This is a genomic window from Bacillus spizizenii TU-B-10, assembly GCF_000227465.1.
In the GTDB taxonomy this organism is placed as follows: Bacteria; Bacillota; Bacilli; order Bacillales; family Bacillaceae; genus Bacillus; species Bacillus spizizenii.
On sequence record NC_016047.1, the window covers coordinates 2,602,277 to 2,659,165 of the forward strand.

The window sequence follows — 56,889 nt, forward strand, 5'->3', positions numbered from 1 at the left end:
CAATCATTCACTCAAGCTCTGTCTGTATCGGCATTTTGATGAGCTTTATGAATGAAGGCATTATCGGACTGACACAGGCGATGAGCGTCGTGCTCGGTTCAAACATCGGGACATGCATTACAGCTGTCATGGCTGCTGTATCCGGCGGATATGCGGCGAAACAGACAGCGTATGCCCATGTGGTGTTTAACGTGCTGGGCGTGGCTCTTGTATTTCCTTTTCTGACGGCAACGACCGGTTTTGTAGAACAGTTATCACCTGATCCCGCACAAAGGATCGCACATTTCAGCCTTTTATTTAATGTGGTGACAGCTCTTTTATTTCTTCCGCTTACAAACTTGTTTTACCGCTTGATTCACTTTCTTATTCCAGCTAAATAAAAAAACCCGGTACATGTAGATGCACCGGGTTTAGATTAAGAAGACAAACGCATGTGTTCAGTTATTTCATCCTCAACAACACGGACAAATTGCCCTTCGTTGTAAGGATAGCCTGCTTTTAGGATTTTGACTTTCACGATTTTGCCGATCATATCTTCCGTACCTTTAAAAACAACCTTCATATAGTTATCTGTGTAACCGACAAACATGTTCTCTTCTTCCGTTTCCTTATACGCTTCCTCAGGGATGATCTCAAGCACTTCATTTTCATACTGAGAAGCATATTCCTTCGCAAGCTGGTCAGATAGAGCAATCAGGCGGTGTACACGTTCATTTTTTACGTTTTCATCCACTTGGTCTTCCATTCGCGCAGCTGGCGTTCCTGTACGTTTACTGTAAGGGAAAACATGCAGTTCAGAGAATTTATGTTCTTTAATAAAGTTATAGGTTTCCATAAATTCTTCTTCTGTTTCGCCAGGGAACCCTACAATGACATCAGAAGTAACAGCTAAGCCTGGCAATGCTTTTTTCAGTTTGTTTAAACGGTCTGCAAAAAACTCCATCGTATATTTACGTCTCATCCGTTTAAGAACTGTGTTTGATCCAGATTGGATAGGAATATGCAAATGATTTACAATCTTATCTGAGCGGTCTAAGACTTCGATCACTTCGTCTGTGATTTGGCTGGCTTCAATTGAAGAAATTCTAATTCGTTTAACACCTTCAACACGAGTGTCTAATTCGCTCAAGAGCTTCGCAAAGTTGTAATCTTTCATATCTTCGCCGTAGCCGCCTGTATGAATACCTGTAAGAACAATTTCTTTATATCCGGCATCGACGAGCTGCTGCGCTTGTTTAATGACTTCTTCAGGGTCGCGGGACCGGAGCAGGCCGCGCGCCCACGGAATGATACAGAATGTGCAGAAATTATTGCAGCCTTCCTGTATTTTCAATGACGCTCTTGTCCGGTCAGTGAAAGCAGGTACATCAAGCTCTTCATACACTCTTGCTTTCATGATGTTGCTGACGCCGTTAATCGGCTGGCGTTCTTCACGGTATTGGTCGATGTAGCCGAGCATTTTTTCCCGATCCTGCGTTCCGACTACAATATCGACACCAGGGATCGCCATAATCTCAGCAGGCGAGGTTTGCGCATAGCAGCCTGTGACACAGATGACACCGTCAGGATTTTGACGAATGGCGCGTCTGATCACTTGGCGGCTTTTTTTATCCCCCGTATTTGTTACCGTACATGTATTAATGACATATACATCAGCTGTTTGTTCAAAGTCTCTTCTTTCATAGCCCGCTTCTTTGAAAAGCTGCCAGATTGCTTCTGTTTCATAATGGTTGACTTTACAGCCAAGCGTATGGAAAGCAACAGTTGCCATTACTGATCACCTCTTAATAACTCTGTTTGATAAGAAATCGCACTCAACGCGTATAGCGGAGCGGTTTCTGTCCTTAAAATTCTCGGTCCAAGGCCGCACGGCACACTGTCTTTCTCTGTGAGCCGTTCAACCTCCGCTTCTGTTAAACCGCCTTCGGGACCAAATACGATCAAAAGGGATGATCCTTTCGGAAGGCTTCGTACAACTGCGCTGAATGCGCTTATTTCACCTTTCTTCGATGACTCCTCGTATGCAACGACACATTTATCGAAATCTTGCATCCGTTGAAGAAGCTGCTGAAAAGAATGGACATCCATCACTTGCGGCACTTCGTTACGGTACGATTGTTCAGCCGCTTCCTTCGCAATTTTCGCCCATCTTTCCCGCTTTTTCTTTGCCTTTTTGTCATCCAGCTTAACAACAGAACGCGCGGCTTGAAAAGGAATAAAGGCGTGAGCTCCGAGCTCAGTCCCCTTTTGGATAATCCATTCAAGCTTATCTCCTTTCGGGAGGCCGCTCGCAATATAAACCTTTATCGGAAGCTCTCTGTTTTCATTCGTCCATTCTACTACAAGGCAGGACACATTATCTTTGGAAACAGATTGAAGTTCACATTTTGCCTCGAAGCCGTCCTGAGAACAGCAGATAATCTGATCTCCCTCATTCATTCTCATCACGTTCACAATATGATGAACATCTTCGCCGGTAACCGAAAAAGCCGGCGCTTCCTCCATTTGCTGCTTCGTGAGCTCGATAAAATATCGTTGCATACGCAGTGACACCTACTAACTGTTATTTTTTCGCAATAATGCTGACCCAATCTTCCATTGAAAGGATTTCTACAATGGTAAAGCCAGCTTGTTCCAGTGATTCTTTTACTTCTTGTTTTTTATGCCCGATGATTCCTGATGTAATAAAATGGCCGTCTTCTTTTAACAGGCTGTACGCTTGTGAGGTAAAGCGAAGAATGACTTCAGCCAAAATATTGGCAACAATCACATCATGCTCCCCTTCAATCCCGTCTAACAAATTGTTTTGCTTGACTTGAGCAATATCGCTCACTTTGTTCAGCTTGAGATTGAGGCGTGCACTTTCTACAGCCACGGGATCAAGATCGTAAGCATGGACCGATTCAGCCTCAAGCATTGCAGCCGCAATACTTAAAATTCCGGAACCTGTACCTACATCAATCACCTTATCACCCTTTTGCACAATGCGTTCAAGCGCCTGAATGCAGAGGACAGTTGTCGGGTGTGTGCCTGTGCCGAAAGCCATACCAGGGTCCATTTCTATAATCAGTTCATCAGTATGGACCGGCGTATATTCCTCCCACGTCGGCACAATTGTAAACTTTTCAGAAATTTTCACAGGATGATAATACTTTTTCCAGGCAGTCGCCCACTCTTCTTCATTCACTTCAGAAATGGTGATGTGATTTCTGCCCAAATCAATATTATAAAGAAGCAGATTATTAATCGTTTCTTTAATGCCGTCCACCGTTTCGCCTAGAAAACTGTTAACCGGCAGGTATGCTTTGACAATGACACCCTCGTCTGGATAATCATTGGGGTCGAGCTGGTAGATTTCCCCGTACACATTCTCACGTTCTTTAATTAAATCAAGCGGGTCCTCTATCACAACCCCACTTGCACCAGCTTCATGCAATATATTTGAGATAGGTTCGACCGCTTCATGTGTTGTGTGAATGCTTAATTCGGACCATTTCAAAACTACCAACTCCTCATCCAATAATTAATCGCCTTTAAACGCGCGTTTTACCTTGTCAAAGAAACTCATTTCCTGTTCGTCAGGCAGGTTTCCGCTGACCTCGGCAAATTCGCGGATAATGTCTTTTTGTTTATCTGTCAGGTTTGTCGGCGTAACGACGCGGACGACGATATGCTGGTCACCCTGTCCATAGCCTCTGACATTTTGAACGCCTTTTCCTCTTAATCTGAATTTTGTCCCTGTTTGTGTACCGGCTGGAATTTTCAATTTCACTTTTCCATGCAGCGTCGGAACTTCCACTTCATCACCAAGAGCAGCCTGAGCAAACGTTAACGGCATTTCACAGTAAATATCATCGCCGTCACGCTCGAAGAACTCGTGGGCGCGCACGTGGAACACGACAAATAAATCCCCGGCAGGGCCGCCGTTTACTCCTGGTTCACCCTGTCCCGAGAGACGAAGCTGCTGTCCGTCATCTACACCGGCTGGAATTGTCACGTTAATTTTTTTGCGTTTTTTGATTTTTCCTTTGCCGCCGCAATCCGCACATTTGTCTTTAATAATTTTGCCCGTACCTTCACAGTGGTGGCAGACCCGTCTGTTCACGACTTTTCCAAACGGCGTATTTTGCTCCACGTTTAACTGGCCGGAGCCTCCGCAGTGGGAGCACGTTTCCGGGTTTGTTCCAGGTTTCGCACCTGAACCTTTACATGTGTCGCACGTTTCCTCACGCGGAATTTCGATGGTTGTTTCTTTACCGAAAGCGGCATCCTCAAACGACAAGGTCATCGTATATTGCAAATCGGCACCTTGGCGCGGTGCGTTTGGATCTCTTCGTCTTGTGCCTCCGCCGAAAATACTTGAAAAAATATCATCGAAACCAAAACCGCCGAAATCGCCGCCGCCAAAACCTCCGCCGCCGAAGCCCTGATTAGGATCAGTATGCCCAAATTGGTCGTAATGCGCACGTTTTTGATCATCTGACAGCGCTTCGTACGCTTCTTTTACCTCTTTAAATTTTTCATCTGATCCGGCTTCTTTATTAATATCTGGATGATATTTTTTTGACAGCTTCCGATAAGCTTTTTTAATTTCATCCTTTGAAGCGCTCTTACTTACTCCCAGCACTTCATAGTAATCACGCTTACTCATCTCGCTTCACTCTCCCGAATTTCTCACATAAATTAGATTGTATCATTTTGAATTATGATTTTTCAATTCCTTTTATCCCGGGCAAGAAAAAAAGTCAAAGCCAAGAGATGCCTGACTTTGACTTTCTAATCATTGAATCAGATTATGAAATGTGCTCTTTTCGGTCAGCCCCAAAAGCGGGACTGACTCGGAGAAGAACTTATTTTTTGTTTTGGTCGTCGTTTACTTCTTCGTATTCAGCGTCAACAACGTTGTCATCCGCTTTGCCTTCAGCGTTTGCTCCGCCTTGAGCTTGCTGTGCTTTGGCAGCTTCTTCATAAAGCTTCATAGAAAGCTCTTGAACGATTGCTTGAAGCTCATCTTTTTTCGCTTTGATCTCTTCAAATTCATTTTTCTCAATCGCTGCTTTTAAAGCGTCTTTGGCATCATTGGCTTTTTTCACTTGTTCTTCGTCCACTTTGCCTTCAAGATCTTTTAATGTTTTCTCAGTTTGGAAAACAAGCTGATCTGCTTCGTTGCGGACTTCGATTTCTTCTTTTTTCTTCGCATCAGCGTCAGCATTTTCTTCCGCTTCTTTTACCATGCGTTCGATCTCATCATCAGAAAGACCTGAAGAAGATTTGATTGTAATGTTTTGCTCTTTTCCTGTGCCTAAGTCTTTTGCTCTTACGTTTACGATACCGTTTTTGTCAATATCGAAAGAAACTTCGATTTGAGGTACGCCGCGCGGTGCTGGCGGGATATCAGTAAGCTGGAAGCGGCCGAGTGTTTTGTTGTCGGCAGACATAGGGCGCTCACCTTGAAGAACATGGATATCAACAGCTGTTTGGTTATCAGCAGCAGTTGAGAACACTTGAGATTTGCTTGTCGGGATCGTCGTATTGCGGTCGATCAGTTTTGTGAACACGCCGCCCATTGTTTCGATACCGAGAGAAAGCGGTGTAACGTCAAGAAGAACTACGTCTTTTACGTCACCAGTGATAACGCCGCCCTGAATCGCAGCACCAAGCGCCACAACTTCATCTGGGTTTACGCCTTTATGCGCTTCTTTTCCAGTTTCTTTTTTGATTGCTTCTTGTACGGCAGGGATACGAGTTGATCCGCCGACAAGGATAACTTTGTCGATTTCGCTTGCAGAAAGCCCTGCATCTTGAAGCGCTTGACGGACAGGACCCATTGTGCGCTCTACTAAATGAGAAGAAAGCTCTTCGAATTTAGCGCGAGTTAATGTAAGTTCAAGGTGAAGCGGTCCTGCTTCTCCAGCTGTGATAAACGGTAAAGAAATTTGCGTAGAAGATACGCCGGAAAGATCTTTTTTCGCTTTTTCAGCTGCGTCTTTCAAACGTTGAAGCGCCATTTTGTCTTTTGACAGATCAATGCCGTTTTCTTTTTTGAATTCAGACACAAGGTGATCGATGATGACTTGGTCAAAATCGTCACCGCCCAGACGGTTGTCACCGGCAGTTGAACGAACTTCGAATACACCGTCGCCAAGTTCAAGGATTGAAACGTCGAATGTACCGCCACCAAGGTCGTATACTAGGATCGTTTGATCTTCATCTGTTTTATCAAGTCCGTATGCAAGCGCTGCTGCAGTCGGCTCGTTGATGATACGTTCTACTTCAAGACCTGCAATTTTACCAGCGTCTTTTGTCGCTTGACGCTCAGCATCGTTAAAGTAAGCAGGAACTGTGATAACTGCTTTTGATACTGTTTCGCCAAGATAGCTTTCAGCGTATGATTTAAGGTGTTGAAGGATGATAGCAGACACTTCTTGAGGAGTGTAATCTTTCCCTTCAATTTCCACTTTATAGTCAGTACCCATATGGCGTTTAACAGACATGATTGTGTTAGGGTTTGTGATAGATTGGCGTTTAGCCACTTCCCCTACTTGGCGTTCGCCGTTTTTGAATGCAACAACTGATGGCGTTGTGCGGTTTCCTTCAGCGTTAGCAATAACTTTAGGCTCGCCGCCTTCAAGCACTGCCACACATGAGTTTGTTGTTCCTAAGTCGATTCCGATAACTTTACTCACTTGAATAACCTCCTGCTATGTAATTATTGATTCACTTTTACCATGGAAGGGCGAATGACGCGATCCTTCAGCTTATAGCCTTTTTGCATTTCCTCAACAACAATGTTGGAGCCATAGTTTTCATCTTCAGCCTGCATAACGGCTTGATGCAGATTAGGATCAAATTCCTGCCCTACAGCTTCGATGGCTTCCACGCCTTCTTTTTTCAAGGCTTCTACGAGCTGACGGTGGACCATTACCATTCCCTGGAGCAAACTTTTCGTCTGTTCATTGTCGGCTTCAACTTGAAGCGCTCTTTCAAAGCTGTCAAGAGCCGGCAGCAAATCAGCCACGATGTTTTGAGAACGGTATTTTTGGGACGCTTCCATCTCTAAACGGCTGCGTCGTTTATAGTTTTCAAAGTCTGCTTGAACACGCAAAAGTTTGTTTTCTTTTTCCTCAAGCAAACCTTGCAATTCGTTAATTTGATTTTGAAGAAGTTCGCTTTCATTTGTTTCTTCCTGCTGTTCTTCAGCGGCAGCTTGTTCTTCAATGACTTCTTGCTCTTCTGTTTCGTTTTGTTCAACGGTTTGTTTTTCTTCTGACATTGTGTTCACCTCCCTCAAAGTGTAAGGAGAAGGGCGGTTGCTGCCCTTCGATAAAATTTGCCAAAATTCCCTTATTCATCATACAAACTTGTTAATGCTTTTGACAAGTCCGAAGTCACATGCTGAAGCAGGCTGACAACCCTGGAATAATTCATGCGGGTTGGACCGATGATCGCAATTGAGCCGATCTGCTTCTGATCAACGGAATAAGAAGCCGTAATCAGACTGCAGTTTTCCATCTCTTCATAGTCGTTTTCTTTCCCGATTTTAATCGAAATTCCCGTGTGTGGGGATTGAACGAGCTTTAAAACATCCTGTTCTTTTTCGATTAATGAGAGCAGTGACCGAACTCTGGTAATATCATGGAACTCCGGCTGGTTCAGCATATTGATTTTTCCGCCGAAAAACAATTTTTCAACGTGATTTGTGGAATGAAAAGTTGAACGAAGCGCGTCAAGAATATTGTCATAGTTCTTAATGTGCTGTCTTAGGTACATGACGACTTCCTTAAATATGCGCTCATTCAGTTCATCCATTGGAACGCCGCTTAAACGGTCGTTCAATATATTTACCAGCTTTTCAATATCAGACAGATCCATTTTGGCTGGAAAATTAATCGTTTTGTTTTCCACATGCCCTGTATTGGTAACGAGAATTGCTACCGCCATATCAGGTTGAATCGGTATGATTTGAATCTGTTTAAGGTAATTCTCACTCAGCTTCGGCCCGAGTACGATGGATGTGTAATTCGTCAGATCGGACAAAATTTGCGCTGATTTTTGAACTGTCTTCTCCAGCTCGAAAATTTTCTCTTTGAAGATCGAGTGGATTTGGTCCAGGTCGCTTTTTGTCAGTTTGACGGGTGAAAGCAAATGGTCAACATAGTACCGGTACCCTTTTTCCGACGGAACACGTCCTGAGGATGAATGGGTTTTTTCAATGAAGCCCAATTCTTCCAAGTCAGCCATCTCGTTTCTTATTGTTGCAGAGCTAAATGTGATTTCATCTTTTTTCGAAAGAGTTCTTGATCCTACCGGCTGTGCCGATTTAATAAAATCGTTGATTATGACCTGAAGGATCAGCAGCTGACGATTTGTTAACATCATCATCACCTCTGTTAGCACTCTCAATAAGCGAGTGCTAATTCTATAACAAAAGTATCAAACCACAAGAAAAATGTCAATTATAACTCACCCAAAAAAGCGCCAAAAACTTCATTACCTAATAATTTCCCCTGATGAGTCAAACAAACGGCAGACTCCGAATTGTGAATCAGCCCTTTTTCAGTGAGGTCTTTTAATACGTTTGGAAAAAGTTCATCCAGTGAACGACCGTATTTTTCTGCAAATCGTTTTTTGCTGACACCGGCTGTTTTTCTCAACCCCAAAAACATTTCTTCTTCAATTTGTTCCTCTGTTGTCACGTCATGTGTATCTCTATACGGAAAGCCTTTTTCGGCTATCAGGTCAATGTAATGTTTGACAGGTCCTACGTTTACTGTCCGTGTGCCGCTGATATATCCGTGGGCCCCTGCTCCGAAGCCGAAATATTCCTCGTTGCTCCAATACGTCAGATTGTGTTTTGATTCCAAACCTGCCTTGGCAAAGTTGCTGATTTCATATTGATGAATGCCGTGAGCTTCCATACGTCTCATCACCATTTCATACATTTCGGCTTCCTGCTCCTGCGGCGGAAGATGAAGCCGCCCTTTTTGCATCAAATTATAAAATACCGTTTTCGGCTCTACAATGAGGGAGTATACGGAATAATGCTCGGCATCCAGCGATAAAGCAGTGTTTAAAGAATGATCCAGATGCTTGAGGGTTTGTCCCGGGAGCCCGAACATTAAATCAAGACTGATATTGTCAAAACCGATTTCCCGCGCCCTTTCAAAAGAGGCAAATACATCTTTTTGCTTGTGCACCCGGCCGATTTTTTCTAACAGATCGTCTTCGAACGTTTGGACACCAAAGCTGAGGCGATTTACGCCGGCTTCTTTTAATATGTTTAATTTCTCTGCGGACAAGTCGTCCGGATTCGCTTCAACCGCAAATTCCGATAATGCGCTTGAGGGCTTCAGCACTCGTATGATCATGTCCATCAACTTTTTGAGCTGTTCCTCAGAGAGAGAGGTCGGCGTGCCTCCTCCGATAAAGATCGTTTTGAGGTCAGGCTCCCCTGTTTTTGCTATTGTATTTATCATTTCCTGTTCGAGTGCGTTTAAATACTCGTCAACAGGCTGGCTTTGAATAAAATATTTATTGAAATCGCAGTAGTGGCAAATGTGCTCACAAAATGGGATATGGATATAAGCTGATTTCAACGAATTCACCTTCTTTACAGAAAGAAGCCGCAGTACAGGACTGCGGCGGCTTCTATTATTTTTTCGGACTGTCGTCCATTTTCAGGACCGCCATAAATGCTTCTTGCGGCACTTCAACTGAGCCGACCTGCTTCATTCGGCGTTTTCCTTCTTTTTGTTTTTCAAGAAGCTTCCGTTTCCGCGAGATGTCTCCGCCGTAACATTTAGCCAATACGTTTTTACGCATCGCTTTAATGGTAGAGCGGGCCACGATTTTCTGGCCGATCGCCGCTTGAATCGGTACTTCAAAGTGCTGGCGCGGAATGAGCTCTTTCAGTTTTTCTACAATTACTTTTCCGCGTTCGTACGCGTAATCGCGATGCACAATAAATGAAAGGGCGTCGATTTTTTCTCCGTTCAGCATAATGTCCATCTTGACAAGTTTAGACGGTTTGTAGCCGATCAGTTCGTAATCAAAGGACGCGTAGCCTTTTGTGCTTGATTTCAGCTGATCAAAAAACTCATAGACGATTTCCGCTAATGGCATGTCATAAACAATGCTGACGCGATTAGCGTCTAAATATTGCATGTCGATAAAATTGCCGCGTTTTCCTTGGCAAAGCTCCATCACTGCACCGACATAATCGTTCGGCACCATCATTGTCGCTTTTACATACGGCTCTTCTATCCGTTCAATCTTTTGAGGGTCAGGCATATTTGACGGATTATCAACCACCACTTTTTCTCCGTCTGTCATATACACATCATATATAACACTCGGTGCTGTGGTGATCAGGTCAATTTTAAACTCACGCTCAATCCGCTCCTGGATGATTTCCATGTGAAGCATACCTAAAAATCCGCAGCGGAAACCGAATCCGAGCGCTTGGGATGTCTCTGCTTCATATTGAAGCGATGAGTCATTCAGCTCAAGCTTTTCAAGAGCTTCCCTTAAATCGTTGTATTTGGCCGTATCGATCGGATATAAACCGCAATACACCATCGGGTTCAGCTTGCGATATCCAGGCAATGCTTCGGCAGCCTGATCGGCCGCGCTTGTTATCGTGTCACCGACGCGTGTGTCACCGACATTTTTGATCGCGGCAGTTAAAAAGCCTACATCACCGACCGTCAGTTCATCTGTCGGAGTTGCTTTCGGCGTGAACACACCGACTTCTGTCACTTCAAACTCTTTGCCGGTTGCCATCATTTTGATTTTTTGTCCCGGTTTTACCGTCCCTTCAACGACTCTGATATACGCCACGACACCGCGGTAAGCGTCATAAAGCGAGTCGAAGATCAGCGCTTTGAGCGGCGCCTCCGGATCTCCGGTCGGAGCGGGCACCTTTTCTACGATCTGTTCTAAAATCTCCTCAATCCCGATACCGGCTTTTGCTGAAGCAAGCACGGCTTCTGATGCGTCAAGGCCAATAACATCCTCTACCTCTTGGCGCACGCGTTCCGGCTCGGCGCTCGGCAGATCGATTTTATTGATGACCGGAAGTATTTCAAGATCGTTGTCAAGCGCTAAGTAGACATTGGCGAGCGTCTGCGCTTCAATTCCCTGTGCTGCATCCACGACAAGAATCGCTCCTTCGCAGGCAGCAAGGCTTCGGGATACTTCGTACGTGAAGTCGACGTGTCCTGGCGTATCAATCAGATGAAAAATGTATTCCTCTCCGTCTTTTGCTTTGTATTTAAGCTGAACAGAGTTTAACTTAATCGTTATACCCCGTTCACGTTCAAGATCCATAGAATCGAGCAATTGTTCTTTCATTTCTCGTTGAGTGATTGCCGACGTTTTTTCTAAAATACGATCCGCTAAGGTCGATTTTCCGTGGTCAATATGGGCAATGATAGAGAAGTTCCGTATTCTCGACTGCCTCTCTAAACGCTTTTCTTTATCTGTCACAATCTATCACTCCTACTATTAAACGCAAAATACACTAGCTTAGATTATATCAATAGGATTGTAAAGATTCAATGTAAAACAAGAAAGAGAAAAGTTCCCTGCCATACCTGGGCTGCTTTTCTCTTTCACACACCTATTGATTCATATTCCGTATCCATTCATACATTGACTGGGCAGTGTTGGTTACGGTATCCGAAAGCGCTTTTCCGGCTTTAGAGAACACATTGAACGTTTCCACCTGTTCCAGTTCTTTTTGTTTTTCTTCTAAATCTTTCGCCGTGACTGTTTCTCCTAAGATCGAGGCTTCTTTTTCATTGTTTTTTCCGTCAGTGAGCGTAAACGCCCCCTTAAGTGAAGGGTCATGATAACCTTTCATACTGAGCATCCCGTTATTCGCCTGCTGCATGCCGAACAGAACACCTAAAAACATGATTGTGACAAGCAGCAAGCATTTGCCAAAGTATGCAATCAAATCAACCACCTATTTCTTATTGTTTTTTCGTCTCGCCGCTCTCCGCGTTGACCTTTTCAGCATCCCAGTACAATTCGCTGAATACATCCGCGGCTGCGTCAGCCGCACGCTGCAGCTCTTCGAGATTATTATCCACTCCGCCAAATTCGAGCAAAAGCGCTCTGTCAGTTAAATCCTGGTTGTAAACACCATTATCACCTGGCGAGCCTTTTGAAAAGACACCTGTGCTGAGTCCGGGGTATTTTTTCTCCATCAGCTTATGAAGCTCGCTCGCAATTTTATAGTTTTCTTCGAAGTTTTTGCTTTTTTTGCCGACGACAAAGGCTACCCGGGCATAGCTTTTCCCTTTAATCGTTGCCGTCGTATCTTTTTTGCGCCGTGAGTCTCTGTGGATGTCAATGATATATTGCAGATTTTTGTTTGAGGCGAGCGCATCTTTGACGACCGGTCTTGATTCATCATAGGATCTGGCATAGTTTAAGCCTTTTTTGTTCAGCTTTGCCTGTATATCGGTTTTGTTCACTGTGGCTCCGATGCCTTGAGATTCAAGCGCTTTTCCGAACATATCTCCTACGAGCGTGACGTTGGCTTTAGAATGGCGCGCCATATCAGGATCGGTCTCGCCTTTTAATAGAGGAAGATATGATTCCGTATTGTGCGTGTGATAGATAAAGACAACCTTTTTATCACCAGTTGTTTGTTTCGGCGGATCTTTTTGCGCATTGTCTGATTGTGTTTGCTGTTTTTCAATCTCTGCCAAATTCGCTTCTCTTTCTTCCTCCATTACCTTAGACGGCGGCGGGGATTCCGCCGGCATATTCGTATAGTCCGTGCCTTGTCCAGCTAACAGAATCTCAGTATCAAATTGCGCAAACCCCGGCAGCTCCCGGCCGAGAAAGCTCCGCGGATCTTCGAGGTTAATACTTGTCGCCAGCTTCAAAGAAAGACGTGAAAGATGAAATGAGCTATCGGTTTGAGATAGATCAGAAGCGAAATAATGGTTTTCCATCCGCAGCAAGTGTGCAAACACGTCACCCGGCAATTCTTCAGCAATTCCGTAAAAAGAGTCAGACGACGGCCTGAGTTCCGGCCGGAGAGACGTCAGCACACCGGATAGAACAAAAATCACGATAAGGCTTACGATAAATAGAAAGATGGCTTTTACCGCTTTCCCGCCATTTACCGCAACAACAATTTGTCTGTTTCTGCGTTTATTTCTCATTGAATCCCTCCAGCGCTTGTCTAGTAATTACTCTATGAACAAGCTAGAGGAAGTAGAACTGTTTAGTGATTGTAGGAGCCTTTGTTTTCTTGTGACACTTTTTCGTGAAGCGCTGTGTTTAACCCATTCGCCAGCACATTTGCCATATCGTCGATAAAAGAATCAACTTCCTTCGGCGTAACCATTAAGTTGTGGCCTAAAGGCGAAAGCACCTCGTGAATGAGCTGTCGTTTTTCATCTTCTTGAAGGGTTCCGACAATGCCGAGGAACGATTGACGCTGCTCTTGATCAGGAAGATCTTCTTCAGTGAGCACTTTCTTTTTCCCAAACGTCATGCCAGCCGGAACAAGCGATCTTGACGGCCTGTTATCCTTCATTTCTCTGCCAAAATGTTTTAATATGTAGTCCACCGTATCGCTGGCAATCGTCACGGCATCAACGACCGTCGGAACTCCGATTGCAATCACCGGTACGCCAAGCGTGTCTTTGCTTAAATCTTTTCGTTTATTCCCTACCCCTGATCCCGGGTGAATGCCTGTATCCGATATTTGAATGGTAGTGTTGACCCTTTCCACCGCCCGCGCCGCCAATGCATCAATGGCAATGACAAAATCAGGCTTCGATTGCTCAATCACACCTTTAATAATGTCGCTTGTTTCGATTCCCGTAATCCCCATCACACCAGGTGCAAACGCACTGACGGGCCTGTAGCCCTCCTGCACATTTTCCGGCTGAAGCTTAAACAAGTGCCTTGTGACCAATAGATTTTCTACAGCCATCGGTCCCAGCGCGTCAGGTGTTACGTTCCAATTGCCGAGCCCGACGATCAAACAGCTCGCATCTTTTGAGATATTAAGGCTTTCAAGAAAAGCCGAGAATTCCTCCGCAAAGACAGCAGAGACCTTTTCCTGCATTTCCGAATCATTCTCTCTGATTCCTTGTGCCTCAAGCGTTAAATAGCGCCCTTCTTTTTTTCCCGAGAGCTCCGCGCCTTCCTTTGTAATATCAACAGTGCGGATTTTAATGCCGCCACGATCGCGTTCTTTTTCAATAAAACCTTTAATTTCTTTTGTCGGCACAGCCTGCTGATTGGCCATCGCTTCCTTCGTTTCAACTGCTAAATCGGTACGTATCAAATACTGATTAACATCTAGCTCACTCTTTTTCATCAGGGGACCTCCTTCATATTAAGTACCTATATTGTTGCCATTTGCTGAATGAATCATGCTAAAAAGAGACCCTTCAATGAAAAATACTTTACATTTATATTGCAATCTAAAGATGTGTTTGATAGAATACAATTTGTTCTATTGTGAAGAAGATTTAACCTTAAGACACTGTGCTACAGGTTGTATCTTAGGAGGTGAAACACATGCCAAACATTAAATCAGCGATTAAACGTACAAAAACAAACAACGAACGCCGCGTTCATAACGCGACAATCAAATCTGCTATGCGTACTGCAATCAAACAAGTTGAAGCTTCTGTTGCCAACAACGAAGCTGACAAAGCGAAAACTGCTCTTACTGAAGCAGCTAAACGTATTGATAAAGCAGTGAAAACAGGTCTCGTACACAAAAATACCGCAGCTCGTTACAAATCAAGACTAGCGAAAAAAGTGAACGGACTTTCTGCATAATATAAAAACGATCCTCAATAATGGGGATCGTTTTTTTCATTTCTATTTAACAGCTGTAAAAGGAACAGTTCGAGCAGGAGCTGCTTGTCCTTTTTCCCTGTTTTCATCTCATAGTCCATGACGGCAAGCTGTTCAATAATTGACCGGAGCTCGGCTTCTGAAAAAAGCCTTGCTTGATCCATCGCCAGCTTTACCCGAAATGGATGAACTTTTAAGTTAGAAGCGATTTGCTTTTGTCCGTATCCTTGTTCCGCGAAGTACTTTGTTTGCAGGATCAGCCGGAACTGGTTCGAAATAAGCGCCATGATTTTGATTGGTTCTTCATTTTGTTTGAGCAAATCATAAAAAATTTGCAGACTCTCCGTTCGTTTTCGGTTGACGATTTTATTAATCAGCTCAAAAATATTTTGTTCAAGGCTTCTCGCAACAAGCATTTTCACATCATCCAGCGTAATTTCTTCACGATCTCCAATAAACGTGCAGAGCTTTTGAATCTCCTGAAAAATCGATGACAGATGTCCATTCACAAGCAGAACCAAATGCTCCGCCGCTTCCGTGCCGATTGTTTTCTGCTCGGTTTTTGCAAGGTTGACAGTAAAATCTGTCGTCTCCTTTGCGTTTAATTCCTTCGCCTCCATCATAAATGCGTGCTTCTTTAGCGCTTTCGTCAGTTTTTTCCGCTCATCCAGCTTTTCATACGGGGCAAGCAGGACAAAGACCGTGTAAGGCGCAGGAGATTGTATATATGTTTCAAGCGCACTGACGTTGTGCTCAATTTTTTCTTTTTTCTTTTCACCTGTTAAAAAGTATGGATTTTTCACAATAACAAGACGCCGCTCCCCCATAAACGGGAACGTTTCAGCATCTGCAATTGCTTGATCCAGCGGGTCCTCTTCCAGATCAAAAACGGATAGATTGAAATCCTTTGTCTCCTGATCAATGACCGTCTGTCTGATCCTGCTGACGGTTTCTTGCAACAGATACGTCTCTTTTCCGTATAAACAATAAACCGGATGAACATCTCCCTTTTTCAGGCTTTTCCACACATCAAATACCATTGTTGTACGACTTCCTCTCTTTCATCATCCCCTTCTATCCTAAATTGAGTTTGCAAAATAGTAAAGAGGAAGCCTGACTGCTGCTTCCCCATTTATATTAAACGCCTGTTCGCAAGCCCCCGGGACAGCTTGTAAAAAGGCGATAATCACCAGAACAGAAAACGTTACCTTAGCTTCTAGATTTTTCAAAACGATTCCATTATACTTAAATCAGTCAGGAGGGATAAAGTTGAATGATTTTGAAAAAAACGTTCAAAGCAAACGAAATGATGCTGTAGATTCAGCTGTTGGTTTTGTTGTGTCCTTCGGATTTTTCGCCTTCTTGTTTGTTATGGCAACGGTTATTCACCTGGTTGGTTCATAACAGCGACTGCCCGGGCTGCTGATTTCTCAGCAGTCTTTTTTTAGTTCGTCTCTGTTATATCTGATGTATCATATGGAGGATAGACAGAAAAGGTTCCAACTCTGTTTTTATATCTATATTGGATTGTTCCGTTTTGATCGGTGCGGAGCACGCGGATGGAATGTCTCTGTAATATTTGCAGAACTTCTTGATGGGGATGATGGTACCGATTGTTTGCCCCCGCCGAGATAATGGCCGTTTTCGGCTGAAGCTGTTTGATGAATTCTTCACCGGTAGAGCCTTTGCTTCCATGGTGCCCCACCTTTAATACGTCCGCTTTTATATTCGGAATCACGTTCATTACCTCCTGTTCCCCTTCTTTCTCCAGATCCCCCGTCAAGATCCAGCTCATACCGCCCGTTTTCATCCACAGAACAAGAGAAGAATTATTTTTGCTTGCCGGATCAGGTGTTTCCGGTGACAGTACATGGAACTGCAAATCCTTTATTTGCAATACATCGCCTCGCTTCACCTCTTCAATTGGGACTCCCTCCTCTCTGGCAGCCTGCAGCACTTTTTCGTCTTTAGGTTCCGACACGAACCCTTTCGGAATCACGAGGCGTTTCACTTTATGATGCTTCAGCAGAGTCTCCGCCTCCCCAATATGATCTTGGTCAGCATGCGTCAGAATTAAAGCATCAAGCTGTTTAATTCCCTTAGCAGTTAAAAACGGAATCAGCACCTTTTCTCCCAGTGAAAACGGGTGCTGTTTTTGCCGCCAAGGCTCTGACAAGTAAGACAAAGTGCCGCCAGTATCAATTAAGACATGGCCCCGCTGATGCGGAGCACCTACATACATGCTGTCACCCTGTCCAATATCAATCATATCGACCTCTCCTTCAGAACTAAGACGAGGATAAATAAAGAGAAGACTGAGCACAGCGCAGCACATGCCGCCAGTTACCATCAGCTGCGAAAAGGAGCGTTTTTCAATCGCCATAAGCAATAGGATGATCGTAACCGTGAACAAAAAGAGCAGAGCAGGTGCGGGACGTGCAATGATGATCGTGAATATATCAATCTCTGCAATTTTTGTGATGAGCTTGTTGGTCCAGCTTATCAAGAAATCAAACCAGCTGAAAAACAATCGACCGGCCGAAGCGGAAAGGCTTAATAGAAAAACACCTGCTACAGCCCCCGGTAAAACACAGAAGGTATAAAAAGGAACCAGCACCATGTTCATCGGTATGCTGATCATGGAAAACTGCTGGAAATGATACAGGAGAACAGGAAGTGAGCCCAGCTGAGCGATCATCGATACCATTGCCAGCTGACCTAAGAAGGTTTTGACACGCTTAAAAATAGAAGAGGAAAGTATTAAAGAAAAACTGACGGCGAACGACAGCTGAAAACCGGCTTCGAAGAGATAATAAGGATTGAAGAGCAAGAGGAAAATATATGAAAGGCAGACAGCACCGGCTGAATGTACACGCCATTTCACGAGACTTCCTGCTAAGTAAATGCCCGACATCAGAGCGGCGCGAAGCACTGAAGGAGCAGCGCCCGTCAACATCACATAGAGCGGCAGAAATAACAGCAACATGATTGCCGCCTTTTCTCTTGTTATACCAATACGGATCATGATATAAAACAAGCCGGCTGTCAAAATGCCGATGTGGAGTCCTGAAATCGCCAAGAGATGGACGACACCAAGCTTTTGATACGCGTTAATCACTTCTTCTTCCACATAAAATCTGTCACCGACTGTAAGTGCTTGTACGATTCCTGCCGAATTAGGAGGCAGCAGGTCGTTTGTGAATGATACAATGTATTTCCTCAAACTGAGCAGCTTATGCTTAAAATTTGCAGGGTCGCTGCAATTTTGGATCGATGTGACAGAATAGTTCCAGTGAATATGCTGTCGGTAAAGATATTCGTTATAATCAAATGTACCCGACACAGTTGAATGTTTCGGTTCTTCCAATGAACCAGTTAATTCACAAGCCATTCCTGGTTCTATGTATGAAAGCCGATCTTTTTCATCAGCAGACTGAATGCGATACGATGCGGCCCATTTTTCACTATCAGGCGTCTTAACGACCATAGACATACGGTCACCATCAATTTTAGGAATACTGTCAATCACTGCCTTGAATTGATAGGTGCCCCGCTGATATAAAGAGACATTCTGGGAATCTGTCACTGCATACAGTGCAAAAAACAATATAAAAGAGAAGAAACAAACAAAAATGAGAAAAGCGTGTCTCGTTTTGATTAAAACGATGAGAAGAAAGAGGAGGAAGAGAAAAACAACGGAGAAATAAGCGGCGGCAGTAATTCCAGCCGTTGCCGAAGCTGCCGCCAAAGGCAATACCAAACGCGAATTACGCATTAATCACACGTAGCTCGTGAAAAGTCTATTAGCCTGTTCATGTATCTTTTTCAAATCTTCCTCTGCTAGACCGGCATCCGCTAGTTTCTCTAAAAGACCCGCTACAAATGAAAGCTTTTCTCTGTTTTTCAGATCAACGATCATTTCATCGAGTTCAACCTGTTCAACAGTTACACCCGCCTGTTCAAATAATTCCTGTGCATAAGGATTTGTTTTGTAATCCTCAGCATAATAAACCGTTTTGATACCAGCTTGAATGATAGATTTGCAGCATTGAATGCATGGATAATGCGTTACATAAATCTCCGCTCCATCAGTCGGCACTCCGAACTTAGAGCATTGAAGAATTGCATTCATTTCCGCATGAATCGTTCTTGCGCAATGATCATCTATCATGAGGCATCCTTCGTCTGCACAATGCACACCGCCCGCGATTGACCCGTTATAGCCTCCAGCAATCATACGTTTATCTCTGACTATAGTAGCGCCGACAGACAATCTCGGGCAGGTGCTGCGCAGCGCCAGTAAATGGCTTTGAGCCATAAAGTATTGATTCCATGAAATTCTTTCCACGTTGTTCCCTCCAAATGTTGTGTTGCCTGACCTTTAGTTTACCTATCAATATGCATGACCGTCAAATCACTTTACTGTAATGGAAGACTTTATTTTCTCAAACGACTTTTCACCGATTCCTGAAACCTTCGTGATATCTTCAATTGTCTGGTAACGCCCATTTTCTTCCCGGTATGCAATAATAGCTTCAGCTTTGGATGGCCCCACCCCTGAGATGCCTTGTAATTGCTCCAAGGTTGCAGTATTGATATTTACCAGCGCCCCCTTCCCTCCATCACTTTGGATGGCGCCTCCGACTCCTTGCTGCACCGCTGTCTCCTCACCCCTTTTCGGGATGTACACCACTGTCCCGTCCTGCAGCAGCTCCGCCAAATTCACTTGCATTTCGTCTGCTTGTTCACTGGTCCCGCCGGCTTTCTCAATTGCCTGAGATAATCTGTCCCCTGTTCGCATTTCATAAACACCAGGATGCTTAACAGCACCTTTGATGTCAATCACAATCGTTTCGTTTGACTCGTCTTTGAATGCTTCCTGCTTTACCTCCGTATTTTCTGTCTCAGTTGATACAGTCTGCTTCATCGGCTCTTTGTTTTTCCCACTGGCCAGGAAGAAAATAACCGCTATGAAAACAGCCGCAGAAGCCGCTAAAATAATTGCTTTCTTATGCTGGTTCAACCAATTCATCGTGCATGTTCCCCGCTTTCGTCATATTTTATTTTGGTAACACATATGGTTTAGAGGATAATAGCTAAAAGGAGGGGAAATCATTGAAGATAGGCTTTATCGGCACAGGAAATATGGGTACGATCCTTATAGAATCATTTATTGAATCAAAAGCAGCCGATCCCTCAAACATGACAATCACAAACCGCACAATTGAAAAAGCGTTGCACATAAAAAACCGCTACAACAGCATAAACGTAACAGAAAGTCTGGAAAAGCTTGTATCTGAGAACGAGATGATTTTTATTTGTGTTAAGCCGCTTGATATATACCCTTTACTTGCAAGAGCGTTACCTTATTTGAGAAAGGATCATATTCTCATTTCAATTACAAGCCCAGTTCAAACCGAACAGCTCGAACAGTATGTGCCATGTCAAGTAGCGCGAGTGATCCCAAGTATTACGAACAGGGCGCTGGCAGGCGTTTCTCTCGTCACTTTCGGCACAAGCTGCGGAGAATCTGCAAAAGCGAAAATCAATGAGCTGATGAAGCATATCTCTCATCCGCTGCAAATTGAAAGTGACATCACGAGGGTGGCATCAGATATCGTAAGCTGTGGTCCCGCTTTTATGAGCTATCTGATTCAGCGGTTTATAGATGCAGCCGTTTCTGAAACGTCAGTGTCCAAACAGGACGCCATTCTGATGTGTAAGGAAATGCTTGTCGGAATGGGGAAACTGTTAGAAACCGAATTGTATACCCTGCCTGCATTACAGGAAAAGGTTTGCGTTAAAGGCGGAGTGACCGGAGAAGGCATTAAAGCGCTGGAAAGCGGTGTGCAGGATATGTTTCACCGGGTATTTCAAAATACTCATTTGAAGTACGAAGAGGATATATCCGCAGTGAAGAAGCAGTTTCATGTGTAGACGAGTATGTCATACGTTTGTCTGTACTGCAAAAGCATAAAAAAGCATTTTAAAAAACCATCGTCTTAGGAAACGATGGTTTTTGATTTCTGCGCCTTGAAAAATAGGCGTTCTGATTGTGCTGATGGCTCTGAATCCGTAAAATCAGCTGTCACGCGATGAAGCTGAAAGCCGCAGCTCTTCAGCATTTCTTCGTATTCATCCACTGGGAATGTTCTTTGCTCGTGCGTCTCATCAAAGCGGTCATACGCTTCTCCGTTCCACACAAAAAACGACATGTCATGAATGACAGACAGCTCTTCACTTCCGGCAAAGCTCTGCCAAATATAGCTGATATCTTCGTCCTGGTCAGCAAATGTGCTATCCGGAAAGACTTCGGCCATTTTATAAGATGAATGAACATCAAACAGCAAAATGCCTTCGGGCTTCAACACCCGAAATACACTTTTAAAGGTTTCGATTACATCATTTTTCGTTTTTAAATAATTTAACGAGTCACAGCATATCGCAACAGCGTCAAACTGGCCGTCAAAGCCGGTAATCTCTCTCATATCCTGCTGCAGAAAAAGAATAGGCTGGTTACTAGAGGCCTTTTGCTGGGCATAGGAAAGCATTTCTTCACTGAGGTCGATCCCCGTGACCTCGAAGCCTTTTTCGGCAAGCCGGATTGAGATTTCTCCCGTGCCGCATGCCAAATCGAGGATACGTCCTTTTTCCGGGAGAGATGCTTCAACCCACTTTGTCCATTGATCGTAAGGTGCGTGTGACATTAACTCGTCATACACGCTTGCAAAACCTTGGTAAATCATTGGTTCATTCCAAGCTCAAGATCTGCGAGCGGAGCGTCTCCCCACAGCTTTTCAAGGTTGTAGTAGCTTCTTTCGTCCTTGTGGAAGACATGGACAATCACATCGCCAAGGTCAACGAGCACCCATCTTGCTTCATCGAAGCCTTCCATCTTTTTGACTTGAATGCCGTTTTCTTCAGCCTGATCCTTGATTTCACGGGCGATCGCCTGCACCTGTTTATCTGAATTCCCGTGGCAGATCAGAAAATAATCAGCAACCAGAGAAATGCCTTCCATATCCAGTGCTAAAATATCCTCTGCCCGCTTATCATCGCAAGCCGCAGCTGCGATCTTTAAAATGGACTTTTGATTCATTCACAAATTCCTCCTGTTCAGTTGCCAGACACAAGCCAGTTATATGTTGAAAATGTATCTGGAAAAACCGGTTGATTTTTTTTCATAAGAAACATCATGGTATTTTTGATGGATTGAATCAGCGCTTGATTCAAATCTGTCTCAGCAAGCTTACGCACCTCATCGACCCCAGGAAATGCCCGATTGGGCTCAATGTAATCGGCAACGTAAATGACTTTTTCTAAAAGTGTCATGCCAGGCCGCCCAGAGGTATGATACCTGATGGCGTCAAGAATGTCTTCATCTTGAACCCCCGCTTCTCTTTGGACCAAATAAGCGCCGACCGGAGCGTGCCACAGCTCCGGATTATGATCCAATAAATGCGAAGGCATTTTTTCACGCGCAATAATTTGTTTCATCTCTTCTTTCGGACGGAATTTGGCGTAATCATGAAAAATAGCCGCTGTTTCCGCTTTTTTAAGATCGGCTCCAAAACGCTCCGAAAGTTCGATCGCCGTGTTCATCACGCCAATCGTGTGGATATATCGGTGTTCGGTCAATTGCTGCTTAACGCATGCAAGTGCCTCCTCACGATTCATATAAACCATTCTCCTCTACATACTTCTTCACTTTATCAGGGATTAAGTAGTCAGTGGGCTTCTTGCTTTTAAACCGTTCCCTTATCATAGTTGATGATACCTCAAATTCCGGAACGTCTGCAAAGAGAAGCGGATAAGGGGTTTCAATATGAAAACCGGGGCGCTTTACTCCAATAAATTGAATGAGGTTCAGCAGCTCGTCCAGCTTATACCATTTCGGCAAATATTCAATCATATCAGCACCGATAATAAAGAACAGCTGATCATTCGGATAACGCTGCTTCAGTAAAGTAACGGTATCAAAGGTATATGAAGGCCCTTCTCTTTCCATTTCAGCCAGTTCCAGCTTAAAGGACGGATTAGACTGAATCGCAAGCTTCAGCATTTCCACGCGATGAAAGCTGTCCGTATAGTCTTCGTCCTGTTTATGCGGCGGAATTTGATTAGGCATAAACCAAATTTCATCAAGCCCCGCTTGATACAGCACCTCATTGGCCATTAAGAGGTGACCGTTATGCGGAGGATCAAACGTGCCTCCGAAAATTCCGATTTTCTTCATTTCAACCACCTTTAAGGAAGCTCGATTTGTTTATTTTCCTTTGATTCTTTATATAACACAATCGTATTGCCGATTGTCTGCACCAATTGAGAGCGGCTTCCTTTTACCAGGGCTTCCGCTACATCGTTTTTATCATCTTCGCAATTCTGAAGAACACTGACTTTAATCAGCTCTCTCGCTTCAAGCGCCTCAGCAATTTGCTTAATCATGTTGTCGTTTACTCCGCCTTTACCTACTTGAAAAATCGGCGTTAAATGATGCGCTTTTGAACGCAAAAAACGTTTTTGTTTACCTGTTAACATTCTGTTCCTCCTAATTTTCCTATGACAATTGATCTCATTTTTTCAATATCAGGCTCTAGTCCAGTCCACAGCTGGAAAGACAATGCTGCCTGTTCAACAAACATGCCCACTCCATCGAGTGTTTTCAGGCCTTTTTGGTGTGCTTCTTTTAAAAGAGCCGTCTGAATTGGATTATACACGATATCACATACGACGGCACTGCTTGCAGCACGCTGTAATGAAATCGGCACATCGTCCACGTTCGGATACATGCCCACAGACGTTGTATGGATAATTACATCATACTGCTCAAGCCGTTCTTCTGCTTCTTTTATGCTTAACACTTCTTTATTGTGAAACGAGGGAGTGGATTCTGTAAGCTGCTTTGCTTTTTCCAACGTCCGATTGCAAATGTCAAACTTTTTCGGGACATTGCGGGCAATTGTTGTAAAGATGGCTCTTGCCGCCCCGCCCGCGCCGATCATTAAGAATGACAGTTCAGAGATGGGCTTGTCCAATACCTTCATTAATGACTTCACAAAGCCTTCCCCGTCGGTATTGTATCCGACAAGCTTGTCTCCCTCTCTTCTGACCGTGTTTACGGCACCGATCACTTTTGCACTATCATCAATATGATCCAGATAATCCATAATGGAAACCTTATGCGGAACAGTGACATTGATTCCATGTACGCCGAGTGCTCTTATTCCTTTTACCGCATCTTCCAGATCATCCTCTTCTACTTTGAAGGCATGGTAATGTCCGTCTAGACTGAGATCTTTCAATGATGCGTTATGAATATCAGGTGACATGGAATGGCCAATCGGATTTCCGATAACCCCGAACAGCTTTTTCATACTCCTCTCCCCTTTTCATTAAATTAATGAACGCCGAACAAATACGTGAACGCCTTTTGGCGCGTAAGCAGTTACTTTTTTATCGGCGTCATGCACTGTTACCCAGCCTAACCCTGAGAAAACGATATCTGTCTTTGTGTCTTTTATCGTAAACGTATGGGCGACCAATTCCGGAAACTCATCCATTTCATCTTTTCCCGGAGGTGTGAGCAATTCCCCTGCATGCTTTTCATAAAGTGCATCTGCATTTTCCAGTTTTGTTCTATGAATCATCAGCTCATTCGGCATATAGCAAATAAAAGGAGACCTTTCCCCTGACACATAATCAAACCTTGCAAGTCCGCCGAAATACAGTGTTTGCTGATCGTTAAGCTGGAATGTGCGAGGTTTCAGCTCCTTTTTAGGAGATAGTATTTTCAGGTCCTTTTTATTGACATAATGCGCCATTTGATGGTGGTTGATAATTCCCGGTGTATCATAAAGCGCTGAGCCGTCGTCCAGCGGGATTTCAATTGCATCAAGGGTTGTGCCAGGAAATTGGGATGTCGTAATAATATCTTCTTCACCTGACACTTCTTTAATAACCCGGTTAATAAAGGTTGACTTCCCTACATTGGTACATCCGACAACATAGACGTCTTTGCCGTTGCGATAATGCTCAATCGCATCAATTACTTCTCTGATCCCCTGGCCGCGTCCCGCACTGACCAAAAACACGTCAACCGGTTTTAAGCCAAGCTCTTTCGCCTCACGCTTCATCCACTGGATCAGACGCTCTCTTTTCAAAGACTTAGGCAAAATATCCGCTTTATTCCCAACCAATAAGATGGGGTTTCCTCCCACTAAGCGTTGCAGCCCATTGATCCAGCTGCCGTTAAAATCAAAAATATCAACAATTTTAACAACAAGAGAATCCGTTTCCCCAATACCGTGAAGAATGTTTAAGAAATCATCATCCGTTAAGGAAACATCTTGTATTTCATTATAGTTTTTCAGTCTGAAGCAGCGCTGGCAAATCACATTTTCTTTCGTAAGCGATGCAGGCGGCGCGTATCCCAGACCTGTTTTGTCCTCGGTTTGGATTGTAACTCCGCAGCCGATACAAACAACCTTATCCATTTCTTACTCCTCCCACTGAATGTGCCCTTTTCGTTTGAGAGCACTCAGTATTCTGCGTTCGACCTGGCGGTTAAAGCGCGTAATGAATCCGTCAGAAGAAGCGACAGGCACGACCAAAATTGTATGGTAGCCATTTCGGTTTCCTCCGAGTACATCAGTCAGCAGCTGGTCTCCGATGACAACGCAGTCCTCTTTTTTCAGCTCCATATTGCGCACCGCTCTGTTAAAGGCTTTGCCCATCGGTTTTCTTGCTTTATAAATGAATGGGATTCCAAGCGGTTCTGAGAAAAGTTTTACTCTTCTCTCATTATTATTAGAGACAATTGTCACTTTAATGCCGTGCTCCTTCATTTCTTCAAACCACTCGATTAAACGCGGCGTCGCGTTCGGTCTGTCCCACTCAACAAGCGTATTATCCAGGTCAGTAATAATTCCTTTTACATTTCGTTCCTTTAATTTCTCAGGTGTAATATGAAAAATATTTTTTACAAACTCGTCAGGTAAAAAAAACTTTTTTAACAAAACCCGCACCCTTCCCTTTTCTTTCTCTCAAAATGATTGTCGAAAAAAATCGAACTTGCGCCTAAAGAAAAACTGAGCAAAAAAATTTCGACAAAAATTGGGTTTCTTCACCAGGTGTGGATAAAATTACACACACTATCCACTCTTATTACATCACTCTTTAGACAAATTATAAACACGATACTCACAAGTTATCCACTTTCTGGTGTGGATAACAGAACGATTGTTCTTATATGCAATTCATGGTAGATTAAAGATAACTTCAGCCACAGATGAACGCAACTTATCAATGTATGCGTTAAAATCATGAATGATTCCAACTTTTAAGGAGGTGTCTCTCCCATTAATTGGGTTCCTAGCATGAGAAAACTGTCTGATGAATTACTAATAGAATCTTATTTCAAAGCCACCGAAATGAATTTAAACCGTGACTTTATCGAGTTAATTGAAAACGAAATAAAAAGAAGATCGCTCGGACATATTATTTCCGTATCTTCTTAATAGGAACTTGTCTATTTTTTCCGGGCGTATTTCCTTTTTTTACTCAGATGACTGATATTATATCACTTCGGTTACGGGCTTTACTACTGTTTTCAGTAAAAAACACCCCTAAAAAGAGGTGTTTTAAAGAGCTGGTTACTATGCTAACCAATATATGCCGCCCACAACCAGGAGAACAACAACTAAAACAACGATAAAAGCGTATCCATATGCTCTGCCTGCGCCATACATGTGAAGCGCCTCCTTAAATAAGGTTTATAACAGCCTATGTAGGAGAAATAAAACGGCTTAGGCCGTTGTCCGGCTCAGTACTTCAAAACCTGTCCATCTTGTATTCCTTCATATACAATCCTTGCCCCTTTAGGTGTCATATGATTGCCTGAAGGATCTATCAGACCGGATTGGATAAGCGCTTCATCAGTTGCTTTTCCGCCGTCTGCTTCTATAAAATGCTTCCAGTTGTCTACAAGAGGGACATCCAGGCGCTTCGACACATCTCTTGTAATATCGTTGTATGAGTTGTGCCATTTCCTCGCCCCGCCTTTCGGTTCAAAAGAAGCTGCTTTATATCTCGAATAGTAAAACAGATGATGCTTCCCGTTTCCTTCAATAATTGGGATACATGTCATTAGGATGGGCTTGATCCCGTGTTTTCTGCTTTCTTTAATAAAATAAACCAGATTTTCTCTAAAACGCTGCTTCGACACTCGCGGTTTCCCCTCAGTCAGTATCGCGGCATCATTCGTGCCGAACATAATAAACAAATGCTTCGGTTTTTGATCCAGAACATCTGTCTGAAACCGCAGACGGGCATCCTCTGTCGTCTGTCCGCCGATTCCCGCATTGAGTATATCAAGCTTTCCGCGCTCAGCCGTTTTTAATATATTGACCCACTGTTGTGCTTTTGGATAATCGCGATAATCCCAATTAGAGCCTCGCGTATTGCTGTCACCAAATGCTACAACGTCTTCATATCCCCTTCCTTCGCATCCTGCTGTAACAAACAGCAGAAGAAAAAGGATAAAAAAATGCTTCATCTTTACACCCCCAAAAGCCTTACCTTAATGTTATACCTCTGTTTCCCTTCATTCAACGAAGAGTTTTTTTCGTTATCACTGTTTTTTCCTATTGTTAACGTGTCCCCCTCAATGAAAATCATTCTTTTAATGCGGCATATCAGGTGATTCTTTTCAAATTCCCTTCTCCTCAATCGAAAAAACACGCAATTAATAGGAAAGAAAATAACCTGAATCCACACTGGAAACAGGCTATCCCTTAAGTCCCACATTCACTTTAACTTCGATTTGAGCTTGGCCTTCGTTTTTGGTCCATAGATACCGTCTGCCGTTAATCCGTTCATGAGCTGAAAACGCTTGACGGCATTCGCTGTTTTCGGTCCATAAACCCCGTCTATTCCATTATTTTTGGCGCCCTTATCAGGATAAAAATGAAGCGCGGCTAAAGCCTTTTGCAGCTGCAGGACGTTCGTGCCCTTTCGATAAGGCGAAGTGAGTTTGATAACCCCTGACGGCAGCGGATATGTTGGAGATGACTCCTTTGGAGGTGTATTGAAGGAAGAAATTCCGTTTATAAAAGAACTCCACTGATCCAAGAGTTTTCGCGGACATTCTTTCCCGGACCATTTTTTATGGGGAACGACATGTTTCAGCGGAATATTGTTTTCCTTCATTAGTTTTCGGATCAGCCACTGGGCATTTGCTGTTGCTTTTTCAAAATCGCCGTCAGCATTTTCGCAGATTTCAATCCCAATCGATTTGCGGTTCCCTGTCCCATTTGTGCCGTCACCCGCATGCCAGCCGTTTTCATCTATCGGGAGATGCTGATAAATGACTGAATCGTCAACTGTATAATGCCAGCTTTCAGATGTGCTTGGATTTTTCACATAATTGGCATGCATTTTCGCATCCGCGCCTTTTGCGGTATTCGCTGTATTATGCACCGTAATGTAAGCTGGTGTCATCGCATAGCCAGGACGATTATCGTTCGATGCCGGTATAAAATCCTTTTTTATCGTGACCATTTCTATCCCTCCCTACTATTAAGAAATGCAGAAAACAGAAAGTTGGACAGCCTATTTTACAAGATAAAAAAGAATTGTGTTCCCAATCCATACACCGTTTTCAGTTGAACCGCTGAAATGACACCAGTTATACTAATCCTAGATGACGGAGATTTTGGCTCCTGACATCACCTTAGTTGGGAGTGACCATAGAAATGTTAAAAAAGATACTAGGTATCATCGTGATGATTACTATCATTGCAGTCGGTTTTTTTCAGAAAGAAGCTTGGCTTGATGCAATCAAAGCAGGAGGGCTGTTTTCTGTTTTATTCAGTATGCTGCTGATTGCCGCTGATGTCTTTTTTCCAATTGTGCCGTTTGCTTTGGTTGCCGCTTTAAATGGCGCTGTGTTCGGAATGGCCAATGGGATTTGGATTACATTAACTGGATCAATGCTTGGTACAATGATGCTGTTTTTTTTCGCCAGGTACAGCTTTAGAGATTGGGCCAGAAAAAAAGTTCAGGCCTATCCTGCCATCCAAAGCTACGAGGCTTCCTTCCACAAAAATGCTTTTGCCGCTGTTTTACTAGGAAGACTCATTCCGGTTATTCCTTCTCTTGTCATGAACGTGATATGCGGACTGAGTCAGGTTCGCTGGCATGTTTTTTTCTTCGCGTCTTTCATAGGAAAAATCCCGAATATTATCGTTGTCACTATTGCAGGCGCTCATTTTACCAGCAATAAATTACTGTCTTTCAGTATTTACGGAGCCTACATTCTGATCATGATGCTGATCATTTATAAAAAGTTCCCTCATCTGCTGAAAGTGCAAAAAAAATAAGGAGGCCTGTTCGCCCCCTTACTTTTTCTCTGTCGCATGGCCTCCGAATTCATTTCGAAGCGCAGCGACAACCTTTCCTGTAAACGTATCGTTTGTTAAAGAACGGTATCTCATCAGCAGCGACATAGCGATCACCGGAGTTGCCGTCTGCAGATCAAGCGCGGTTTCCACCGTCCATTTTCCTTCACCTGAGGAATGCATAATGCCTTTGATCTGATCCAGCTTCGCATCTTTAGAGAACGCTCGCTCAGTCAGCCCCATGAGCCAAGAGCGAATGACAGAGCCATGATTCCACACTCTCGCAACCTTTTCGTAGTCAAAATCAAATTGGCTGTTTTCAAGCACTTCGAATCCTTCACCGATCGCCGCCATTATTCCGTACTCAATGCCATTATGGATCATCTTTAAGAAATGTCCGCTTCCCGCTTCACCTGCGTATAGATATCCGTTTTCGACGGCAGTATCCCGAAACAGCGGCTCTACAATCTCCCATGCTTCGGGGTCACCTCCCACCATAAAACAGGCTCCATGGCGCGCACCTTCCATTCCGCCCGACGTTCCGGCATCGAGATAATGAATACCCGCTTCTTTCATTTGATTGTAGCGGCGAATCGATTCTTTATAATGAGAGTTTCCGGCTTCAATGACAATATCGCCTTTGCTTAATAAAGGTGTCACATCACGCAAAACAGCATCGACAACGCCATGCGGCACCATAACCCATAGTATACGCGGCGTGTCTAATGAAGAAATCAACTCTTTTAGATTCGTTATCCCCTCAGCCCCATATGCTTTCAGTTCATCAACAGCCGCTTGGTTTACATCATACCCGACCGCTTGATGATTGCGGTCTATGAATTGCTTTCCTATGTTTATGCCCATTTTCCCTAAGCCGATTAATCCGATTTTCATGTCTGTTCCTCCTGGTTGTCTAAAAAGCCTTTACTCTTTATGTTCCCTTGGAAATGTATTGTGATACGCAAAAAACAAAAGGCTACAGGATTTCACTGCGCCTTCCTCCATTTTAATTTGCGTTGTTCAGCATCAGATTTTTTTCCGAAGCGCTTTATCGGTTTTACTTGCACGACTGCAAAATCAGGTGCATTTCTTATGTTTTTGTTCCCCCATTACCGACTCTCCTTTTATAACAAAAACCATCAGTTTATCCTTGATTTACCACCACTTTAAGTTAAAATATGGGAAGAGAATTCGATTTTTTCAGTAAAAGAAGGTGACATGTTGCGCGATCAATCTCACACTCTCATTGGAGTTACGAAAACCACTGCATACTTTTTATACGCCGTACTTGCAATCATCGGACTTACAATCGGGTATTTTATCCCGCAATTTGCGAAATGGGCATTATCCCTCCCGTGGATTCCTTTTGAAGGACCGCTCCGGCTGGTCACCTCTTTTCAGGCAGCTGCATTTATTACTGCCCTGCTCGGAATGTCTGCGGGGATTTGGTTCGCTCACTCTGTTATTGCAATGCTGTTGTCTGTAAAGATAACAGATGACACAGTGGAATTAACCAAAGGAAAGAAAGTACAGACGATTCGTTCCGACGACATCGCTCTTGTGTTTATCGATCACAAACGGCTTGTCCTCTTAGGAACAGCCGGATATGAATTAGTACGGGAAGAAATTGATGAAAAACCAGTAAACGTCGAGAAGGCCTTTAGACAGCATCATTACGAATGGTCAACAGATGGTGATCCGTTTAAAGATCAATTTCGCCGGTGGATACCTGATGTACCAGACCTCTCGCCAGGCGCCCATGCTTTATTGAAAGCTCGTCACCATGCACTGAAAGACGAGGAAACAGACGATGTTGAAGAATTCCGTCTCGAACTGGCACAGCTGGGTATCGTTGTTCGAGACGAAGGAACACGCCAGTATTGGCGAAAAGCACAAACCTATCCTCCGAACATTCAGCATCGCGAAGGAACGTAACAACAGAGGCTCAAGAAAGAGCCTCTTCTTGATTACTGCACAATAAAGAGCACTCTGGTGCCGTCAGGATAACCGCTCATTTGATTCCCTACCCACGAGCCGGCCCCGCGATTATCAGAAGGCGTGACATATCGGACATCAGCTCCTGCGCCGCCTTCCTCACAAACCGCCATCGGCCACTCATCCCGATCATAGCCCGGCTTCGTCGGAATTCCTTTTAATGATTCCTGCCGCCTTTTGTCCGCTCCATCCCTGTCGATGGTGCAAATATCAGAATGACCATCTGCAATCGCATCTTTAATATGATCCCCCGTTTCCGGGTAACGAGACAGCGGAAAATACAACACTTTGTCATACAAAGAAGCGCCTTGGATCTGTTGCGGAACCATTAAACAAAGAAGAACTGCTGCAGCAAGAAACAGGCCTGCCATCCATTTTTTCATTCTCATCCCCCCATACATTTGTTCATTTCAATGTATGGGCGCTTGATAAAGATTATTTTTAAAATTTGAAATTCATATGCTGCTTACAAAAGCCAAGCTCCCCTGCGAGAAATTTCCCGGTACAGACACAGACAGCCTCCCGCTCACATACATTTACATATAGGCTTTTGCCTACATACTTTTGTGGAGGTGACGATGGTGACAGGTGTTTTCGCAGCGCTCGGCTTTGTTGTTAAAGAGCTTGTCTTTTTAGTATCTTACGTGAAAAACAATGCCTTTCCACAACCGCTCTCAAGCAGCGAGGAAAAAAAATACTTAGAGCTCATGGCTAAAGGGGATGAACATGCCAGAAACATGCTGATTGAGCATAATCTTCGCTTGGTCGCCCATATTGTGAAAAAGTTCGAAAATACAGGTGAGGATGCAGAGGACTTAATCTCCATCGGAACAATCGGGCTGATCAAAGGAATTGAAAGCTATTCCGCCGGAAAAGGGACAAAGCTGGCGACGTATGCCGCGCGGTGTATTGAAAATGAAATCCTCATGCATTTGCGTGCATTGAAAAAAACAAAAAAAGACGTTTCCCTTCATGATCCGATCGGGCAGGATAAGGAAGGGAATGAAATAAGCCTGATTGACGTTTTGAAATCAGAAAACGAAGACGTGATAGATACGATCCAACTCAATATGGAGCTTGAAAAAGTGAAACAATACATTGACATTTTAGATGACCGTGAGAAAGAAGTGATTGTCGGGCGGTTTGGGCTTGATTTGAAGAAGGAAAAAACGCAGCGTGAGATTGCCAAAGAACTCGGTATCTCGCGCAGCTATGTATCACGGATTGAAAAGCGGGCGCTGATGAAGATGTTTCATGAGTTTTACCGGGCGGAGAAGGAAAAGCGGAAGAAAGCGAAGGGGAAATGATTCGGGGAGGCCGGGTTTAATATTCCGGCTTTTCTCTATTTCATTAAAGTTTCTTTTAAAAGAATTAGAGAAAGAATATATGAAAGAGTTATAAAAATCATTTTTTGTCATCGCTGATAAGCTCTCCGAGAAAGACGGTCAGGATCGTAACAAATGACTTGACTTATAAGTCCTTTGTTGGCATCCTCCCTCAAGCGATTCAAAGCCGGACGTTCTAAAAGCTTCCAGAAAATCCTTCATCAGCATACTTCAGCACATCCTTTGTCCCTGCTTTCTTTATACAGGCTTCAATTTGGCTGTCGATGCTCGATCCCTTGATCGCTTGCTCCTCGGTCGATACCCTTACATATATTGCTATCACCCTGGATCTCCTTCCTATAAAGTTTTATTAAATAATGATAGCAATCGATAATGCATTTGTCAGCTTGCGGTCCCTCGATGATTATTACCTTCATTAAATGCATCAGCCCTTGGGTAATGCTATGTAATAACTGTTTGTCCTAATGAGGTGATTTTCAATGAGTATAAAAAAGCAGTAAAAAAACCGATAGTTAAAATCATCGGTTTTTCGACACCCACTAGGCCCTCAATAAAGTGAAACTGTGTTTTCTGTTAAAAAACCTTTATATATCAGTGTTTATTTATTTTGATTATGTTGTTTTGCAATGATTTATTCATATTGTGGAGTAAAAATGGAGTAGCTTTTTCATCACCAGAAAGATACATGACATGTTATTGGTGACAAGTCATGAACTCCTATAATAAATATAAAGCAAAAAAGATACCAATATGATTTGGTATCTTCATCTAAATCGAGTCCCTCAACATAGTAAATCCATATCATTGGTTATTCTGAATAATTGGTATAGTTATCAAATAGTTACTGCAGCTAATTAATGTTTCTCTATCTGGACTTTCCCAGAAATTTATTTCTCTAAAGGAATATTTACACAAAAGTCATTCGTAAATTTTGACACTTTTCATATTCTTTATTTTGAGTCCTTACATTAAGTTAAAGAAGTTACTTTTTAATCGAATATCGTATTTCCTCTGACTTTATTTGTTTAGCTATAATGTTAATAACGTTCCTCAGAAATTCCTTTTTTGTTAATGACGCAGTCCCTCCACCTTGAGCTAACGTTTTATTTCCCCCTCCTTTTCCATTAATAAGAGAAAGGCTTTCTTGCATAAGGGTTCTCATGTCCATTTTATTTGTTGATCCTCGCCCACAAACCAGTTGGTAGCGATTATCGTTCTCTGATAAGAGAAAAATAAGGGATCGTTTTTCTTGCTCGGCAATCATTTTTGCTAGCTTTTGAAGTTCTTGGATAGATCGATCTGAAAAGGTTTTAATAATAACTACAGTATCATTTTGAATTGTGCTGTTGGCTAATAAATCATTGGCTTCATACTGAAGTATTTTTTCATTAGATTCTAGAAGCTCTTTCTCTAGCTTCTTTACATTTTCAAGTGAACGTTTTACAGCTTCACTTAATTCCCCTTCAGGATGATTAAGCAATCCAGTCAATTCAACCAATACCTTTTGTTTTTGATCGAATTGGGCTATTACCCGATTACCACATACAAAATACAAACGAATTTTTTTTCTTTGTCTTTCCCAATTCAATACTTTAATTGCTCCGACTTCTCCTGTAGCACTAGGATGTGTTCCACCGCATCCGTTATAATCAAATTCATCGATAATGACAAGACGAATATTTTCTTTTACAGATGGGGTTTTACGAATTGGATAATTTACTAAGTCATCATATTCTATCCACTTTGTAACTATTGGTCTATTTTCCATTATCATGTCGTTTGCAAGCTTCTCTGCTTTTCCTACTATTTCCTCTGTTAATTCTGATATGTCAAGGTCAATGGTAACTATATCTTTTCCAAGATGAAATCCAACTGTATGAATATCATACAACTGTGCAAATGCCGCTGACAAAATATGCTGACCCGTGTGCTGTTGCATGTGATCAAAGCGTCGTTCCCAGTCAATAACCCCAACGACCTTATCATCTGAATGTGGTAAAGCCCTTTCTATATAATGACGAATTTCTCCATCTACCTCTTCAACGTTTAAAACTTTGACTCCATTCAATGTCCCTATATCATGTGGCTGGCCACCGCCGGTTGGATAAAAGGCTGTTTTCTCTAAGGTAATGTAAACATCACCTTTTTTGTCCTGTTGTTGTTTCAAGATTTTCGTTTCAAACGTTTTTAGATAGGGATCTTTGTAAAATAGTTTGTGATTACGTATGCTCATGCCTATCCCCTTATATATGAAGTTTTCCAAATACGTTATGGATATTTTTAAAAAGGCTCTTCATGCTATAATTATTGAAGTCTGCCTCTAGCCTCAATGTCTACTTCGTCTACAACTTCTCCATTAGAGACTAGATAGGCTTTTTCATGTAAATTAACAACCGGACAAATGTGATTAGGAATAATTTGAACCTTATCTCCTATATTCACTTGGTTTCTAAAGTCTGCATTGTAAATAATAGCATGTTCGTCGAATACTCCATGAATGTAAACGCCCTCGTATTCTTTGATACGACCAAGCCCTTTGGTTGCTGTAAGCCCTTCACTTCGTGTTTGGGCGGTAATTCCCTTTGCCCCTACATCTGTAATGACTCGTTCTTTTGTTGGTTTACTAATCACGGTTGTGAGTACAGAAGCTGCACAGCGATCATACGTACCAATTACATTTGCCTGTGAGGCATCCATAAAAATGTAAGTACCAGGTCTAATTTCTGTAACTCCTTCTGGAATATCAAACTTAAACATGAAGGGAGGGGTAGAGCCAATACTTATTACTTTCGGCTTAAGGTTCATTTCTTCCGCTATTCGAGCAAAATGTAATGTTCGTTCTACACTCTCTCTATAAAGCTCTTTACAATGTTCTATACTTTTCGCTTTATAAGAATGCCCGTCATGTGAGAAGATTCCTTTAAGCTCGACATTTTTACACGTTTTGATTAATTCTAATAAAGTACGAAAATCATGTTCTTCAATAATCCCAGAGCGTTGTTCTCCTACTTCAATTTCCACTAACACCTGGGCTTTCTTTGTGGCTCCTTCAAATACTTCTTCAATCTCATGCACTTGATACACACTGTCAATACCAAAGGAGATATCAATTGTTTCAGATAGTTTTTTAATACGTTCAATCTTTGATTTCCCAACAATCTCATTTGCAATAAAAATATCCTTCAAACCATTTATGGCCATTATTTCAGCTTCTCCTACTTTCGCCACAGCGATTCCTATAGCTCCCATTTCCTCTTGTAGTTTAGCTAATTTAGGCATTTTATGTGTTTTTGTATGAGGTCGTAAGTTTACTTTCTGTTCATTAGCGTAATTTTGCATATACTTCATATTGCCTTGCATCACGTCTTTATCGATTAAAAGAGCTGGTGTATCTAATTCTATATAATTCATTGTACCTCCTCCTTTATCGCTGCAATGGCTTCAACTTCAACCAGACATCCGGCATATAAATGATTTGATGGAACAACTACTCTTGCCGGTTTATGATTGCCGAAGAAATGAGCATAAACCTCATTGATATCCGGCCAATACTTTACATCTGGGGTATAAAGTCTGCATAATATCACATCTTCCTTGGCTAATCCCCGTTCCTTGAGGACAAACTCCATATTTGCCAATGCCTGTTTTGCTTCTTCTTTTATGCCCCCAGCTGGAATTTTCCCCGTTTCCGGATTCATCGATAACTGCCCTGAAATATAGAGAACATCATTGTGTTCCATAGCTGGCACGTAATGGCCCCCATCCCGTGTTGAATACTTAGTGTGTACAGGCTTCAATATAATCTCCCCCTATTATTCTTAATATTTAAAGCTAGCCTCATCAATCTTCTGTCCAGCAGCCAGCAAAACAGCGAGTTTGATCCTTGCTTTCTTACTGTCATAGCTGCCGCCTAGTATAATTCCGGCATCTGCATATGTTGAAGCACTTCCTTTGAATCCATATACTCCCTTGACTTCACCTTCGTCAGCACTTGTTGTCAGAACGACAGGAATCCCTTTCTCTACGGCTTTCTTTGCACTTTCTAATATTGCTGGAGCCGTATGCCCTCTTCCCGGCGCCTCAATAATGATTCCTGCACTTCCGCACTTAACTGCATAATCTATAAACTTTCCGTCTGATCCAAGTGAACACTTAATAAGTTCTACATTTGGCAATGGTTGAATTAGTTGATACGTCTCACGCTTGATTAATCTTTGATGAATTGCGATCTCATCTTGATCAGCCGTTCCCAAATAACCGAATCCCGGAGAGAAAAAACCATCAACATTTGACGCATGCTGTTTTTTCACATATCGAGCAGCAAAGACCCTCTCATTAAACAACACTGTTACACCTAAGCCTCGCGCATCAGGATGTGCCGCTAATAAGAAAGCTTGTCTTAGGTTCACAAATGCATCTGTACCTTCAAGTGTCGGTCCTCTTTGTGACCCCGTTAACACGACCGGCCTTTCATCAGAAATAACCAGATCAAGGAAATACGAAGTCTCTTCAAGGGTATCTGTTCCATGCGATATCACAATTCCGGCAACATCCTCATTCCGGAAGAAACTCTCTATATTTTGCTTCAGAATGTCAAGGTGATGAAAAGTCATATGACTGCTTGACATTTGAAAGACTGACTTGATTTCAATCTCTATATGAGAAGGCAGTCGACACATTTCAGAAAGCTCTTCACCTGTCATAGCACCTGCTTCTAATAGACCTGTTTCAGGATCAGGCTTACTTGCAATTGTACCGCCGGTACTCAGTAAAATGATTTTCTTGTTTTCCATGATAACTCCCCCATTTTCATATTAAATGTTTCTCTCTTCGTTCCTAATTAGATTTAATCCCAGCCCCGCATAATGGAATCACGATTTTTTCATCAGAAGAATGATCGTATTTTAAATATCCTGCATAGTTAGCTGCTGTTGTTGGCTCAACATAAAAGCCTTTACTTGCTAATGCTGTACGAGCTTTTAGAATCTCTTCCTCATTGGTTGTAATGATTTGACCTTTTGTGGCACGGATGGCTTCTAATATTTGAGCTGATCTTGCCGGTTTGGCAATCGAGATGCCCTCTGCAAGTGTTCCCCTGTTTTCGACGGGTTGAGCAACTTGTTGATTGTTGATAAATGCCTTTGCTAACGGCGCACAATTCTCTGCCTGTATCGCAACCAGTCTTGGCATTTTGTCTATACATTTGTTCTCTAGTAATTCTTTAAATCCATAGTAAACCCCAAGTAATAACGTACCATTGCCAACTGGAATAATAAGCGTATCCGGCTCTCCATTCATTTGTTCCCAAATCTCAAAGGCATACGTTTTTGTTCCTTCATAGAAATATGGATTAAAAACGTGACTTGCATAGAATTTTTTCTCTATATTCACAGCCTTTTGCGCTGCTTCGGCCACATCTTCTCTTGTGCCTTCAATTTCGCGAACGTTGGCCCCATGCGCTTTCACCTGCGCGATTTTCTTAGGTGATGTACCCTTCCCAAGAAATATGTCACATGCGATGTTAGCCCGCTTGGCGTAAGCTGCAATAGATGTCCCTGCATTTCCACTGCTGTCAGCTATCACATGCTTCACTCCCAGCTCCTTTGCCTTAGCTATTAATACAGCAGCACCGCGATCTTTAAAAGACAAAGTAGGCATCATATAGTCCACTTTCACAAGAGTGTTCGGCTCCCCGCTGTCTAACACGATTAAAGGTGTGTATCCCTCCCCCATAGTGATGCCGCTCCATATGGTGGAGTCGCGATCAAATGGCATAGCATCAATATATCTCCACATAGAAGGAATATCTTTGAGCACTTTTGAATCGGACCATTCTACTTTTTCTTTTACAAGGTCTAACACTCCGCCACACTGGCATTTCCACACCTGTTCAGACACATTGTATTTCGTACGGCAAGAATGACATTGATACTGTTCCATTATTTTTAGACTCTCCTATTATATATTTTTTTATATTTTATATATTTTTTTATATGTTTTAGACAAAAAAATATATTACAGACTGGCGATTGCTTCAATTTCAACCTGAAAACCGTAATGCAGCTCGTTCGTCGAAACAACTGACCGTGCTGGGCGATAATCGTGAAAAAAACCCTGACAGACATTGTCAACACGGTCTAACAAATTGATATCGTGAAGATATAAGGTTATCTTTAAAGTTTTTCCTTTATGACTGCCGGCTTTTTTTAAGATATACTCTATATTTGACAATACCTGCAAAGTCTCTTCTTCAATGGTGCCAAATTTCTTTTCCTGCGTGATTGGATCAATGGCAAATTGCCCTGATACATAGACCGTGTTTTGATGAATCACAGCTAAGGCATAATGACCGTTCGATTTTAAATTCCCTGCCTCAAAAATACTCTCCACTCTACTCACTCCTATTGTCTTTTTTTCACTTCATCCAAATAACTATAGACAGTTACCTTTGAAATACCTAATTGTTCTGCCACTTTATCAACCGCACCTTTCATGAGGAATATCCCCTTTTCATCCATAAATCTAATCAGCTCGATTTTTTCCGGGCGTTTCATCAGAGAATGTTTGCGGTTCGCTACAATTTGTTCAATTAACTGATTCGTGATCTCTTCTACATTCTGAATGGAAGCTTCCTGTTCCACCGTATTTGGAGCTTGTATTTGATTGTTCTTTTCAGTGCCAGGTATAAATGCATCTAGTACTTCTTTCATTTGAATCATGACATTCATATCATAGTTGATGCAAAATGCCCCAATCACCTGCTGGTGGCCATCTCTAATGAGGGTAGTCGATGATTTTATTGTTCTCCGATCATCAGTTTGGATTTCATATCCTGCTAAGTAATCACCTTTAAATTCGTTGGATAAAAGAACCTTTCTCACTAAGTGATCAAAGGATTGGCCAACCTCTCTTCCCGTCACATGGTTATTCATTGTAAAAATGACGGAAGACTGCGGTGTTGTCAAATCATGAATGACGACTTCACAATTTGACCCAAACATTTCCCCTATCGTTTTTGCAAATGGTATATAACTTTTTAATATCTGTTTTGCTTCAGTCAAACCCTAAACACCTAACTTTCACTTTTCCTTTAATCGATTTTATTATATATTTTTTTATATGAAAATGAAAGAAAAATATATTTTTTTATATAATTAGATTAACCCTTCTTCTTTCCCCAGTAAATAATATCGGTTATTAAAATTGTTGTGCCAATGTCATTGGTGTCCTGGCATGAACTCCAAAAGAGGTTTAATAACTCCAACAACAAAAAAGATACCAATATGCTTTGGTATCTTCATCTAAATCGAGTCCCTCAATAAAGTGGATCAGTTACAAAAGCCTGTATATTTATTTGAATCATTTTTTACTCAATACGGGGATAATATGGGCACTGTTTTTAATCCGTCCAATTAAAAAAATGAAGGTTCTTCCCCTTCCCATTAGTCCCAAACTTGATCTCCTGCAATTTTAAAACCAGCTTTTGAAGGTCTATCTTATCTACGAAGTGAGTTTTTTAATGAACTAATCTCCAAAACCACCTAATTCCCCATCGCACAGATTCTTCATGAGAACCAAAAAGTTATTGCGGTCTCACCGAAAATTTAAATTGCGGTGCCTTATTGCCTTTTTCTGCGAACGAAAACTTGTTAATATTTACATTACTAGTAGAGTTAAGGGAAGGGTGAATATCTTGATATCATCACATCAGCTGAAGTGGGAATGAAGATTAATGAATGGCATAGGCATATTCAAAAATTCAACGTTACTGATGCTGAAATGTTAAAAGCTGAAATAGAACGTGATATAGAGGTTATGGAAGAAGATCAAGATTTGCTTATTTATTATCAATTGATGGCCTTTCGCCATAAAATTATGTTAGAATACACGCTGCCAACTGATGAAAATCGAATGGAACTTTCAGAATATTTAAATAAAATAGAAGGGCATAAGAAAAAACTAGATAATATGCGCGCTTATTATTATAACTTCTTCCGCGGGATGTATGAGTTTAGAAACGGTGAATACACAAAGGCCATTACATATTACAAAAAAGCTGAACGCAAAATTCCAACGATCTCTGACAAGATTGAAAAAGCTGAGTTTTATTTTAAGTTATCCGAAGTCTATTATCATATGAAAATGACTCATATCTCAATGCACTACGCCGAGCTTTCATACAATATCTATAAAAAACATGAACTTTATTCTGTTCGGCGTATACAGTGCCATTTTGTCATAGCCGGTAACTACGATGACCTTGAAAACCATGAAAAAGCTCTCCCCCACCTTCAAGAAGCTTTAAAAGGTGCTGAGCTGCTTAAAAGTAAAAATACTCACATCTATGCCACCGCATTTTTCAATCTCGGCAATTGCTATCACAAAATGGACAACTTAAATAAGGCTGCTCGTTACATCGAACAAGCCTTGGTTCAATACAGAAAAATTAACTCTGACGTACTTCCGCAAGCTTATCATGACCTAGCATTGATTTATTTTAAACAAGGCAAAAAAGAACAAGCAATGGATTGCTTCCGCAAAGGAATTAGAAGTGCTGTAGATTTTAAAGACGAACTTTTTATGAACTTATTTGAAGCATTAGACGTTCTTTATATAAGAAATGGCGATACACCTAAACTCCTCAACATTTTCTCTCGTTTAGAGAACGGCAAAGGATACCCTTATCTGGAAGATCTGGCATTGTTAGGAGGCAACCTTTTCGATTATAATGGAAAAATAGAGGATAGCGTCATCTGTTTCAAGAAGATGGTATATGCTCAAAAGCAAATATCGAAAGGGGAATGCATGTATGAAATCTAAATTGTTTATCAGTTTATCCGCCGTTTTAATTGGACTTGCCTTTTTCGGATCTATGTCTAATGGCGAAATGAAGGAAGCATCCCGGAATGTAACTCTAGCACCTACTCATGAATTCCTTGTTTGATTCGATAAACAACATTAGTTCTAATTCCCTTTAGCCGTTGCATAACGGCTTTTTCTTATTTTATCCATGAAAAGCATTTCACAAAAGCTGGCAAGCCCAAAAAACTAGATCAAAAGACACAGATCGAATGATTCATTTCCACCCTTTGATCCACATAACATTTAGTTTCAACATTCTTCCATGGTAATATTTTGTTATGACGATTAAATGAAAGGATATGATCATGAAAGTATTTGAAGCCAAAACCTTGCTCCCCGAGGCTGAAAAGCGAGCAAAGGAATACAAAGATTTAAAAAGTAAAATGGTCAAATTAAAGAAAGCGTTCAAAGCTGTTGCAGATTTAGATGATAGCGGAGTTTTCAGGCAAAGGTGCTAATAACATCAAATCATTTTATGAAGATCAAGCTGGCATTGCTGACCAATGGATTGATTTAATTGAGATGAAAATTTCTTTCTTAACGAGTATTCCTGGTTTCTTAGAAGACGCCAACTTATCAGATGCCTACATAGAAGAAACCTTTTTAGCGCATGAGCTTGCTAACGCCTCCACCAAATCAAAATCCATCATGTCTGAACAGAAAAAAGCCATGCAAGATATATTAAATGATATCAACGATATACTGCCTTTGGATCTGTTCTCGACAGAAACTTTTAAAAATGAACTTTCGTCTGCCGAAAAGAAACGAAAAGAAGCCATTGAGAAAATGGATGAAGTTGACGAAAACTTAACATCAGAATACGGACTATCAGAAGCAAATGAACAAATGATTCAAGCTGATTATCAAGCTTTAATGAATGCGACAGCAAAAGGCAAAAGCACCTCTCCTATTCACTATAATGCAAAGGCTTATAGAGACAGTGAGATTCACAAGATGACTGAGGATGTAAAGAAACAATCAACAGACTACATCTCTTTTAAGGACCAACAGACGGAACAAAGAAGAATTGCAAAAGAACAAGAAGAACTGGCGAACAGACCATGGTATGAAAAGTCTTGGGATGCTGTTTGTAATTTTACAGGAAAGGTCTCTGGATATTATGATTATAAAAGAGCCGCTGATGGGGTTGATCCTGTTACCGGCGAAAAGCTAACTGCTGGACAACGGGTCGCTGCCGGTGCAATGGCTGCGGCAGGATACATCCCTATCGTAGGATGGGCAGGTAAATTAGCTAAAGGTGGAAAAGCTGTTTATTCAACAAGTAAAGCATTGTATAAAGCAGACAAAGCTCTCGATGTATACAAAACACCTAAGACATTCCATGCTCTTCAAAACTCCAGCAAAGGACTTTATGGACTTGCTTCTGCAAATGGTTTTAGTGAGGCTATAACAGGACATGACATGTTCGGAAATAAAGTTTCTGATGAACAAAGACAAAATAGTATTAATTTAGCCTTGTCTGCTTTTGTTCCGTTTGGAGTCCATGGGGTAAGTGGGAAACTAAATGCGAAGTCTAAATCCACCAGCGGCATTGCAAGTGGCGCAAATAAAAATTATCATGAATCCAGAAGTGCTAGTCTAAGAGAAATCAAACGACAGTTAAATATCCCCAGAACGCAACAACCCGCTAGTCAAAAAATGGTCCCTCTAACGGACAGCAACGGTAATAGGATACTTAATGAGAAAAAACAACCTGTGATGACTCGAGAATTAACCTACGAAATTAATGGCAAAAAAATTGTAATACAAGATCACTCACATGGCCATGATTTTGGTGAGGGCGGCATTGGAAATCAACCTTCCCATCACAATGTTAGACCTGAAAACAATACACGAAATGGTAAAGTAGATGGTATGGAAGACCATTACTACTTTGATAGAAGAAACAGAAAATAATTGAAATAAGGAGCATTAAAATGATTAATGAAGAAAAATTCATGAATCCTCAAGCTATTATCAATATATTTGGGAGTATGCCCAATTTTACTGACGCGGAATTAATGAATGTTGAATTAAATAGAGATGGCCCCTGCTTATTTGTGCGTCTTATGACAAAAGAAGTTGTTGAGAATAAACCTAAACGCTGGGGAAAGTGGGATGTTGTTTATGTAGAAATGTCTTTTATAGGCGTTCAGGATTTACTGATAAAAAATCTCGGAACAAATAATATTGTTGATCAATTTGAAATTAGTGAACTTAATAGTAATGGCTCATTAAAAATAAAGTGCAATAATCAAATGCAACTCGAATGTCTTTTTGATTGGGCCAGAATCGAAAACATCACTCCAGGTTTATTGGGGATCTCTTAACTGGACAATATGACAGAGTGGAGATTTGCTGAAGAGCCTATTGGGGAGACAACCGTTAAAAAAATCGAAAAGGCATTAGATATTAAGTTCCCTAGCGACTATGTTACAACTATATTAAACAACAATGGGGCGCGCCCAAAAAAAAAGATATTTGACTTTAAAAATACAAAAGGTGCTGTTTTTAATCGATTACATGGTCTAACTGAGGATAGTTCAAGTTTTATTTTAGAGGTCTTAGAAGATTACCAGGATGGAAGAATGCTTCCTGGGATAGTTCCTTTTGCTTGTGATCCTTTCGGTAAAGAAATCTGCTTCGATTATCGTCTGAATAAAGAGAATCCATCCGTAGTTTTCTGGGATCACGAGATTGCATATGAAGATCCTGATAAAGCTTTGAGTCATATATGTGATTCATTTACAGAGTTGGTTAATAAACTATACAAGGAATAAACGAATAAAGCCTTTCCCCTTCTTTTTGAGGAGAAAGGCTCTTTAATACTTTCTCCGGTATAAAAAGGTGGCAAGCTCTTCTCGTTATGAGAGTGCTTTAAATGATTAATTAATTAATTCGGAGTGAAAATGAAATGGACAATAAAATAAAGAATTAATTAATTATTTCTTTAAGGTTATGGGTGATGAACAATTTATACGAATTTTAGAGAAATTCTCCAACGGAGAAGGTTACGGTATAGAGATTACGGTATAGAGAATGTCTGGTGTGTATTTCTGATGACTACGAAGAGTGGGAAGAAGATTACTTTGGAGATGAGGGTATAGCTTTTTATTTCGATTACCCAGCAGTCAAAGAAAATGAAGAAGTACTTTTAGATTACGAAAATTTCTATAAATATTTAAATGAAATTGTTAGTGAATATTTAGAACGACATTCAGTAAATGAACCCGAGGTAGAGAAATACATGAAAAGAATTAAGGATAGGTATGAAATTAAGGTATAAACAAAACTGCTATCCGTTATATAAAAAATAATCTTGAAGAGAAAAATAACATATGAAATATTCATACAAATTTAAAGAAGATCCATTTGGTGATTTAGGAATAGTATTGCCAGAAGAAATCAGTATTTTCTCTGATTTCATTGAAAACATCGCTACAGAAGAACAGGCCAACGAGTATATAGATTACATTGAGAAGGTTTCAGAAGGGATATATGAAGATTTTGAGATTGAGTTAAATGCTACAAGTGTTCTCATCAAGAAAGATGTGACAATTGTTGAAAACTCTTTTAGGATAGAAGAACCCTATGAAAACTCAATTGAAACCGATCAATTTAGAGAATTGCTATTAATATGGCGAGATAAAATTCCAGATATATTTAAAGATTGAATAAATTTAAAACCCTTCTTACATAAAGAAGGGTTTTACATATCGAGGCGGAGATACCATATGGTTGAATGGGATTTCGGAGAGCAACCTGTTAATAACGAGGAAATTATTGAAGTAGAAAACACGTTACCAGGAACTCCTGGAAAAGTCAGCCCGCTTTTTTCGCGCCCGATTGTGTGAAAGATCGTTATTGAACTAAAGCCCCCGATAGTTGAATAAGAATAAGAAAAAGCAAAAGAACTTGCTATTTCTCAAATACATCCAGCAAATTTTCAATGTTAGTTTGTTTTTCATACATACTAATAAAAAAATAAAACCTTGTTAAAACTTTACAAGACACACTGAATTGACTATAGTCTAATTAGACCAAAATATTGATGTAAAGAAGTGAAAAATAAGATGATAAAGTCTTTTTTAATGTTGGGGCAGTCGAATATGGCGGGCCGTGGATTTTTGAATGAAGTAGACCCTATCTATAATGAAAAAATAAAAATGCTGCGCAATGGACAGTGGCAGATGATGACAGAGCCGATTAATTACGACCGTCCGGTTTCCGGCGTTGGCCTGGCGGCATCTTTTGCAGATGCATGGTCGAAAGCTCATCCCGATGAAGAAATTGGCTTGATCCCTTGTGCGGAAGGTGGCAGTTCATTGAATGACTGGCATCCGGAAGGCATCCTTTTTCAGCATGCTTTGTCCGAAGCCCGCTTCGCCCTCCGGTCCAGTCAAATTTGTGGAATCCTTTGGCACCAAGGTGAGAGTGACAGTTATCGTTCGCTACATGAAACTTATTACGAGAAATTAACTCTTATCATCGAGACGCTAAGAAACGAGTTGAAACTTGATGAGGTACCGTTGATTATTGGAGGGCTTGGTGACTTTCTTGGTAAGACCGGTTTTGGACAGCACGCGACTGAATTTCGACAGGTTAATGAACAATTGCTGCGTTTTGCTAATGAACAACAGAATTGTTATTTTGTTACTGCAGCAGGTTTGACTGCGAATCCTGATGGCATTCATTTAGACGCAGCTTCACAACGCAAATTCGGTTACCGCTATTTCGAGGCTTTTTCGAAAAAGCACCATATCCTGAAACCCATTTCGGGAGAGGAGCAATCACTGAAAGTGAATGGTGACTATTCTAAAACAGAACAGATTTACCTTCATAGTATGGATTTGGCTTCGGGTAAAATCACGTACGCGGAATTTGAGGCGCGGATGGCGAAGGTGATGAAACCATAATTCCCTTACTTATCCTTGGCTTGCTAATCCAAAACCCCGGAGCTCACGGCTATGAACTTCTGGCCTTAATGGAAAAACGTCATTACAAATACATTGTTAACTTCACGAAAGGTTCATTTTATTACAATCTGCAGCAACTTGAAGAAAAGTGTTTTATTGAACAGATTCAGCAGAAACCCTCAACCAGTGGGCGTGAAATCCGTAACTTTAAAGTCACAGAATCGGGAAGGGCAGAATTCGAAAAATTAATGATCAAATACGGCACCAAATCGGAATATGTGAACCTGCAATTTTATGGGGCGTTACTCTTTGCCGATGAATTCAACAAAAATAAATTACTGGATCTGATCCAATCACAAATCGACCAGACTAAAACTCGAATCGAGCTCCTTGATGAATACCTGTCCATCACTCAAGAAATTCCTGGCACAATCAATTACTTTCGCCGTATGAACGAAAATTCCCGTTCACACCACTTGGTTAATTTAGAGTGGTTCGAAAAATTGAAAGCAGAAATAGAGTGAACTATTGCATAATAAAAAAATGCAATGTTAAATATATAAGAATATTAGTTACCTAAATATAAAACCTGTGTCGTAGATATCTAGTAACATCATTGATACAGGTTTTATACTCCTTCTTTAAATAAACCAGTAATAGGGTTGTTAACACTTGCCCCCCCAACAAGAGCAAGTGAATCTGCTGCGTGTTCTTCTTTTTCAATCCATCGTATTATCCTTCTTTTAAAATACTCAAATTCTTCTCTGTTTAAATATTCCGTGTATAAAAATGCTAATTGACAGTAGACAATACTAATTCAAATACTTTATATGGGTCTATCATATAGATTGGTACGAGTCATCCATTATCAAAAAGAATTTCATCCTGTACTTGAAACATTTATTGAACGTTATGTAAATGTCTTAACATAAAAAAGAAAGGCCAACATTTAAAACACTCTGTTGGTCTTTCTTTTAATCATACGTAAGAAAGTGATCTGTTACAGAATATCCAACCAAATTTTAACGGTCGTCACCAAAATCAGTAAAGCTAAGATCCACCGCAGGATTTTTTCATTTACTTTTTGCCCCAGTTTTGCTCCTAGAGGCGAAGCGATTAAACTTGAGATAATAAGAATCAAAGAAGGTAAAAAAAGTACCTGACCTGTGATCACCTTTCCAACTGTTGCGCCAATAGATGAAAGAAGTGTAATCGCAAGAGATGAAGCGACGGTGATTCTTACAGGAATATTTAAAATCGATAACATAATAGGGACTAGGATAAAGGCGCCGCCAGCTCCTAAAATACCTGATACGCCGCCAATAATAAAGGCTAAGAACGAAGCTAACCATTTATTAAATAACACTTCTTTGCCCTCTCTATGTTCTTGTCCTCTTTTAGGTATCAACATTAAAATAACAGCTATAATGGCCAGAATTCCGTATATAAAGTTAATTCCTTTTTCAGATATGAGATGAGAAAAGTAACTACCCAATACACTCCCTATAAGAATACTGCTTCCCATGTAAAGGATTAATTTTTTATTTAAAAACCCACTCCTCCGATAAGCCCAAACACCGCCAAGTGTTGCAAAGAAAACTTGAATAGCTCCTATCCCTGAAACTTCATGGGCTGTTAATGACATCACTCCTACTAAAGAAGGAATGTATAATAACATCGGGTAATTAATAACAGATCCTCCAATACCAATCATTCCAGAAATAAAGGAGCCAATAAACCCTATGATGAAAAGAGTGATAATAAAGGCAATGTCCATTCGGGTTTCCTCCTTTTCAAAGGAAAAGGGTATCTTTTTATTCGATACCCCTTCATATTCATTAGCCTTTTTGAACCCAGAATTTCAATACATCTCCATCTTCAGCTTGCTCTAAGATGTCATGTCCACCTAATTTAGACCATGCTGCTAGGTCACTTTTGAATCCTTTATCAGTTGCATGCACTTCTAATATTTGACCTGATTCCAGTTCATTCATCGCTTTCTTTGTTCTGACGATTGGCATTGGACATGCCAGGCCTTTAGCATCTAATACTTTATCTGATTTCATGTTCATCTCTCCTCTGTTTGTTAATATCACGTAGTGTTACCGAATTGCACAACGGTTTGGCCCAATCTCCATTTCACGCTGTTTTTCTTTCTCCGGGTTGATTTCCCCCATATTTGTTTCACGAATCTCTTGATACGCATTGGGTTGCGGAGGCAAATGATCTGTCACTAGGTGTCTAAATTCTGTTTCATCCGCAATGTTCAAACCATGGTTCTCGGCAAATAATGTACCTAGTTTTTTACCAACACTTCCATCCTCATTGAGCTCATCAATGATCATAAAGTGTGCCGGTAATACAATTAAATCCTTTGATAACGCTTTGTAACGGCTATAAAGAGTTTTTCTTAAATACCCTACCCAATCTTCTGCCATACCGGCTAAATCCGGTCTGCCAATTGAATCGATAAATAAGATATCACCTGAAAGAAGATACTGATTATCCACAATGAAAGAAGTGGAGCCAATGGTATGTCCAGGAGAATAAATCGGTTGAATTTTAATCGTTGTATTTCCAATAATAATATCATTTCCTTCTTCCAACGGCTGATAATCGAATACCACTTCTTCAGCATCTTTAGGCGGTAACCAGTAGGTTGCTTTTGTTTTTTCGGCAATGACTCTCCCACCCGAAATGTGGTCTGCGTGAAGATGTGTATCAAATACGTGAGTAATCGTTACACCTTTCTCCTTTGCAAAATCTATAAACACTTCTGCCATACGCGTAGCATCTACTATGGCTGCTTCTCCATTGGATAATATCATGTATGATAGGCAACCTTTCCCAATTCGAACAAACTGATAAATTTCACCACCATCTTTTAAATCCCCGACTTTTACCGGCTCTAAATGTTCACTCCATGCTTTCATTCCGCCTTTAAGATAGGATACAGAAAGACCTGCTTCTGAAAGCATCTCGGATACCATTACAGATGAACCTTCTTTTGCGCAAACGACTAGCACTTCTATATCAGAAGGAATTTTCTCCAATATATCTTCTACGCCATCTAAAAGATCGAAATAAGGAACATTCAAATGGTCAAAGTCATGCCCTTCAATCTTCCAATCACTAAAATCATTTTCATTACGCACATCCAAAATAAATAAAGGTTCTTTGTTAAAGATTTTTTTTGTCACTTCTTTTGGGGTCATTGCCTTTACGGTCATGTTTCAATACCTCCTATATCGAATCTTTTTTTAATGGGACTAAAATGTTAAGGATACATCAGCATCTTTAGCAAAATCTAAAAAGGTAACAGCCCCGCCTACTTCAATTCCTTCTACAAAATCATCTTTTGTTAAACCCATAACGTCCATCGTCATTTGACAACCAATAAATGTAACACCCATCTCTTGTGCCATTTCAATCAGTTCAGGAATAGACGGCACGTTTGCTTTCTTAAATCCTTCCGCAAAGTGTTCTTTCCCTTTCGGCATTTCTAATTCTTGATGCGCTTGCTTATGAATCAGATTTAATCCCTCGAATGTAAAGAAGATAGATACTTCTTGATCACTTGCTGCTGCGGCAGTCGCAATATTAAAAACTTTATAGGCATCAAATAGACCACCATTTGCCGCAATAATTGCTACTCTTGTACTCATTTGTTATCATCCTTTTCTTATTTATTCTGTTTTACCTGTCCAATCACGCATACCAGGGACAACATTAATAACCTTTTTAAAACCTTGTTTTTTCATCGTTTGAGCTGCCATTTCACTCCTTCTTCCTGAATGGCAAATAATATAAATTTCATCATCTTTGTTTAACTCGTTAGAGCGCTTTTCTACTTCACCAAGAGGGATATGCACAACTCCCGGGATATGAGCGTCTTCATACTCATCTACCTCTCGGACATCTAAAATGTTAAGAGGCTCGTCACTTTCCACTTTCTGTTTGAAAACTTCTAGTGAAACCTCAGGAATAGAAGGTGCGCTTTCTGATGAATGCCCTCCTCCTTTACGAAGAAAATGATGAAGTATTTCTCCCTCTGTTTCAGTACCTAGATATTCGTGACCTGTGCTATTTGCCCATGCTTGCAGATCTGCTGTAAATCCTTTGTCTGTTGCTTGAATTTCTAATACTTCACCAGCTTTTAAATCCTTCATCTTCTTCTTCGTTTTTACAATGGGCATTGGACACGTCAAGCCTTTAGCGTCTAACACAATATTTACCTTCATCATTTTTTCCTCCTTTTCAAATAGGGGTGGGGGTATATAAATATACAAAAAAATAATATTTAAGGTTTTATGGCCATGTATTCATACCACCTTTAATATTTGTGATATTTTTAAATCCTTGTTTTTTCAATACCTTGCTCGCCTTTAAACTTCTCATTCCACTTTGACAAATAACAAAAACTTCTTGGTCTTTCGAAAGTTGACTTGTTTGATGAGCCAATTTTGACAAGGGAATATTTTTGAACTCTTTAATATGCCTTGTACGAAATTCATGAGGTGTTCGTACATCGATAAACTGTTTTCCTTTATTTTTCAGCTCTGACTTTAAATCAGTAGTTGTTATCTGTTTAACACCTTGCACTGGTAAAAATCGTCGAAATACAATCCAAAGTAAAAATAAAATAAGTAAGATATTGATGATAACGCCACAATTCATTGTGTTTCACCTCCTTTATTTAATCTGCATTGGTAATTTTAAATAAATAAGTTGACACTGCCTTCTTCAGCATCTGCCAAATAAGCTGCTACACCAGCATAGTCGATTTCATCCAATAGTTCTTTTTCCTTTAAACCAAGAAGATCCATTGTCATCGTACAAGCTACAAGCTTTACACCCTGTTCTTGAGCCACCTCAATCAACTGAGGCAACGTAAGTGCATTATGCTTTTTCATCACATTTTTAATCATTTTAGGGCCCATACCTGCAAAGTTCATTCTAGATAAACCCATCTTATCAGCACCACGAGGCATCATCTTTCCAAACATTTTTTCAAGAAACCCTTTTTTTACTGGAACCAGCTCTTCTTTACGCAAAGCATTTAATCCCCAAAAAGTATGAAAGATCGTCACTTCATGATCGTAGGCAGCAGCACCATTTGCAATAATATAGGCTGCCATTGCTTTATCATAATCCCCGCTAAATAAAACAATTGTTGTGCGTTTTGTTTGTTCTGTCATGTTTATTCTCCTAACTAATTACCCGTGGGGGTATATTGAGATCAAAAAATTTTTTCGAAAGAACTGCTATTATTCAACTCATTAAATACCGGCAGGGGTATAATATAATACATATAAAAATTCGTCAACCTTAAATATAGGTTGATGAATTTTTTATCGACTCTTTACCAATAAGTCGACTGCTTCTTTTACTAAGTTTTGTGTGTCTTCGCCCTTTTCTAAACTTTCACGAACACAATGTTCAAGGTTTGTGCTCACAATTAAACCCATTGCTCGATCGATAGCATTACGTGAAGCTGCTAGTTGGGTCACAACCTCTCTACAATCTTTTCCTTGTTCCATCATAGTCAATACACCTTTAATTTGTCCTTCTATTCGGCGTAAGCGGTTTTTAATCTTTTGATCATACTCCATATATCGATGAAATCCTTTCTATAATTTATTTTTACATTTACATGTTGCCAATTCATAACTATTTACATGGATACCTTTGTTCTTCAGAAAACGCACTCCTAAATTTAATTCCACCCTATCATGAGCTATTATGTGTATTTTATCACGTGGAATCTCTAAATAAAAACGTTTTAGATACGCATATGGGATGTTTAAAATAATACCATCTGAAAAATTGGGTACATCGTTATATTGGCGAATATCTAATATTGTTATGTCCGTGGTCTCTAATTTATCCTTATGGATACAAGAGATTCCGGTTATAGGATAATAACGTCTATACGTTGCATAGATAATAACAAAAATAAGCAGAAATGCAACAACTAAATAATTGATACTAACCACACCACCTTATTAACCCTTTGTTATTCATAACGCAATAATATACCCCCATAGGTATATAGTCAAGTGTGAAAAACTAATTTCTTTGATCTATTAATTAATTTTAACCTCTAACGACTGAAAAACACTCACATTTCGCTAATGCCAATTCGACTAAAAGTAACTCGAATAAAGAAACAATCCGATTTTCATTTAAATCGACTTGTTTAATCAATTACTTTTAAAATTAGCACAAGACAGTTCATCCGCTCAGCAACTATTTCTAATACGTTGCACAGCATGCATTTCTCCGCTGCATGGATATTAAATTGAGTTTCATTTGCATAAGAACAATTTGCAGGTACTGGTTCCCTATGTTTCATGCCGGATGTGACTCGAATTACTCAGAATTCTGCAGAATATCTATGCTAATCTTCCGCAGCGGCTGCATCTGCTTTGGTTGCATGAACTGTACCAAATGGATGGTTTGGAGGAGCATAAATTGAGTATAGTTTTAACGACGTATTACTGTATTAATCACATTTTTCTGAAAATGCAGGAAATCTTTATATATTATTTAATATAAAATTTTACATTCAACACTAGCATGCATTCGAAGAGTAAGCCTTTCATTTACCAATGCTATTTGTATTTTATTTAGCTGAAAGTTCACCCTCTGTTACCCATTTATAATTTTCCACTTGTTTTCCAATAATTGTCGAAGTGACCGACAACCTTAGAGATCTAATCGGAAGGGATTCATTTGTAAAATTTCTGTTGCTTTTGCAATCAGCTTATCCACAATATCATTCTCAGGTTTCTGCTGAAGCACACCTGGGAATTGCGTTACTTGGCTCGGAAATAAGAATGTCATCTTCATATGATTACCTTCAATTTTATTCGTCTGTAATTGGCGGACTTTTGTATAAAAACGTAATAAATTGTAGATATATTATTTTATTCTCACCCAGACAATGTTTAAAAATATAAGTAATCTATCATATCTAACGATACATGAGCAGATGATGATAGCTACGAAAAAGCTCCCTATCACAAGCCATCGTTTAGAAAAACGATTTATCATTAAAGTAAAGAGCTTGGAATGAAGCTTTCGCAACAAATTCTGAACTTACATAGAAATAAGCAATGGTGCTCGAGTACGATTTAAGCATGATCCCAATCCAAAATCTCCAAACCGGTCACAAGAATCAATACCGAAAGAATTCATGCAGAACTTTGATATTCAATTGTTTAATTAACATTGTTCCGATCGGTGCGGCCACCATGCTGGTGACTACCATGATGAGAGAGGGGCTAGCCAGAATATTACGTCACCAGTCAACATTTTCCCGATGACCATCCAATTGAAGAAATGAAAGTAATGGCAGTGAAGAAGACGATGGTGATATCAATTGGTACCAAGATAAACACGCCCGCAGCTCTAACGGTTCCAGGGCGATTTCCAACAATCAATTCGGATAACACCGCTGTTGTTTTATAGAATGTTACACTGGTCAATTCCCGATAACTGGTTCCACTTAGATGAACATCATGATCTCAGCAATAGTGGCCAAGATGACATAAACGACATTGATGGCATCCGCCGAGAGAATTTGCCACCATATCCTCCAACAGAATCCCGTTAATGATCGTGCTCCCTATGTACAACATCAACTAAAAATGGATGCAGAAAAAGCTTGAATTAAAATGATCCCAAATACATCGTACTGCAATCCACGTGCTAGTGGAATGTACACAAGCATAGGGTAATTGATGTTCGATCCCCCGATTCCGAAGAGACCGGATATATACGATCCTATGAAACAGATCAAAAACAAGTGATAATAAAGCTTACTGTTATATGCTCCCCTTCCACTCACAAGGTAGTTAGAAATAAAAAAGTCGATGCCCTCCACTTGTGTTGAGAAGACAACTTGAATAGAGACAAGGGATTGAACCTTGTCACACTATTGCAAGACCGTCTTTCTGCCACTGGACAATGCCGCCGCTCAAACTCAGTACTTGTTTGAACCCGCCGTTAGCTTGCAGGATGCTAGCCCCAATGGCAGATCGGGCTCCGGAACGGCATTGCACAAGGATCGGATAGTCTCTTTTAATTTCATCCAGCCGTTCTTGGAGCGTTCCCAGCATGATGTGTTGCGCATTCGGAATGTGACCTTCCTGCCACTCAGTCAGATTGCGGACATCAAGTACGTGCACGAACCCGTCTTCCACCAATTTAGCAATATCCAATGGTGCTATTTCCGTGTACGATTCAAGTGTAAAAGTGCCGCTTGCCAAGATTTTGTCACTGTCCATAAACCCTGCCACATTATCAATACCTACAGAGCGCAGCGCTTCCAGGAATTCGTTCACTTCATCCGGATTCGTTATGAAGTACACAGGTCGATTGTAGTCGATGAGCCAGCCTGCCCAGTTCGTAAACGACTTGTTAAATGGAATGTTGATTGTGCCTTTGAGATGCCCTTTTGCAAATTCTTGGAAGGGACGGGTATCTACAATTTGTTCGCTATCCAGCAATCTTTTCACTTGTTCCATTGAAGCTATCTCTGGCGCAACAGGTAAATCTTTAAGCAATGCAGGGCCTTCTTTATTAACTTGTTTCATCACGGAGAAATAGTTTGGCGGTTCTGGTTGCCCTTCAAGCAAGGCTTTTACAAAATCTTCTTCGTTGGTGTATGCCATTGACCAGTTAAATAGCTTTTCGTAACCAACAGTGGAAGAAGGAATCGCCCCCAATGCCTTACCACAAGCGCTTCCCGCACCATGAGCCGGCCAGACCTGCAGATAATCTGGCAGTTGTTTGAACTTCAAGAGGGACTTGAACATGGCTCTTGCGCCACAATCTGCCGTTCCCTTGATGCCAGCCGCTTTTTCCAGCAAGTCGGGTCTGCCGATGTCGCCTACAAAGACGAAATCCCCCGTAAAGATACCAATTGGACGATCCGCATTTCCTCCGCGGTCCGTCAAGAGGAAAGAAATGCTTTCCGGGGTATGGCCGGGGGTATGCATCACCTCAAACATCAGGTTTCCGATGGAAAAGCGATCGCCGTCTTTCACAAGTTGATGTTTCAATTCATCTACATATTGATATTTCCAATCTGCGCCGCCTTCATCGGAAAGATACAGCTTCGCTTGGTGTGTCACGCCGAGTTCGCGGGCACCGGAAACAAAATCGGCGTGAATATGGGTTTCTGCGGCCGCCGCGATGTGTAGTCCTTCTTCTTTGGCTACTTGTAAATATGGGTTTAGATTGCGGCCGGGGTCAATCACAATCGCTTCCCCTGTTTTTTGGCAGCCGACCAGATAGGATGCATGGGCCAGCTTTTCATCGTAAAAGTAGCGCAACAACATATTGGATTCCTCCTCTTGGATCATCAATTATTTTTTTCTGCATGGCTGTTTACACTTTGTCCTCCCTTACATCAGTCCTTTCAACATGCCATTCCAATACATGATGGGAAGCAATCTTCTTTTTAACAGGTACATGCTGAATCGTTCTTTGGACTGATCAAATGGAAACGTTTCTTGCGGCACCTTGTGATAGTTAAACTCGGCCAGCACGAGTTTGTTGTATCCTGTAACCAGCGGGCAAGAGGTATATCCATCGTACTTTGCATCTAATGAAGATCCCTTTATCATAGACATCAGATTTTGCACCACAACCGGAGCCTGTTTACGAATTGCCGCCCCTGTTTTGGACGTCGGCAGGTTGGCACAGTCACCAATTCCGAAAACATTGGCAAACTTTTTGTGTTGCAGAGTGTACGGATCAACATCCACCCATCCGCCGGCATCCGCCAATGTACTTTCTTTTATAAATGCAGGCGCTTTCATCGGTGGAGTCACATGAAGAAGATCGTATGTTAATACCTCCTGTTCCTTGGTCTCCAGATTCTCGAACAAAGCTTCTTTTGAATCCGGCCGAATTTCGATCAGGTTTCGTTTGTACATCGTTTGAATGCTCTTGCGCTGGACAACTTTTTCGAGCGCATTAGCGTATTTCGTGACATCAAAAATGGTTGATTTCGCCGAGGCAAAAATAATTTCGGATTGATTGCGAACATTCGACTTGCGGAAATAATCGTCTGCTAAGTACATAATTTTTTGCGGAGCTCCTCCGCATTTTACAGGAGAATTCGGGTGAGTAAAAATAGCGGTTCCGCCTTTAAAGTTGCGGATGTTTTCCCAAGTGCTATCTACCGTTTGGTACGAGTAGTTGCTACAAACCCCGTTTTTTCCGATCGTACCTTTCAAGCCTTTGATCCCGTCCCAATTGATTTGCAAACCGGCTGCTGCAACGAGATAATCATAGGAAACGATCGTTCCTTGTTTTGTAAGAAGTATGTTCTGATTCGGTCGAAACTCTGTTACAGCATCGCCAATCAAGTCGACACCAGCGGGAATTAAGGTAGCCAGATCTCGTTCAGACTCTTCCTTCTTCGCTGCGCCGCCTCCAACTAATGTCCACAAAGGCTGGTAGTAGTGCTTTGTTTGCGGGTCAATGATGGCAATTTGTCCTTTGAGTTTTTTAGAAATCCGG

At 41.3% G+C, this 56,889-nt stretch carries 64 protein-coding genes and 6 pseudogenes (2 of these 70 only partly in view); 19 read left to right on the top strand and 51 right to left on the bottom strand.

Annotated elements, in window-relative coordinates; all coding sequences use genetic code 11:
- Positions 1-380, top strand: partial view of a Na/Pi symporter gene (locus GYO_RS34980; RefSeq protein WP_014114457.1) — the 3' end only. The gene continues 544 nt to the left of window position 1, outside the view; 380 of the gene's 924 nt are visible here — the last part of the coding sequence; the start codon falls outside the window, past its left edge; its stop codon occupies positions 378-380.
- 35 nt (positions 381-415) lie between these two features.
- On the opposite strand, the gene mtaB is transcribed toward GYO_RS34980, so the two are convergent.
- The 12 genes from mtaB to gpr all read right to left on the bottom strand — a co-directional run bounded on the left by mtaB (position 416) and on the right by gpr (position 14,350).
- Complete coding sequence (mtaB, locus tag GYO_RS34985) at positions 416-1,771, bottom strand: tRNA (N(6)-L-threonylcarbamoyladenosine(37)-C(2))-methylthiotransferase MtaB (protein ID WP_014114458.1); 1,356 nt, start codon at positions 1,769-1,771, stop codon at positions 416-418.
- Positions 1,771-2,541, bottom strand: coding sequence for a 16S rRNA (uracil(1498)-N(3))-methyltransferase (locus tag GYO_RS34990; protein WP_014114459.1), 771 nt, complete (start codon positions 2,539-2,541; stop codon positions 1,771-1,773). Before GYO_RS34990 ends, mtaB begins: the two co-directional genes overlap by 1 nt.
- A 22-nt stretch (positions 2,542-2,563) precedes the next feature.
- Positions 2,564-3,499 carry a 50S ribosomal protein L11 methyltransferase gene (gene prmA / locus GYO_RS34995; RefSeq protein WP_014114460.1) on the bottom strand — a complete coding sequence of 312 codons (936 nt, stop codon included), beginning with the start codon at positions 3,497-3,499 and terminating at the stop codon, positions 2,564-2,566.
- Between the two features lie 24 nt (positions 3,500-3,523).
- Positions 3,524-4,651, bottom strand: a complete 1,128-nt coding sequence (dnaJ, locus tag GYO_RS35000; RefSeq protein WP_014114461.1) for a molecular chaperone DnaJ — start codon at positions 4,649-4,651, stop codon at positions 3,524-3,526.
- A 199-nt stretch (positions 4,652-4,850) separates the two neighbouring features.
- Complete coding sequence (dnaK, locus tag GYO_RS35005) at positions 4,851-6,686, bottom strand: molecular chaperone DnaK (RefSeq protein WP_014114462.1); 1,836 nt, start codon at positions 6,684-6,686, stop codon at positions 4,851-4,853.
- Positions 6,687-6,709: 23 nt separating this feature from the next.
- Positions 6,710-7,273: a nucleotide exchange factor GrpE gene (gene grpE, locus GYO_RS35010; protein ID WP_014114463.1), complete on the bottom strand. Its 564-nt coding sequence runs from the start codon at positions 7,271-7,273 to the stop codon at positions 6,710-6,712.
- A 71-nt stretch (positions 7,274-7,344) separates the two neighbouring features.
- Entirely contained in the window at positions 7,345-8,376 is a 1,032-nt protein-coding gene (gene hrcA / locus GYO_RS35015; protein ID WP_014114464.1) for a heat-inducible transcriptional repressor HrcA, read from the bottom strand.
- A gap of 80 nt (positions 8,377-8,456) precedes the next feature.
- Positions 8,457-9,596, bottom strand: a complete 1,140-nt coding sequence (gene hemW, locus GYO_RS35020) for a radical SAM family heme chaperone HemW (protein ID WP_014114465.1) — start codon at positions 9,594-9,596, stop codon at positions 8,457-8,459.
- Positions 9,597-9,651: 55 nt separating this feature from the next.
- On the bottom strand, positions 9,652-11,487 hold the full coding sequence (lepA, locus tag GYO_RS35025) for a translation elongation factor 4 (protein ID WP_014114466.1): 1,836 nt from the start codon (positions 11,485-11,487) through the stop codon (positions 9,652-9,654).
- A 133-nt stretch (positions 11,488-11,620) separates the two neighbouring features.
- A complete protein-coding gene (locus GYO_RS35030; protein WP_014114467.1) occupies positions 11,621-11,959 on the bottom strand; it encodes a YqxA family protein in 339 nt (112 codons plus the stop codon).
- Between the two features lie 16 nt (positions 11,960-11,975).
- Positions 11,976-13,181 carry a spore autolysin SpoIIP gene (gene spoIIP / locus GYO_RS35035; protein WP_014114468.1) on the bottom strand — a complete coding sequence of 402 codons (1,206 nt, stop codon included), beginning with the start codon at positions 13,179-13,181 and terminating at the stop codon, positions 11,976-11,978.
- Between the two features lie 62 nt (positions 13,182-13,243).
- Positions 13,244-14,350 (bottom strand): GPR endopeptidase, encoded by a 1,107-nt coding sequence (gene gpr / locus GYO_RS35040; protein ID WP_014114469.1) that lies wholly within the window; start codon positions 14,348-14,350, stop codon positions 13,244-13,246.
- Between the two features lie 203 nt (positions 14,351-14,553).
- On the opposite strand from gpr, the gene rpsT reads away from it, so the two are divergent.
- On the top strand, positions 14,554-14,820 hold the full coding sequence (rpsT, locus tag GYO_RS35045; RefSeq protein WP_003229989.1) for a 30S ribosomal protein S20: 267 nt from the start codon (positions 14,554-14,556) through the stop codon (positions 14,818-14,820).
- Positions 14,821-14,834: 14 nt separating this feature from the next.
- Here the strand turns inward: rpsT and holA are convergent, their stop codons facing one another.
- Both holA and GYO_RS43765 read right to left on the bottom strand, forming a co-directional pair.
- A complete protein-coding gene (holA, locus tag GYO_RS35050; RefSeq protein WP_014114470.1) occupies positions 14,835-15,878 on the bottom strand; it encodes a DNA polymerase III subunit delta in 1,044 nt (347 codons plus the stop codon).
- A gap of 39 nt (positions 15,879-15,917) precedes the next feature.
- Complete coding sequence (locus GYO_RS43765; protein WP_003229985.1) at positions 15,918-16,067, bottom strand: hypothetical protein; 150 nt, start codon at positions 16,065-16,067, stop codon at positions 15,918-15,920.
- A gap of 40 nt (positions 16,068-16,107) precedes the next feature.
- Here GYO_RS43765 and GYO_RS35055 point away from each other — a divergent pair, with 40 nt between their 5' ends.
- Complete coding sequence (locus tag GYO_RS35055) at positions 16,108-16,242, top strand: YqzM family protein (protein WP_003229983.1); 135 nt, start codon at positions 16,108-16,110, stop codon at positions 16,240-16,242.
- Positions 16,243-16,282: 40 nt separating this feature from the next.
- Here the strand turns inward: GYO_RS35055 and GYO_RS35060 are convergent, their stop codons facing one another.
- From GYO_RS35060 to GYO_RS35070, 3 genes are all read right to left on the bottom strand, one after another.
- Positions 16,283-18,613 carry a DNA internalization-related competence protein ComEC/Rec2 gene (locus GYO_RS35060; protein WP_041521009.1) on the bottom strand — a complete coding sequence of 777 codons (2,331 nt, stop codon included), beginning with the start codon at positions 18,611-18,613 and terminating at the stop codon, positions 16,283-16,285.
- A 3-nt stretch (positions 18,614-18,616) separates the two neighbouring features.
- Positions 18,617-19,186 carry a ComE operon protein 2 gene (locus GYO_RS35065; protein WP_014114472.1) on the bottom strand — a complete coding sequence of 190 codons (570 nt, stop codon included), beginning with the start codon at positions 19,184-19,186 and terminating at the stop codon, positions 18,617-18,619.
- A 66-nt stretch (positions 19,187-19,252) separates the two neighbouring features.
- A complete protein-coding gene (locus GYO_RS35070) occupies positions 19,253-19,870 on the bottom strand; it encodes a helix-hairpin-helix domain-containing protein (protein WP_014114473.1) in 618 nt (205 codons plus the stop codon).
- Between the two features lie 83 nt (positions 19,871-19,953).
- On the opposite strand from GYO_RS35070, the gene comER reads away from it, so the two are divergent.
- Complete coding sequence (comER, locus tag GYO_RS35075) at positions 19,954-20,775, top strand: late competence protein ComER (protein WP_014114474.1); 822 nt, start codon at positions 19,954-19,956, stop codon at positions 20,773-20,775.
- A gap of 65 nt (positions 20,776-20,840) precedes the next feature.
- Here comER and GYO_RS35080 read toward each other — a convergent pair whose 3' ends face one another.
- The 8 genes from GYO_RS35080 to GYO_RS35115 are packed head-to-tail and all read right to left on the bottom strand — an operon-like array spanning position 20,841 to position 25,853.
- A complete protein-coding gene (locus GYO_RS35080; RefSeq protein ID WP_014114475.1) occupies positions 20,841-21,584 on the bottom strand; it encodes a class I SAM-dependent DNA methyltransferase in 744 nt (247 codons plus the stop codon).
- The gene (gene rsfS, locus GYO_RS35085; RefSeq protein WP_003237112.1) at positions 21,581-21,937 is read right to left on the bottom strand and encodes a ribosome silencing factor; all 357 of its coding nucleotides are present in this window, start codon (positions 21,935-21,937) and stop codon (positions 21,581-21,583) included. The genes GYO_RS35080 and rsfS overlap by 4 nt, the downstream gene beginning before the upstream one ends.
- A 17-nt stretch (positions 21,938-21,954) precedes the next feature.
- Complete coding sequence (gene yqeK / locus GYO_RS35090; RefSeq protein WP_014114476.1) at positions 21,955-22,515, bottom strand: bis(5'-nucleosyl)-tetraphosphatase (symmetrical) YqeK; 561 nt, start codon at positions 22,513-22,515, stop codon at positions 21,955-21,957.
- On the bottom strand, positions 22,505-23,074 hold the full coding sequence (locus GYO_RS35095; RefSeq protein WP_014114477.1) for a nicotinate-nucleotide adenylyltransferase: 570 nt from the start codon (positions 23,072-23,074) through the stop codon (positions 22,505-22,507). Before GYO_RS35095 ends, yqeK begins: the two co-directional genes overlap by 11 nt.
- A gap of 11 nt (positions 23,075-23,085) precedes the next feature.
- Positions 23,086-23,376 (bottom strand): ribosome assembly RNA-binding protein YhbY, encoded by a 291-nt coding sequence (gene yhbY, locus GYO_RS35100; protein WP_014114478.1) that lies wholly within the window; start codon positions 23,374-23,376, stop codon positions 23,086-23,088.
- Positions 23,370-24,212 carry a shikimate dehydrogenase gene (gene aroE / locus GYO_RS35105; RefSeq protein WP_014114479.1) on the bottom strand — a complete coding sequence of 281 codons (843 nt, stop codon included), beginning with the start codon at positions 24,210-24,212 and terminating at the stop codon, positions 23,370-23,372. Before aroE ends, yhbY begins: the two co-directional genes overlap by 7 nt.
- A gap of 18 nt (positions 24,213-24,230) precedes the next feature.
- Positions 24,231-25,331 (bottom strand): ribosome biogenesis GTPase YqeH, encoded by a 1,101-nt coding sequence (gene yqeH / locus GYO_RS35110; protein ID WP_014114480.1) that lies wholly within the window; start codon positions 25,329-25,331, stop codon positions 24,231-24,233.
- 3 nt (positions 25,332-25,334) lie between these two features.
- Positions 25,335-25,853, bottom strand: coding sequence for a YqeG family HAD IIIA-type phosphatase (locus tag GYO_RS35115; RefSeq protein WP_003226126.1), 519 nt, complete (start codon positions 25,851-25,853; stop codon positions 25,335-25,337).
- Positions 25,854-26,213: 360 nt separating this feature from the next.
- Between GYO_RS35115 and GYO_RS35120 the strand changes: the two genes are divergently transcribed.
- A complete protein-coding gene (locus tag GYO_RS35120) occupies positions 26,214-26,354 on the top strand; it encodes a sporulation histidine kinase inhibitor Sda (protein ID WP_003226124.1) in 141 nt (46 codons plus the stop codon).
- Positions 26,355-26,659: 305 nt separating this feature from the next.
- Here the strand turns inward: GYO_RS35120 and GYO_RS35130 are convergent, their stop codons facing one another.
- Together GYO_RS35130 and GYO_RS35140 are read right to left on the bottom strand one after the other, a co-directional pair.
- Positions 26,660-27,391 carry an SGNH/GDSL hydrolase family protein gene (locus GYO_RS35130; RefSeq protein WP_014114481.1) on the bottom strand — a complete coding sequence of 244 codons (732 nt, stop codon included), beginning with the start codon at positions 27,389-27,391 and terminating at the stop codon, positions 26,660-26,662.
- Between the two features lie 251 nt (positions 27,392-27,642).
- Positions 27,643-28,395: a peptidoglycan recognition protein family protein gene (locus tag GYO_RS35140; protein WP_014114482.1), complete on the bottom strand. Its 753-nt coding sequence runs from the start codon at positions 28,393-28,395 to the stop codon at positions 27,643-27,645.
- A 194-nt stretch (positions 28,396-28,589) separates the two neighbouring features.
- Here GYO_RS35140 and GYO_RS35145 point away from each other — a divergent pair, with 194 nt between their 5' ends.
- Positions 28,590-29,216, top strand: a complete 627-nt coding sequence (locus GYO_RS35145) for a TVP38/TMEM64 family protein (protein ID WP_014114483.1) — start codon at positions 28,590-28,592, stop codon at positions 29,214-29,216.
- Between the two features lie 18 nt (positions 29,217-29,234).
- Here the strand turns inward: GYO_RS35145 and gnd are convergent, their stop codons facing one another.
- A complete protein-coding gene (gene gnd, locus GYO_RS35150) occupies positions 29,235-30,128 on the bottom strand; it encodes a phosphogluconate dehydrogenase (NAD(+)-dependent, decarboxylating) (protein ID WP_014114484.1) in 894 nt (297 codons plus the stop codon).
- A 324-nt stretch (positions 30,129-30,452) separates the two neighbouring features.
- Between gnd and GYO_RS35155 the strand changes: the two genes are divergently transcribed.
- A complete protein-coding gene (locus GYO_RS35155; protein ID WP_014114485.1) occupies positions 30,453-31,169 on the top strand; it encodes a YqeB family protein in 717 nt (238 codons plus the stop codon).
- Positions 31,170-31,201: 32 nt separating this feature from the next.
- Here the strand turns inward: GYO_RS35155 and nucB are convergent, their stop codons facing one another.
- Entirely contained in the window at positions 31,202-31,612 is a 411-nt protein-coding gene (nucB, locus tag GYO_RS35160; RefSeq protein WP_014114486.1) for a sporulation-specific Dnase NucB, read from the bottom strand.
- Between the two features lie 195 nt (positions 31,613-31,807).
- Here nucB and sigK point away from each other — a divergent pair, with 195 nt between their 5' ends.
- The gene (gene sigK, locus GYO_RS35165) at positions 31,808-32,536 is read left to right on the top strand and encodes an RNA polymerase sporulation sigma factor SigK (protein ID WP_013308023.1); all 729 of its coding nucleotides are present in this window, start codon (positions 31,808-31,810) and stop codon (positions 32,534-32,536) included.
- 75 nt (positions 32,537-32,611) lie between these two features.
- Positions 32,612-32,693, top strand: a pseudogene (locus GYO_RS44330) (hypothetical protein); the annotation flags it as partial.
- Here the strand turns inward: GYO_RS44330 and GYO_RS43430 are convergent.
- The 9 genes and pseudogenes from GYO_RS43430 to GYO_RS35210 all read right to left on the bottom strand — a co-directional run.
- Positions 32,659-32,855: pseudogene (locus tag GYO_RS43430) on the bottom strand (recombinase family protein); the annotation flags it as partial. The pseudogenes GYO_RS44330 and GYO_RS43430 sit on opposite strands and share 35 nt — an antisense overlap.
- Positions 32,813-32,991, bottom strand: a pseudogene (locus GYO_RS44120) (hypothetical protein). The pseudogenes GYO_RS44120 and GYO_RS43430, both read right to left, overlap by 43 nt.
- Positions 32,992-33,557: 566 nt before the next feature.
- Positions 33,558-34,808, bottom strand: coding sequence for an alanyl-tRNA editing protein (locus GYO_RS35180; protein WP_014114487.1), 1,251 nt, complete (start codon positions 34,806-34,808; stop codon positions 33,558-33,560).
- 71 nt (positions 34,809-34,879) lie between these two features.
- Positions 34,880-35,986: a D-TA family PLP-dependent enzyme gene (locus GYO_RS35185; RefSeq protein WP_014114488.1), complete on the bottom strand. Its 1,107-nt coding sequence runs from the start codon at positions 35,984-35,986 to the stop codon at positions 34,880-34,882.
- A complete protein-coding gene (locus GYO_RS35190) occupies positions 35,983-36,315 on the bottom strand; it encodes a RidA family protein (RefSeq protein WP_238528878.1) in 333 nt (110 codons plus the stop codon). Before GYO_RS35190 ends, GYO_RS35185 begins: the two co-directional genes overlap by 4 nt.
- Before the next feature lie 78 nt (positions 36,316-36,393).
- Entirely contained in the window at positions 36,394-37,368 is a 975-nt protein-coding gene (locus GYO_RS35195) for an asparaginase (RefSeq protein ID WP_014114490.1), read from the bottom strand.
- A 43-nt stretch (positions 37,369-37,411) separates the two neighbouring features.
- Positions 37,412-38,515: a threonine synthase gene (locus GYO_RS35200; RefSeq protein WP_014114491.1), complete on the bottom strand. Its 1,104-nt coding sequence runs from the start codon at positions 38,513-38,515 to the stop codon at positions 37,412-37,414.
- Positions 38,516-38,590: 75 nt separating this feature from the next.
- Positions 38,591-38,965, bottom strand: a complete 375-nt coding sequence (locus GYO_RS35205) for a RidA family protein (protein ID WP_014114492.1) — start codon at positions 38,963-38,965, stop codon at positions 38,591-38,593.
- An 11-nt stretch (positions 38,966-38,976) separates the two neighbouring features.
- Positions 38,977-39,636: a helix-turn-helix transcriptional regulator gene (locus GYO_RS35210; RefSeq protein WP_014114493.1), complete on the bottom strand. Its 660-nt coding sequence runs from the start codon at positions 39,634-39,636 to the stop codon at positions 38,977-38,979.
- Between the two features lie 661 nt (positions 39,637-40,297).
- On the opposite strand from GYO_RS35210, the gene rapE reads away from it, so the two are divergent.
- The 10 genes and pseudogenes from rapE (at position 40,298) to GYO_RS35255 (ending at position 46,877) form a co-directional block, all read left to right on the top strand.
- Positions 40,298-41,395, top strand: coding sequence for a response regulator aspartate phosphatase RapE (gene rapE / locus GYO_RS35215; protein WP_041521012.1), 1,098 nt, complete (start codon positions 40,298-40,300; stop codon positions 41,393-41,395).
- Complete coding sequence (phrE, locus tag GYO_RS35220; protein ID WP_014114495.1) at positions 41,385-41,519, top strand: phosphatase RapE inhibitor PhrE; 135 nt, start codon at positions 41,385-41,387, stop codon at positions 41,517-41,519. Before rapE ends, phrE begins: the two co-directional genes overlap by 11 nt.
- Before the next feature lie 223 nt (positions 41,520-41,742).
- Positions 41,743-43,354 (top strand): annotated as a pseudogene (locus tag GYO_RS35225) (T7SS effector LXG polymorphic toxin).
- A 20-nt stretch (positions 43,355-43,374) separates the two neighbouring features.
- Positions 43,375-43,767 carry an immunity 50 family protein gene (locus tag GYO_RS35230; protein WP_014114498.1) on the top strand — a complete coding sequence of 131 codons (393 nt, stop codon included), beginning with the start codon at positions 43,375-43,377 and terminating at the stop codon, positions 43,765-43,767.
- Positions 43,768-43,776: 9 nt separating this feature from the next.
- Entirely contained in the window at positions 43,777-44,217 is a 441-nt protein-coding gene (locus tag GYO_RS35235; protein ID WP_014114499.1) for an SMI1/KNR4 family protein, read from the top strand.
- Between the two features lie 178 nt (positions 44,218-44,395).
- Positions 44,396-44,473, top strand: a complete 78-nt coding sequence (locus tag GYO_RS44370; RefSeq protein ID WP_503826130.1) for a hypothetical protein — start codon at positions 44,396-44,398, stop codon at positions 44,471-44,473.
- A 10-nt stretch (positions 44,474-44,483) separates the two neighbouring features.
- Complete coding sequence (gene cdiI / locus GYO_RS35240; protein WP_014114500.1) at positions 44,484-44,723, top strand: ribonuclease toxin immunity protein CdiI; 240 nt, start codon at positions 44,484-44,486, stop codon at positions 44,721-44,723.
- Between the two features lie 52 nt (positions 44,724-44,775).
- Positions 44,776-45,111: a hypothetical protein gene (locus GYO_RS35245; protein ID WP_014114501.1), complete on the top strand. Its 336-nt coding sequence runs from the start codon at positions 44,776-44,778 to the stop codon at positions 45,109-45,111.
- Positions 45,112-45,510: 399 nt separating this feature from the next.
- Positions 45,511-46,353 carry a sialate O-acetylesterase gene (locus tag GYO_RS35250; RefSeq protein ID WP_014114503.1) on the top strand — a complete coding sequence of 281 codons (843 nt, stop codon included), beginning with the start codon at positions 45,511-45,513 and terminating at the stop codon, positions 46,351-46,353.
- Positions 46,350-46,877, top strand: coding sequence for a PadR family transcriptional regulator (locus GYO_RS35255; RefSeq protein ID WP_041521013.1), 528 nt, complete (start codon positions 46,350-46,352; stop codon positions 46,875-46,877). The genes GYO_RS35250 and GYO_RS35255 overlap by 4 nt, the downstream gene beginning before the upstream one ends.
- Positions 46,878-47,353: 476 nt before the next feature.
- On the opposite strand, the gene GYO_RS35260 is transcribed toward GYO_RS35255, so the two are convergent.
- From GYO_RS35260 to GYO_RS35310, 13 genes and pseudogenes are all read right to left on the bottom strand, one after another.
- Positions 47,354-48,130, bottom strand: a complete 777-nt coding sequence (locus GYO_RS35260) for a sulfite exporter TauE/SafE family protein (protein ID WP_014114505.1) — start codon at positions 48,128-48,130, stop codon at positions 47,354-47,356.
- 61 nt (positions 48,131-48,191) lie between these two features.
- Positions 48,192-48,419, bottom strand: a complete 228-nt coding sequence (locus tag GYO_RS35265) for a sulfurtransferase TusA family protein (RefSeq protein WP_014114506.1) — start codon at positions 48,417-48,419, stop codon at positions 48,192-48,194.
- Positions 48,420-48,455: 36 nt separating this feature from the next.
- Positions 48,456-49,590: pseudogene (locus tag GYO_RS35270) on the bottom strand (MBL fold metallo-hydrolase).
- A 32-nt stretch (positions 49,591-49,622) separates the two neighbouring features.
- The gene (locus GYO_RS35275) at positions 49,623-50,018 is read right to left on the bottom strand and encodes a DsrE/DsrF/DrsH-like family protein (RefSeq protein ID WP_014114508.1); all 396 of its coding nucleotides are present in this window, start codon (positions 50,016-50,018) and stop codon (positions 49,623-49,625) included.
- A gap of 21 nt (positions 50,019-50,039) precedes the next feature.
- Positions 50,040-50,597 carry a sulfurtransferase TusA family protein gene (locus tag GYO_RS35280; RefSeq protein WP_014114509.1) on the bottom strand — a complete coding sequence of 186 codons (558 nt, stop codon included), beginning with the start codon at positions 50,595-50,597 and terminating at the stop codon, positions 50,040-50,042.
- A 64-nt stretch (positions 50,598-50,661) separates the two neighbouring features.
- Positions 50,662-51,030, bottom strand: coding sequence for a rhodanese-like domain-containing protein (locus tag GYO_RS35285; protein WP_014114510.1), 369 nt, complete (start codon positions 51,028-51,030; stop codon positions 50,662-50,664).
- A gap of 38 nt (positions 51,031-51,068) precedes the next feature.
- Entirely contained in the window at positions 51,069-51,551 is a 483-nt protein-coding gene (locus GYO_RS35290; RefSeq protein WP_014114511.1) for a DsrE/DsrF/DrsH-like family protein, read from the bottom strand.
- Between the two features lie 153 nt (positions 51,552-51,704).
- Positions 51,705-51,965, bottom strand: coding sequence for a metal-sensitive transcriptional regulator (locus tag GYO_RS35295; RefSeq protein ID WP_003237170.1), 261 nt, complete (start codon positions 51,963-51,965; stop codon positions 51,705-51,707).
- Between the two features lie 18 nt (positions 51,966-51,983).
- The gene (locus tag GYO_RS44125) at positions 51,984-52,349 is read right to left on the bottom strand and encodes a rhodanese-like domain-containing protein (protein ID WP_044059165.1); all 366 of its coding nucleotides are present in this window, start codon (positions 52,347-52,349) and stop codon (positions 51,984-51,986) included.
- A gap of 404 nt (positions 52,350-52,753) precedes the next feature.
- Positions 52,754-52,893: pseudogene (locus GYO_RS43435) on the bottom strand (cupin domain-containing protein); the annotation flags it as partial.
- 168 nt (positions 52,894-53,061) lie between these two features.
- Positions 53,062-53,205, bottom strand: coding sequence for a hypothetical protein (locus tag GYO_RS43880; protein WP_014114512.1), 144 nt, complete (start codon positions 53,203-53,205; stop codon positions 53,062-53,064).
- Between the two features lie 1,082 nt (positions 53,206-54,287).
- Positions 54,288-55,700: an MBL fold metallo-hydrolase gene (locus tag GYO_RS35305; RefSeq protein ID WP_014114514.1), complete on the bottom strand. Its 1,413-nt coding sequence runs from the start codon at positions 55,698-55,700 to the stop codon at positions 54,288-54,290.
- Positions 55,701-55,766: 66 nt separating this feature from the next.
- Positions 55,767-56,889 carry the 3' portion of an NAD(P)/FAD-dependent oxidoreductase gene (locus GYO_RS35310; protein ID WP_014114515.1) on the bottom strand. The gene runs 77 nt beyond the window's last position, so the window shows 1,123 of its 1,200 coding nt (coding positions 78-1,200); its start codon lies off the right edge, out of view — the gene reads right to left on this strand; its stop codon occupies positions 55,767-55,769.

Coding starts and splice junctions, on each gene's coding strand:
- mtaB (WP_014114458.1), bottom strand. CDS start 1,771: ATGGCAACTGTTGCTTTCCATACGCTTGGCTGTAAAGTCAACCATTAT.
- GYO_RS34990 (WP_014114459.1), bottom strand. CDS start 2,541: ATGCAACGATATTTTATCGAGCTCACGAAGCAGCAAATGGAGGAAGCG.
- dnaJ (WP_014114461.1), bottom strand. CDS start 4,651: ATGAGTAAGCGTGATTACTATGAAGTGCTGGGAGTAAGTAAGAGCGCT.
- grpE (WP_014114463.1), bottom strand. CDS start 7,273: ATGTCAGAAGAAAAACAAACCGTTGAACAAAACGAAACAGAAGAGCAA.
- hrcA (WP_014114464.1), bottom strand. CDS start 8,376: ATGTTAACAAATCGTCAGCTGCTGATCCTTCAGGTCATAATCAACGAT.
- spoIIP (WP_014114468.1), bottom strand. CDS start 13,181: ATGAGAAATAAACGCAGAAACAGACAAATTGTTGTTGCGGTAAATGGC.
- gpr (WP_014114469.1), bottom strand. CDS start 14,350: ATGAAAAAGAGTGAGCTAGATGTTAATCAGTATTTGATACGTACCGAT.
- rpsT (WP_003229989.1), top strand. CDS start 14,554: ATGCCAAACATTAAATCAGCGATTAAACGTACAAAAACAAACAACGAA.
- holA (WP_014114470.1), bottom strand. CDS start 15,878: ATGGTATTTGATGTGTGGAAAAGCCTGAAAAAGGGAGATGTTCATCCG.
- GYO_RS35060 (WP_041521009.1), bottom strand. CDS start 18,613: ATGCGTAATTCGCGTTTGGTATTGCCTTTGGCGGCAGCTTCGGCAACG.
- GYO_RS35070 (WP_014114473.1), bottom strand. CDS start 19,870: ATGAATTGGTTGAACCAGCATAAGAAAGCAATTATTTTAGCGGCTTCT.
- GYO_RS35080 (WP_014114475.1), bottom strand. CDS start 21,584: ATGATTTACCAAGGTTTTGCAAGCGTGTATGACGAGTTAATGTCACAC.
- rsfS (WP_003237112.1), bottom strand. CDS start 21,937: ATGAATCAAAAGTCCATTTTAAAGATCGCAGCTGCGGCTTGCGATGAT.
- yqeK (WP_014114476.1), bottom strand. CDS start 22,515: ATGAATCGTGAGGAGGCACTTGCATGCGTTAAGCAGCAATTGACCGAA.
- GYO_RS35095 (WP_014114477.1), bottom strand. CDS start 23,074: ATGAAGAAAATCGGAATTTTCGGAGGCACGTTTGATCCTCCGCATAAC.
- yhbY (WP_014114478.1), bottom strand. CDS start 23,376: ATGTTAACAGGTAAACAAAAACGTTTTTTGCGTTCAAAAGCGCATCAT.
- aroE (WP_014114479.1), bottom strand. CDS start 24,212: ATGAAAAAGCTGTTCGGGGTTATCGGAAATCCGATTGGCCATTCCATG.
- yqeH (WP_014114480.1), bottom strand. CDS start 25,331: ATGGATAAGGTTGTTTGTATCGGCTGCGGAGTTACAATCCAAACCGAG.
- GYO_RS35120 (WP_003226124.1), top strand. CDS start 26,214: ATGAGAAAACTGTCTGATGAATTACTAATAGAATCTTATTTCAAAGCC.
- GYO_RS35130 (WP_014114481.1), bottom strand. CDS start 27,391: ATGAAGCATTTTTTTATCCTTTTTCTTCTGCTGTTTGTTACAGCAGGA.
- GYO_RS35140 (WP_014114482.1), bottom strand. CDS start 28,395: ATGGTCACGATAAAAAAGGATTTTATACCGGCATCGAACGATAATCGT.
- GYO_RS35145 (WP_014114483.1), top strand. CDS start 28,590: ATGTTAAAAAAGATACTAGGTATCATCGTGATGATTACTATCATTGCA.
- gnd (WP_014114484.1), bottom strand. CDS start 30,128: ATGAAAATCGGATTAATCGGCTTAGGGAAAATGGGCATAAACATAGGA.
- GYO_RS35155 (WP_014114485.1), top strand. CDS start 30,453: ATGTTGCGCGATCAATCTCACACTCTCATTGGAGTTACGAAAACCACT.
- nucB (WP_014114486.1), bottom strand. CDS start 31,612: ATGAAAAAATGGATGGCAGGCCTGTTTCTTGCTGCAGCAGTTCTTCTT.
- sigK (WP_013308023.1), top strand. CDS start 31,808: ATGGTGACAGGTGTTTTCGCAGCGCTCGGCTTTGTTGTTAAAGAGCTT.
- GYO_RS35180 (WP_014114487.1), bottom strand. CDS start 34,808: ATGAGCATACGTAATCACAAACTATTTTACAAAGATCCCTATCTAAAA.
- GYO_RS35185 (WP_014114488.1), bottom strand. CDS start 35,986: ATGAATTATATAGAATTAGATACACCAGCTCTTTTAATCGATAAAGAC.
- GYO_RS35190 (WP_238528878.1), bottom strand. CDS start 36,315: ATGGAACACAATGATGTTCTCTATATTTCAGGGCAGTTATCGATGAAT.
- GYO_RS35195 (WP_014114490.1), bottom strand. CDS start 37,368: ATGGAAAACAAGAAAATCATTTTACTGAGTACCGGCGGTACAATTGCA.
- GYO_RS35200 (WP_014114491.1), bottom strand. CDS start 38,515: ATGGAACAGTATCAATGTCATTCTTGCCGTACGAAATACAATGTGTCT.
- rapE (WP_041521012.1), top strand. CDS start 40,298: ATGAAGATTAATGAATGGCATAGGCATATTCAAAAATTCAACGTTACT.
- phrE (WP_014114495.1), top strand. CDS start 41,385: ATGAAATCTAAATTGTTTATCAGTTTATCCGCCGTTTTAATTGGACTT.
- GYO_RS35230 (WP_014114498.1), top strand. CDS start 43,375: ATGATTAATGAAGAAAAATTCATGAATCCTCAAGCTATTATCAATATA.
- GYO_RS35235 (WP_014114499.1), top strand. CDS start 43,777: ATGACAGAGTGGAGATTTGCTGAAGAGCCTATTGGGGAGACAACCGTT.
- GYO_RS44370 (WP_503826130.1), top strand. CDS start 44,396: ATGGGTGATGAACAATTTATACGAATTTTAGAGAAATTCTCCAACGGA.
- GYO_RS35245 (WP_014114501.1), top strand. CDS start 44,776: ATGAAATATTCATACAAATTTAAAGAAGATCCATTTGGTGATTTAGGA.
- GYO_RS35250 (WP_014114503.1), top strand. CDS start 45,511: ATGATAAAGTCTTTTTTAATGTTGGGGCAGTCGAATATGGCGGGCCGT.
- GYO_RS35260 (WP_014114505.1), bottom strand. CDS start 48,130: ATGGACATTGCCTTTATTATCACTCTTTTCATCATAGGGTTTATTGGC.
- GYO_RS35265 (WP_014114506.1), bottom strand. CDS start 48,419: ATGAAATCAGATAAAGTATTAGATGCTAAAGGCCTGGCATGTCCAATG.
- GYO_RS35275 (WP_014114508.1), bottom strand. CDS start 50,018: ATGAGTACAAGAGTAGCAATTATTGCGGCAAATGGTGGTCTATTTGAT.
- GYO_RS35280 (WP_014114509.1), bottom strand. CDS start 50,597: ATGATGAAGGTAAATATTGTGTTAGACGCTAAAGGCTTGACGTGTCCA.
- GYO_RS35285 (WP_014114510.1), bottom strand. CDS start 51,030: ATGAATTGTGGCGTTATCATCAATATCTTACTTATTTTATTTTTACTT.
- GYO_RS35290 (WP_014114511.1), bottom strand. CDS start 51,551: ATGACAGAACAAACAAAACGCACAACAATTGTTTTATTTAGCGGGGAT.
- GYO_RS35295 (WP_003237170.1), bottom strand. CDS start 51,965: ATGGAGTATGATCAAAAGATTAAAAACCGCTTACGCCGAATAGAAGGA.
- GYO_RS43880 (WP_014114512.1), bottom strand. CDS start 53,205: ATGAAGATGACATTCTTATTTCCGAGCCAAGTAACGCAATTCCCAGGT.
- GYO_RS35305 (WP_014114514.1), bottom strand. CDS start 55,700: ATGTTGTTGCGCTACTTTTACGATGAAAAGCTGGCCCATGCATCCTAT.